This is a genomic window from Bifidobacterium catenulatum DSM 16992 = JCM 1194 = LMG 11043 (genome assembly GCF_001025195.1).
Lineage (GTDB): Bacteria > Actinomycetota > Actinomycetes > Actinomycetales > Bifidobacteriaceae > Bifidobacterium > Bifidobacterium catenulatum.
Genome location: NZ_AP012325.1, coordinates 632,990 through 690,660 on the forward strand (window position 1 = coordinate 632,990; position 57,671 = coordinate 690,660).

At 56.6% G+C, this 57,671-nt stretch carries 50 protein-coding genes, 1 tRNA gene and 1 pseudogene (2 of these 52 running past the window's edge); 31 read left to right on the forward strand and 21 right to left on the reverse strand.

The features are described 5' to 3' along the window. Together BBCT_RS02650 and BBCT_RS02655 are read left to right on the forward strand one after the other, a co-directional pair. Nucleotides 1–220, forward strand: the 3' portion of a protein-coding gene (locus BBCT_RS02650) for a Y-family DNA polymerase (protein ID WP_003836427.1). Its footprint begins 1,445 nt before the window's first position; the window shows 220 of its 1,665 coding nt (coding positions 1,446–1,665); the start codon falls outside the window, past its left edge; its stop codon occupies nt 218–220. Next, nucleotides 217–444 (forward strand): hypothetical protein, encoded by a 228-nt coding sequence (locus BBCT_RS02655; protein WP_003836430.1) that lies wholly within the window; start codon nt 217–219, stop codon nt 442–444. Before BBCT_RS02650 ends, BBCT_RS02655 begins: the two co-directional genes overlap by 4 nt. A 93-nt stretch (nt 445–537) precedes the next feature. On the opposite strand, the gene BBCT_RS02660 is transcribed toward BBCT_RS02655, so the two are convergent. Next, the gene (locus BBCT_RS02660; RefSeq protein WP_231858083.1) at nt 538–1,146 is read right to left on the reverse strand and encodes an XRE family transcriptional regulator; all 609 of its coding nucleotides are present in this window, start codon (nt 1,144–1,146) and stop codon (nt 538–540) included. 374 nt (nt 1,147–1,520) lie between these two features. Between BBCT_RS02660 and BBCT_RS09090 the strand changes: the two genes are divergently transcribed. The 7 genes from BBCT_RS09090 (at nt 1,521) to BBCT_RS02690 (ending at nt 7,071) form a co-directional block, all read left to right on the forward strand. Further along, complete coding sequence (locus BBCT_RS09090) at nt 1,521–1,694, forward strand: hypothetical protein (protein ID WP_155812150.1); 174 nt, start codon at nt 1,521–1,523, stop codon at nt 1,692–1,694. Further along, complete coding sequence (locus tag BBCT_RS02665; protein ID WP_050776549.1) at nt 1,681–3,033, forward strand: DUF6591 domain-containing protein; 1,353 nt, start codon at nt 1,681–1,683, stop codon at nt 3,031–3,033. The genes BBCT_RS09090 and BBCT_RS02665 overlap by 14 nt, the downstream gene beginning before the upstream one ends. Before the next feature lie 122 nt (nt 3,034–3,155). Continuing rightward, nucleotides 3,156–3,614, forward strand: coding sequence for a hypothetical protein (locus BBCT_RS02670; protein ID WP_003836436.1), 459 nt, complete (start codon nt 3,156–3,158; stop codon nt 3,612–3,614). A 2-nt stretch (nt 3,615–3,616) separates the two neighbouring features. Continuing rightward, on the forward strand, nt 3,617–4,228 hold the full coding sequence (locus BBCT_RS02675; protein ID WP_003836437.1) for a hypothetical protein: 612 nt from the start codon (nt 3,617–3,619) through the stop codon (nt 4,226–4,228). A gap of 28 nt (nt 4,229–4,256) precedes the next feature. Next, complete coding sequence (locus BBCT_RS02680) at nt 4,257–5,432, forward strand: SPFH domain-containing protein (protein WP_003836438.1); 1,176 nt, start codon at nt 4,257–4,259, stop codon at nt 5,430–5,432. An 18-nt stretch (nt 5,433–5,450) separates the two neighbouring features. Continuing rightward, nucleotides 5,451–6,245 carry an FxLYD domain-containing protein gene (locus BBCT_RS02685; protein ID WP_003836439.1) on the forward strand — a complete coding sequence of 265 codons (795 nt, stop codon included), beginning with the start codon at nt 5,451–5,453 and terminating at the stop codon, nt 6,243–6,245. 211 nt (nt 6,246–6,456) lie between these two features. Next, nucleotides 6,457–7,071 carry a DUF4230 domain-containing protein gene (locus BBCT_RS02690; RefSeq protein WP_231858084.1) on the forward strand — a complete coding sequence of 205 codons (615 nt, stop codon included), beginning with the start codon at nt 6,457–6,459 and terminating at the stop codon, nt 7,069–7,071. Between the two features lie 281 nt (nt 7,072–7,352). On the opposite strand, the gene BBCT_RS02695 is transcribed toward BBCT_RS02690, so the two are convergent. The 3 genes from BBCT_RS02695 to purT form a co-directional block, all read right to left on the reverse strand. Continuing rightward, the gene (locus BBCT_RS02695; RefSeq protein ID WP_003836446.1) at nt 7,353–11,087 is read right to left on the reverse strand and encodes a phosphoribosylformylglycinamidine synthase; all 3,735 of its coding nucleotides are present in this window, start codon (nt 11,085–11,087) and stop codon (nt 7,353–7,355) included. A 109-nt stretch (nt 11,088–11,196) separates the two neighbouring features. Then, on the reverse strand, nt 11,197–11,949 hold the full coding sequence (gene purC, locus BBCT_RS02700; RefSeq protein ID WP_003836448.1) for a phosphoribosylaminoimidazolesuccinocarboxamide synthase: 753 nt from the start codon (nt 11,947–11,949) through the stop codon (nt 11,197–11,199). A gap of 136 nt (nt 11,950–12,085) precedes the next feature. After that, nucleotides 12,086–13,339 carry a formate-dependent phosphoribosylglycinamide formyltransferase gene (gene purT / locus BBCT_RS02705; RefSeq protein ID WP_003836449.1) on the reverse strand — a complete coding sequence of 418 codons (1,254 nt, stop codon included), beginning with the start codon at nt 13,337–13,339 and terminating at the stop codon, nt 12,086–12,088. 26 nt (nt 13,340–13,365) lie between these two features. Between purT and BBCT_RS02710 the strand changes: the two genes are divergently transcribed. Continuing rightward, nucleotides 13,366–14,544: a glycosyltransferase gene (locus BBCT_RS02710; RefSeq protein ID WP_003836451.1), complete on the forward strand. Its 1,179-nt coding sequence runs from the start codon at nt 13,366–13,368 to the stop codon at nt 14,542–14,544. A gap of 154 nt (nt 14,545–14,698) precedes the next feature. Here the strand turns inward: BBCT_RS02710 and BBCT_RS02715 are convergent, their stop codons facing one another. Continuing rightward, the gene (locus tag BBCT_RS02715) at nt 14,699–15,724 is read right to left on the reverse strand and encodes a threonine aldolase family protein (protein WP_003836453.1); all 1,026 of its coding nucleotides are present in this window, start codon (nt 15,722–15,724) and stop codon (nt 14,699–14,701) included. A 110-nt stretch (nt 15,725–15,834) separates the two neighbouring features. Beyond that, nucleotides 15,835–15,907 (reverse strand) — tRNA-His (locus tag BBCT_RS02720). Nucleotides 15,908–16,184: 277 nt separating this feature from the next. Between BBCT_RS02720 and BBCT_RS02725 the strand changes: the two genes are divergently transcribed. From BBCT_RS02725 to gmk, 11 genes and pseudogenes are all read left to right on the forward strand, one after another. Then, nucleotides 16,185–17,225: a bile acid:sodium symporter family protein gene (locus tag BBCT_RS02725; protein ID WP_033512634.1), complete on the forward strand. Its 1,041-nt coding sequence runs from the start codon at nt 16,185–16,187 to the stop codon at nt 17,223–17,225. 744 nt (nt 17,226–17,969) lie between these two features. Then, on the forward strand, nt 17,970–18,341 hold the full coding sequence (rpsL, locus tag BBCT_RS02730) for a 30S ribosomal protein S12 (protein ID WP_003836459.1): 372 nt from the start codon (nt 17,970–17,972) through the stop codon (nt 18,339–18,341). Nucleotides 18,342–18,346: 5 nt separating this feature from the next. Next, on the forward strand, nt 18,347–18,817 hold the full coding sequence (rpsG, locus tag BBCT_RS02735; protein ID WP_003836460.1) for a 30S ribosomal protein S7: 471 nt from the start codon (nt 18,347–18,349) through the stop codon (nt 18,815–18,817). 30 nt (nt 18,818–18,847) lie between these two features. Further along, on the forward strand, nt 18,848–20,977 hold the full coding sequence (gene fusA / locus BBCT_RS02740) for an elongation factor G (protein ID WP_003836463.1): 2,130 nt from the start codon (nt 18,848–18,850) through the stop codon (nt 20,975–20,977). A gap of 169 nt (nt 20,978–21,146) precedes the next feature. After that, nucleotides 21,147–22,346, forward strand: a complete 1,200-nt coding sequence (tuf, locus tag BBCT_RS02745; RefSeq protein ID WP_003836467.1) for an elongation factor Tu — start codon at nt 21,147–21,149, stop codon at nt 22,344–22,346. Nucleotides 22,347–22,527: 181 nt separating this feature from the next. Further along, entirely contained in the window at nt 22,528–23,091 is a 564-nt protein-coding gene (gene efp, locus BBCT_RS02750; RefSeq protein ID WP_003836469.1) for an elongation factor P, read from the forward strand. A 22-nt stretch (nt 23,092–23,113) separates the two neighbouring features. Then, nucleotides 23,114–23,554, forward strand: a pseudogene (nusB, locus tag BBCT_RS02755) (transcription antitermination factor NusB); the annotation flags it as partial. A gap of 117 nt (nt 23,555–23,671) precedes the next feature. After that, nucleotides 23,672–24,862: a glutamine-hydrolyzing carbamoyl-phosphate synthase small subunit gene (carA, locus tag BBCT_RS02760; RefSeq protein WP_003836472.1), complete on the forward strand. Its 1,191-nt coding sequence runs from the start codon at nt 23,672–23,674 to the stop codon at nt 24,860–24,862. Next, nucleotides 24,855–28,235, forward strand: coding sequence for a carbamoyl-phosphate synthase large subunit (gene carB / locus BBCT_RS02765; RefSeq protein WP_003836473.1), 3,381 nt, complete (start codon nt 24,855–24,857; stop codon nt 28,233–28,235). The genes carA and carB overlap by 8 nt, the downstream gene beginning before the upstream one ends. After that, entirely contained in the window at nt 28,235–29,179 is a 945-nt protein-coding gene (gene pyrF, locus BBCT_RS02770) for an orotidine-5'-phosphate decarboxylase (RefSeq protein WP_003836474.1), read from the forward strand. Before carB ends, pyrF begins: the two co-directional genes overlap by 1 nt. A gap of 74 nt (nt 29,180–29,253) precedes the next feature. Continuing rightward, nucleotides 29,254–29,841 (forward strand): guanylate kinase, encoded by a 588-nt coding sequence (gmk, locus tag BBCT_RS02775; RefSeq protein WP_033501324.1) that lies wholly within the window; start codon nt 29,254–29,256, stop codon nt 29,839–29,841. 128 nt (nt 29,842–29,969) lie between these two features. Here the strand turns inward: gmk and ilvD are convergent, their stop codons facing one another. Then, nucleotides 29,970–31,829, reverse strand: a complete 1,860-nt coding sequence (gene ilvD / locus BBCT_RS02780; RefSeq protein ID WP_003836478.1) for a dihydroxy-acid dehydratase — start codon at nt 31,827–31,829, stop codon at nt 29,970–29,972. A 213-nt stretch (nt 31,830–32,042) separates the two neighbouring features. Between ilvD and rpoZ the strand changes: the two genes are divergently transcribed. The 5 genes from rpoZ to fmt all read left to right on the forward strand — a co-directional run bounded on the left by rpoZ (nt 32,043) and on the right by fmt (nt 37,832). Then, nucleotides 32,043–32,327, forward strand: coding sequence for a DNA-directed RNA polymerase subunit omega (rpoZ, locus tag BBCT_RS02785; RefSeq protein WP_003836480.1), 285 nt, complete (start codon nt 32,043–32,045; stop codon nt 32,325–32,327). A gap of 176 nt (nt 32,328–32,503) precedes the next feature. After that, the gene (gene metK / locus BBCT_RS02790) at nt 32,504–33,718 is read left to right on the forward strand and encodes a methionine adenosyltransferase (protein WP_003836482.1); all 1,215 of its coding nucleotides are present in this window, start codon (nt 32,504–32,506) and stop codon (nt 33,716–33,718) included. Between the two features lie 14 nt (nt 33,719–33,732). Further along, on the forward strand, nt 33,733–35,964 hold the full coding sequence (locus tag BBCT_RS02795) for a primosomal protein N' (RefSeq protein WP_003836483.1): 2,232 nt from the start codon (nt 33,733–33,735) through the stop codon (nt 35,962–35,964). Nucleotides 35,965–36,041: 77 nt separating this feature from the next. Next, nucleotides 36,042–36,752, forward strand: a complete 711-nt coding sequence (locus BBCT_RS02800) for an HAD family hydrolase (protein ID WP_033513159.1) — start codon at nt 36,042–36,044, stop codon at nt 36,750–36,752. Between the two features lie 117 nt (nt 36,753–36,869). Next, nucleotides 36,870–37,832 (forward strand): methionyl-tRNA formyltransferase, encoded by a 963-nt coding sequence (gene fmt, locus BBCT_RS02805; protein ID WP_003836486.1) that lies wholly within the window; start codon nt 36,870–36,872, stop codon nt 37,830–37,832. A 123-nt stretch (nt 37,833–37,955) separates the two neighbouring features. Here fmt and serB read toward each other — a convergent pair whose 3' ends face one another. Next, nucleotides 37,956–38,630 (reverse strand): phosphoserine phosphatase SerB, encoded by a 675-nt coding sequence (serB, locus tag BBCT_RS02810; protein ID WP_003836488.1) that lies wholly within the window; start codon nt 38,628–38,630, stop codon nt 37,956–37,958. Nucleotides 38,631–38,749: 119 nt separating this feature from the next. Here serB and arc point away from each other — a divergent pair, with 119 nt between their 5' ends. The 5 genes from arc to pafA all read left to right on the forward strand — a co-directional run bounded on the left by arc (nt 38,750) and on the right by pafA (nt 44,629). Beyond that, nucleotides 38,750–40,294: a proteasome ATPase gene (gene arc, locus BBCT_RS02815; protein ID WP_047750591.1), complete on the forward strand. Its 1,545-nt coding sequence runs from the start codon at nt 38,750–38,752 to the stop codon at nt 40,292–40,294. Nucleotides 40,295–40,337: 43 nt separating this feature from the next. Further along, a complete protein-coding gene (dop, locus tag BBCT_RS02820; protein WP_172620096.1) occupies nt 40,338–41,921 on the forward strand; it encodes a depupylase/deamidase Dop in 1,584 nt (527 codons plus the stop codon). A gap of 134 nt (nt 41,922–42,055) precedes the next feature. Next, nucleotides 42,056–42,886, forward strand: a complete 831-nt coding sequence (locus tag BBCT_RS02825) for an inositol monophosphatase family protein (protein WP_003836494.1) — start codon at nt 42,056–42,058, stop codon at nt 42,884–42,886. An 85-nt stretch (nt 42,887–42,971) separates the two neighbouring features. Then, nucleotides 42,972–43,163, forward strand: a complete 192-nt coding sequence (locus tag BBCT_RS02830) for a ubiquitin-like protein Pup (protein WP_003836495.1) — start codon at nt 42,972–42,974, stop codon at nt 43,161–43,163. Further along, nucleotides 43,163–44,629, forward strand: coding sequence for a Pup--protein ligase (gene pafA, locus BBCT_RS02835; protein WP_033513169.1), 1,467 nt, complete (start codon nt 43,163–43,165; stop codon nt 44,627–44,629). Before BBCT_RS02830 ends, pafA begins: the two co-directional genes overlap by 1 nt. A 140-nt stretch (nt 44,630–44,769) precedes the next feature. On the opposite strand, the gene BBCT_RS02840 is transcribed toward pafA, so the two are convergent. The 13 genes from BBCT_RS02840 to BBCT_RS02895 form a co-directional block, all read right to left on the reverse strand. Beyond that, nucleotides 44,770–45,570, reverse strand: coding sequence for a dioxygenase (locus BBCT_RS02840; protein WP_003836499.1), 801 nt, complete (start codon nt 45,568–45,570; stop codon nt 44,770–44,772). Next, complete coding sequence (locus BBCT_RS02845) at nt 45,567–45,926, reverse strand: hypothetical protein (protein ID WP_003836500.1); 360 nt, start codon at nt 45,924–45,926, stop codon at nt 45,567–45,569. Before BBCT_RS02845 ends, BBCT_RS02840 begins: the two co-directional genes overlap by 4 nt. 144 nt (nt 45,927–46,070) lie before the next feature. After that, complete coding sequence (locus BBCT_RS02850) at nt 46,071–46,352, reverse strand: HU family DNA-binding protein (protein WP_003808664.1); 282 nt, start codon at nt 46,350–46,352, stop codon at nt 46,071–46,073. A gap of 155 nt (nt 46,353–46,507) precedes the next feature. Beyond that, nucleotides 46,508–49,003, reverse strand: a complete 2,496-nt coding sequence (locus BBCT_RS02855) for a lysylphosphatidylglycerol synthase transmembrane domain-containing protein (RefSeq protein WP_003836505.1) — start codon at nt 49,001–49,003, stop codon at nt 46,508–46,510. 85 nt (nt 49,004–49,088) lie between these two features. Next, a complete protein-coding gene (gene purB / locus BBCT_RS02860) occupies nt 49,089–50,531 on the reverse strand; it encodes an adenylosuccinate lyase (RefSeq protein ID WP_033513163.1) in 1,443 nt (480 codons plus the stop codon). Nucleotides 50,532–50,645: 114 nt separating this feature from the next. Further along, the gene (locus BBCT_RS02865) at nt 50,646–52,127 is read right to left on the reverse strand and encodes an esterase/lipase family protein (RefSeq protein ID WP_033513165.1); all 1,482 of its coding nucleotides are present in this window, start codon (nt 52,125–52,127) and stop codon (nt 50,646–50,648) included. Next, a complete protein-coding gene (locus BBCT_RS08780; protein WP_128805820.1) occupies nt 52,124–52,447 on the reverse strand; it encodes a WXG100 family type VII secretion target in 324 nt (107 codons plus the stop codon). The genes BBCT_RS02865 and BBCT_RS08780 overlap by 4 nt, the downstream gene beginning before the upstream one ends. Nucleotides 52,448–52,603: 156 nt before the next feature. Next, a complete protein-coding gene (locus tag BBCT_RS02870) occupies nt 52,604–53,170 on the reverse strand; it encodes a DUF6466 family protein (RefSeq protein WP_231858085.1) in 567 nt (188 codons plus the stop codon). Further along, a complete protein-coding gene (locus tag BBCT_RS02875) occupies nt 53,167–54,186 on the reverse strand; it encodes a vWA domain-containing protein (RefSeq protein WP_003836516.1) in 1,020 nt (339 codons plus the stop codon). Before BBCT_RS02875 ends, BBCT_RS02870 begins: the two co-directional genes overlap by 4 nt. Continuing rightward, nucleotides 54,183–55,250: a vWA domain-containing protein gene (locus tag BBCT_RS02880; RefSeq protein WP_003836517.1), complete on the reverse strand. Its 1,068-nt coding sequence runs from the start codon at nt 55,248–55,250 to the stop codon at nt 54,183–54,185. The genes BBCT_RS02875 and BBCT_RS02880 overlap by 4 nt, the downstream gene beginning before the upstream one ends. Continuing rightward, nucleotides 55,251–55,775, reverse strand: coding sequence for a hypothetical protein (locus tag BBCT_RS02885; protein WP_003836520.1), 525 nt, complete (start codon nt 55,773–55,775; stop codon nt 55,251–55,253). Continuing rightward, nucleotides 55,772–56,725, reverse strand: a complete 954-nt coding sequence (locus BBCT_RS02890) for a DUF58 domain-containing protein (RefSeq protein WP_003836522.1) — start codon at nt 56,723–56,725, stop codon at nt 55,772–55,774. The genes BBCT_RS02885 and BBCT_RS02890 overlap by 4 nt, the downstream gene beginning before the upstream one ends. After that, nucleotides 56,722–57,671 carry the 3' portion of an AAA family ATPase gene (locus tag BBCT_RS02895; RefSeq protein WP_035136345.1) on the reverse strand. It continues 118 nt past the right edge of the window, so 950 of the gene's 1,068 nt are visible here — the last part of the coding sequence; its start codon lies beyond the right edge, outside the window; it ends in the stop codon at nt 56,722–56,724. Before BBCT_RS02895 ends, BBCT_RS02890 begins: the two co-directional genes overlap by 4 nt.

Here is a 57,671-nt window from a genome sequence, read left to right on the forward strand (position 1 = left end):
GGGGCTTTACGATAACGCTTTCCCAGGCTGTTCGCAAAACAACTCATCCGAAAGGCCGTCCAGCGGTGCGTCGTGCGATGATGCCGAACTGCATATGCAGCAGACGCTTCTGAACATCAAGCGTAAATTCGGCAAGAATTCCGTCATCAAAGCCATGGATATGTTCGATGATGCCACCGGCCGGCAGCGTAACCAGCAGATTGGAGGCCATGCGGCATGAGCCTTACGCAAACCCATCGCTATGACGACATCATCGGTCTGCCGCACCATCAGTCGAGGCTCCACTCACGCATGCCCCGGTCCGGCAGGGCGGCGCAGTTCATGCCCTTCGCCGCGCTGACGGGGTACGAGGCGGTGATCGAGCATGCGGCGCTCGCCAACGAGGAGGCCGTGGCCAGGGCCAATGCCCCGGTCGACGTGGCGGACGGCTATATGCCTGCCTGATCCGTCCGAGTAATGTAGTCGTTGGTCTCTGATGGAGGGGCGGCGCTGCGGGGCGCGCTCGGGCAACGGTGACGGCCCGTGCCGTCGAACGGCTTATTCCGGCATGGGGTATGCGTCGTGCAGCAGGGAAGAGAAGCTTTCGCTCGCCATGCCGTAGAATGCGCCGAGCAGCAGCTGCAAAGCCAGGTCATGTGGCAGATCGTTGTCGTTTGCGAGCGACGCGAGTAATCCCCCGAATTTCTGCGGCGTGCTGCTCCAGATCGATGACATCTCCTGCAGTGTCAGCAGCTTCGCCGCCAGTTCGGGGAATTTCGGCGATGACAGCAGCCGGTCGATGGTGGCGGCGCGGTATTCGGGCATGGGGTCGCCTTCGCGCGGGGTGCCATGCATCATTGCATGATTGGTCTCCCGGGAATCATCCGTTGCCATTGTCTGTGATTCCGCCGTCGTGCCGATCCAAGAGCGAATGGCGGTGATGGAGCTGCTGCTTAGCCCGGTGAATGCGCAGGCGTGGCTCATGACATAGGTTTTCTCATCCGTTTCGCCGGTTAGATAGCCGACATCCACGCCGAAGAAGTCGGCAATAGTCGCCATGGTTTCGTATTTGGGGAACCCGATTTCGCCCGATGAGGTGCGGTTTCCGGTATTCAGCCATCTGCTGACGTCCTTTTGGTGGAATTTTGTGAGGTACTGCCGGTTCAATGCGCGTACGAAATCTAGTTGCGTGAGACCTCGTTCATCCATGCATTGCTTGAGTCGTGTTCTCCAGCAGGCGCTGTTTCGTGTTGATATACCACTCATGGTATAAACCCCCTTCAAAATATGAGTGAATTATAACATGTTACGTCATTGACGCCATAGCAGGGATGAAAGAGGATAGACACCAAAAGGAGAGAACTCATCTGCTGTGGGGTTCAACGTCGCATTTTCGCGTCTTGTGAAAGAAGGGAGAAGCCGCACGCGAAAAAATCACGCCCCCTGATGACGGGTTCCGCAACGAGGCCGATTCGTGGTCTTGGAATGACTGAAGGTCAGTCGTTTCTCATAGGGAACGCCGTCAGAAAGGAAGCAAGGTCATGTTCGCGCAACTGGCAAACACGATTCTGCACGGCGTACGCATATTCGATGAGGCGGCAAAGAACACCATGCCGACCGAGATGAATCGCCCCGATGATTGCAACGAGGAACGGAGCGGACATCATCGCGGTGAGAACTCCCACAAGAAAGGAAACGACAATGACGTTCGATGACGAAAACAAGCCAAAGTCGCAGGATATTCCGAACACTCAGGTGCCGCAGGCATCAGGCGATGAAGTTGAACCGCAGAGTGGTGCAGTTGGGGCGAATGCCGGTGGTTTAGAAGAGATGGATGCCAAAGAAGCAGCGGTGCAGTTGGGGCACAATGCTCGGCAAGCGGATTCCGAAGCGACGCAGATGTTCAATCCGAACGATTATGCGCAGTGGAATTCGTTTCAGGACTCTACGCGGCAGATGCCGAGTGCCGCACAGTTGCAGGAGCATCAGACTGATAGCTCTCAAACCTATATTTCGACGGTTCCCCCTGTGGAGGAAGCCCAGCCGAAGAAGCGTAAAAAACTATCGAAAATCGTAGTGTTCGCTGTTATCGCCGCCACAGTGTTCATGCTGCTTGCGTCGGTGGGAACCGCTTCCGATATCAGCGTGCCGCTCATTGCGTTATTGGCATTCATACCTGCACTGTTGTCCGTTCTGGGGGTGATCTTCACGCGGAAGAACGGCAAGGTCGGAGGCCGTATCGGGGCATATGTCGCCATCGGTGTCACTGTGGCTGCCGTAGTGGTCATGGGCGGCAGAATGATCGATTACACCGTGCATGCGAAGGCCGAGCATAAGGCTGCAATTGAGGCATCATGCCAGTCGATTACTTGGCCGGATGGGGACTTCGCCAAGAAACTGCCGGCGTTAGCTAATCAGAAAGGCGAGGTTTATAACGATTCATCGGACCATGTTTCCATTGAGTTGTGTAATGCGACGCGATCCTCTTTCGATTCCTATGTAAAGGATGCGAAGAAAATGGGGTTCACCGTTGACTATGACAAATCCGCGGATATCTATACTGCGAAAGATGTTGAGGGCAATGAGATTACGGTCTTCTTCATGGAGGATGAGGAGGATGGAAACACCATGGACATCACGTTGGATGCCCCGAAATCCAAAGATAATTCAAAAGCCCAGGATTCGACAGACGGTCAGCAGACTCAGGAATCGCAGAACCAGCAGCAGTCGCAGAATACGCAGCAACAGGAACAGCAGTCGCAGCAGAACCAGCAAAGCCAGCAATCCGACCCATCGCAGGTCAGTGCTGACTTCAAGGCCTCGATGGACAGCTACGAGCAGTTCTTCGACCAGTACGTCGAATTCATGAAGAAGTACAGAGACTCGGGGGACTCCATCAGCATGCTCGCGGACTACACGAAGATGATGCAGCAATACACCGACACCATGAACAAGTTGAATGCGATTGATCAGAATTCGCTGAGCTCTGCCGATGAGGCGTACTACCTCGAGGTAATGGGGCGCATCACGCAGAAGCTGGCATCCGTCGCATAAGGATTCAAGAAGCTCCGGAGTATCCTAGCGGTGCCCCGGAGCTCTCTTGCGTGTGAATAGAGAGGGTATACGGATACATGGTTTTGGCAGTTCAACAAGGCAGCTTCTCATCATCGCCATTGATGGTTTATCAGTCCATTCGTACGATGCTGGCAACGAGTGCGACATTCATGCTTACCGGTGCGAACGATACGACTATGACGGTGCTGTTCAGCGCATACAACGGCGGCACATTTACGGCTGTGGTATCTCCCCGTGAAAATGGGGCTCTCGTCACGGTGAGCAGCGAGAACGATGACGAGACGCAGTACATGCAGCACGTCAAACAATTCTTCCAAGATGTTGACGCACAGCTGAGTATTCGCGCCGTCGCGCAGAAGAGCGAAGCTGCCAAGCTTGAGCAGAACAAGCAGATGCTGCTTATCGGCATCGTCGCCTGCGTGGTGATATTCGTCATCATCGCTATCGCGTACATGATCTGGGGAGAAAGTTTTCTCGGCCTGATTGAGCTCATCATTATCATTGCGGCGATCTGGTTCTTTAAACAGCGCAAAGGAAACAAGGGGGAGAAGAGAGGGTGACGATGAGCGGATACCAGCTTCAATCGGATGAAACGAAGATACTGACCTGCGCGCAGGCCCACCGTTGCGGCGATGATCGCGAACAGGCATGTGTGGAATTGACTCTGACCAACAGGAACCTGATATATGTATGGCAGATCAGAAAGATGTTCGGTAAGGGGACGGAGCATGAGGATGTGTACCCGTTATCCCGGCTTAAGGTGCTGGATGGGGTTGCGCAGGCGAAATACGCGGAAAAAAATGATCTTGCGGTATTGGATTTGTTCTTCGCCACGGATGAGGTGTCATTCGTGTTTGAGACCGGTGACAAGTACTCCAGTCGGAAACTGGTAGCCCAATGGTTGGATGCCATCAGTCAAGTCACCACAGGACTTCCGTCCAGCCAGGCTGCGGAATTGCGCAAGACCATACCCAGTGTGGAGATGCTGGCGGGGGCCATCAAGGGGACCCTTGATGTTTTCGCCAAAACGTTTACCGGAAAGACGATGGATTCGCAGGAAAACACAGAAGAACAGGTCACGGTCAAATGCATCGGATGTAGGGCGCCTATCTCCGGGCGTTCTGGCATGACGATCCAATGCCGCTACTGTGACACCACACAGACGTTGAACTAGTCGCGCTAACAGGCGAAAGGCATATGACATGGGCATTCTGCAGGCAATAGGTGGGGCGGTCGGCGGAGCCTTCGGTGATCAGTGGAAAGACATCATCACCGCGGGACATTTCGATGAGCACACGGCGTTAATTCCCGGCGAACGGCGGAACACCGATAACGGCCGCGGCTCCAACGGGCACGGTTCCGAGGGCGTCATCGCCAACGGGTCGAAGATCTATGTGCCGGAGAATACGGCGGCGTTCATCTTCAGCCAGTCCGGTATTGAGAACATCATCTCCCAGCCGGGCGGCTACGAATACCATGATGGTCAAGACAGCGTCTTCAATGGCGATGGCATCGGTAATTCGATTTTCAAACAAATCGGCGAGCGCATCGGCTACGGCGGTATCACGTCCGATTACAAGCAGATTGCCTTTGTAAATCTGCGTGAGATTCGTGACATCAAGTTTGGCACGCGCGGCCCGCTCATGTATAACGATCTGTTCTATGGGACGGATCTTGAGATTTTCGCGTATGGTTCGTTCACCATCCGAATCGGTGACCCGGTGCGGTTCATCCGTAATTTCGTTCCGGCGAACGTTACCTACTACTCGCTTGATGATCAGCGAGCACGTTCGCAGATTCTGGCTGAGTTTCTGCAGTCGTTCACGGTGGCACTGAATGCGCTGTCAACGCAGTACAGAATCTCGCAGTTGCCAGCGCAGGCGAACGACATTGCGCTCAAGGTCGCGAATGATGGGCAGAACGCGGGGACGTGGCCTGCCCGGTTTGGGTTCAATATCGTCAAGATCGGTATCGAGAACATCGAGTTCTCGCCGGATTCACGCGCCTTGGTGCAGAAGTATTCCGCCAACAAGATGGATCTAAAGGCGTATGAGGATGTGTCGCAGCATGCTTCGAATGTGGCGGCGCAGCAGAAGATTGCGCATGGTGTTGAGGCACATGGGTTCGGTGATGCGGGCGCGATGATGTTCGGCGCGGCCTTCGCGCAGGGCGTGAATCCTGTGACCGGAGCGCAGGCCAATGCTGTAGTTGCGGAGCAGCCAATGGCGTCGCAACAGTCGGCTTCGACCGCTGCGGCGCCGTCCATGTCGGTCGGTGAACAGTTGGATGCGGTCAAGAAGCTCAAAGAACTGCTTGACGCGGGGATCTTGACCCAGGATGAATTCGAATCCAAGAAGAAACAGATTCTCGGTCTATAAATCTATAAGGAGGGCAACATGATGAAGAAGGTCTTTGCTGCGATACTGAGTATCGCATTGATTGCTGGTGTATCCGCATGCGGCGAGAAGAAGGCCGAGGGGCCGGACTATGCCGATGACGAGGCGATGTCCATTATCGCGGAGGGTTTCAGCAATCGTTCCTCTCTTATCGATAAGCTCAAGGGACAGGGCAAGGATACAAGCGAATCAAAGAATCTTCAGCAGATTATTCAGGCTGAGATCGATAATGATAAGCCGTTGAAGGCTCGTCAGTTCAAGGATTCGAAGCTCCAGGAGCAGATCATCGCCTATTTGAATTCGCTGGATGATCAGCTGGCCGTAGTTAAGAAATACTCGAGTACCAGTGCTGAATACACTACTGCGTGGAGCGAAGCATATGACAAGCGGTCCACAATTCTGAAGACATTCGTGGATAAGTATGGGCTTAAGGTCGATTCGAAATACCAAGACACCCTTGACGATCTGGTTCGTAACGGCAATTCCGTTCAGGAGAAGAACGAGACGGATCAGGTGATCAATAATCTGGTTTCATCGGCTCAATTTGACAGAACAGAAGCGGAATATGGCGGTTACTACACGTATTCCGCAGTCATCGAGAACACCAGTAAAATCAACTTCAGCAATGTCTCGCTGCTGTTGGCGCTCTATGATGCTGACGGTGTGAAGGTCGAGGAGACTTTTGCCAACACCAGTTCATGGGCGGCAGGTGAGAAGGTTCGGTTCGAGGCTGGTACTGATGTGAACGCCGCACAGGTCAAGGTATCGGTCAGTAACTACGACGTGGTGAAGTAGGGTACGCTTTTTGTCGTTGTGCCGACTGATATGAAAGTTCAGTTATCGGGGTCGTACCAGCCGGTCATCTGCTAGTATTTTCATGCCAACGTGTAGACACAGTATATGAATGCAATGCGTGCAGTTGTTGTCTCATGGACGGCATAGGGAATATCAAAGGAAAGAGAAGATTATGCCTAGAAATTCCAGAAAGAGTTCTATGAGGAACCCGATGGGAAGCATGAGCATCAAGGCGAAGGTGATTGTGCTCATCGTTACCATTGCGGTGTTTATGGGGATAGGGGCCGTTGGATACCGCAAAATGGAGGGAATCTTCAATCCGAAGAAGGCTGAGCCTGAAATTACCACTACGATTGTCTCCCGTCAGCTGCAGACGATGCAGGATCTGACCACCGCCAAGGAGAACGATTATGGTTTCGAGGAATTCTCCGAGGGGAACATCGCCCATGTGAACAAGAAGAAGTTCACGATGTTCTACAGTTATGAGATTCGTGCAGGCGTCGACTTGGCCAAGGCGGGAATCAAGGTGCATGACGGCACTCGTACGATTTCGATTACCTTGCCCAAGGCCACGTTGCAATCCGTGTCGGTGGATCCCGACTCGTTGCGCTTCTTTGACTCGGAGAGCTCGTTGTTCAATGGCAATGAGGTAACGGACACTGCCGAAGCGTTGAAGCATGCCAAGAAGTCGGCAGCTGATAAGGCTTCCAAGAGCAAGCTTCTGCAGGAAGCCGATAAGCAGGCCAAGCAAATCGTGGAGAAAGCGTATTCACCAATCGCCAAAGCGAACGGCTACAAGGTCCAAGTCCAGCTTGCCGATAAGTAGTGAGCACTGTGCTGTCAAGAAGGAACGTGTCATGGCTAATGCGCTTGTTTGTGGCAGATTTCGGTGGTCTTGATTTGCTTGTTCTCTTGTTTGTGGCATCTTTTCTGAGTTACACCGAGTACGAGAGTTGCAATTCCGTGGCTCATAATCGGTGTAACGCGTTTTGAATGCCATTGTTTAAACTAGCGCATGCAATACAAAGAAGGTGTGTCCAGAGTCCAATGCTCCGGACACACCTTCTTTGTATTGCATGCGGTTCATCATGAATCGCATGCTTTGAATCAGGCGGTGAAGTACTCCACGCCGGCTGTGAACAGCGGCTGATCCTTCTCGCCCGGAACGTTCTTGAACGTGCCGTTGCTGTAGCGTTCCGAATGTCCCATCTTGCCAAACACGCGGCCGTCCGGGCTGGTGATGCCTTCAATGGCCAGCAGCGAACCGTTCGGGTTCACGTCCAGATCCATGCCAGGCACGCCGGCCTCGTCCACATACTGCGTGGCGATCTGGCCGTTGGCCTTGAGCTGTGCAAGCACATCGTCGGAAGCCACGAAACGGCCTTCGCCGTGGGAGATGGCGATGGTGTGCATGTCGCCAACCTCGGTCTTCGCCAGCCACGGGGAGAGGTTCGACGCCACGCGGGTGCGCACCAGACGGCTCTGGTGGCGGCCGATGGTGTTGAACGTCAGCGTCGGGCATTCGGCGGTCATCGGCACGATATCGCCGTACGGCACCAAGCCAAGCTTGATCAGCGCCTGGAAACCATTGCAGATACCGAGCATCAGGCCATCACGGTTATTCAACAGGTCACGCACCGCTTCGGTAACGGCAGGAGCGCGGAAGAACGCGGTGATGAACTTGGCGGAGCCGTCCGGCTCGTCGCCGCCGGAGAAGCCGCCGGGGATCATGATGATCTGGCTCTTCTTGATTTCCTCAACCAAAGCTGCGGTGGACTCAGCCACAGCAGCAGGGGTGAGGTTGTTCACGATGAGCGTGCTCACGTCGGCACCCGCACGCTCGAAAGCGGCTGCGGAATCGTATTCGCAGTTGTTGCCAGGGAACACAGGAATGATCACATGCGGCTTGGCAACACCGGCGCCGGTGTACACGGTCTTCTTCGGAGCTTCGAAGGACACGGTCTCAACGGTCTTGCCCTTTTCGTCGCCCTTGGAACGGTACGGGAACACGGATTCGATGCCGCCCTCCCAAGCGTCCTGCAGTTCGGCCAGATCCAGCGTCTCACCGGCTGCCACGAACTGGTAGGCCTCGGTGGTTTTGCCGACCTCGCTGACCTCGACCAGGTTGGACACAGCCGGAACCTTCGCGTTGTCCGCAAGCTCGATGATGAAGGAGCCGTAGGATGGAACAAACAGGTCATCTACGGTAATGCCGTTGGCCAGCTTCACGCCAATCTGGTTGCCGACCGTCATCTTGAAGATTGCCTCGGCGGTCGCGCCATAGCCCGGCGTGGACACGGCCAAAGCATCGCCGAAATCGGTGAGCTCCTCGACTGCGGAGAACACCTCCAGCAGCGAATCCTTGTCCGGTGTGAGGCCGTCGGCCTGGTAACGCGGCGCGATGCGGATCACACGGTGACCAGCGCCCTTGAACTCTGGGGAAGTGGCACGCTTCATGTTGCCCACCGCCACGGCGAAGGAGATCAGGGTCGGCGGAACGTCCAGCTGTTCGAACGTACCGGACATGGAGTCCTTGCCGCCGATTGCGCCAGCGCCCAGATCCACCTGAGCCATCAGAGCGCCCAGTACGGCGGCCATCGGCTTGCCCCAACGCTCCGGCTCGTTGCGCAGCTTCTCGAAGTATTCCTGGAAGCTCAGATACGCTTTCTCATGTTCGAAACCGGCGGCCACCAGCTTCGAGAGGGATTCGACCACAGACAGATAAGCGCCCGTGAACTGGTTCTGCTCCATGATGTACGGGTTGAAGCCCCAAGCCATCGCGGAGGCGGTGGTGGTCTCGCCGAACACAGGTAGCTTGGCGACCATGGCCATGTTCGGGGTCAGCTGCTTACGCCCGCCGAACGGCATGAGCACGGTGCCTGCGCCGATGGTGGAGTCGAAACGCTCGGAAAGACCCTTGTTGGAAGCCACGTTCAGATCGGTGAGCATGGCATGCATGCGGTCAGACAAGGAACCGGAAGCCCACGGGGTGGCGTAGCCGTGCTGAGCTTCGACGTGCACCACTTGATGCTTCGGAGCACCGTTGGAAGCGAGGAATTCACGAGACAGGTCAACGATCTTGTCGCCGTTCCACACCATGGTCATGCGCGGATCTTCAGTCACGGTTGCGATGACTTCAGCCTCGAGATTCTCTTCCTTGGCGTAGCCGAGAAACTCGTCGACGTCTTCGGCTGCAACGTCCACAGCCATACGCTCCTGGGATTCGGAAATCGCAAGTTCTGTGCCGTCCAAGCCTTCGTACTTCTTCGACACCTTGTTGAGGTCCACGTACAGGCCGTCGGCCAGCTCGCCGACCGCCACGGATACGCCACCTGCGCCGAAATCGTTGCAGCGCTTGATCAGACGGCACGCGTCACCGCGGCGGAACAGACGCTGCAGCTTACGTTCGACGGGAGCATTGCCCTTCTGTACCTCGGCGCCGTCAAGCTCCAGGGATTCGACGTTATGCGCCTTGGACGCGCCGGTGGCGCCGCCGATGCCGTCACGTCCGGTACGCCCGCCGAGCAGGATGACCTTGTCGCCCGGAGCCGGGGTTTCGCGGCGTACATGATCGGCCGGGGTCGCGGCCACAACCGCACCGACCTCCATGCGCTTGGCCACATATCCGGGGTGGTAGATCTCGTCCACCTGACCGGTGGCAAGACCGATCTGGTTGCCATACGAGGAATAACCGGCGGCGGCGGTAGTGACGAGCTTGCGCTGGGGGAGCTTGCCTTCAAGCGTCTCAGACACCGGCACGGTTGGATCGGCGGCACCGGTCACGCGCATGGCCTGATACACGTAGGAACGGCCGGAAAGCGGGTCGCGGATGCAGCCGCCGATGCAGGTTGCCGCACCACCGAACGGTTCGATTTCCGTCGGGTGGTTGTGGGTTTCGTTCTTGAACAGGAACAGCCAATCCTCATCATGGCCATTCACATCAACCTTCACCTTGACAGTGCAGGCGTTGATTTCTTCGGATTCGTCAAGATTCTTCAGAATACCGTTCTTCTTGAGCCACTTTGCGCCGATGGTGCCCATATCCATAAGGCATACGGGCTTTTCGCCGCGGCCAAGCTCGTGACGCATCTCAAGATACTTATCGAACGCGGCCTGCACGGTCGCGTCGTCAATCTGCACATCATCAAGTTGCGTGCCGAACGTGGTGTGACGGCAATGATCGGACCAATACGTGTCGATCACCTTGATTTCCGTGATTGTCGGATCACGATGTTCCTCGGTGAAGTGAGCACGGCAGAACTGCACGTCAGCCAAATCCATGGCCAGGCCACGGTCGGCGATGAACTGCTCAAGATCGGCGTCGCTCATGGTGCGGAAGCCTTCGATGACCTCCACCTTGCCCGGTACCGGCACCTGCGTCTTCAACGTGGTCTTGGTATTCAGCGAAGCTTCGCGAGCCTCGACCGGGTTGATCACATAATGCTTGATGGCGGCGATGTCGTCGTCACTCAGCTCGCCTTCAAGTGCATACACCTTGGCGGAACGAACAGTCGGGCGCTCGCCCTGGGAGATCAGCTGAATGCATTCGCTGGCGGAATCCGCACGCTGGTCGAACTGACCGGGCAGATACTCCACAGCAAACACATTATCAGAACCGAAATCAGGCAAATCGGCGGAAACATTATCGACCTGCGGCTCACTGAACACGGTAGGGGTGGCCTGTGCGAACAGTTCCTCGCTAATGCCTTCCACGTCATAACGATTGACGAGACGCACATTCTTCAGCGATGCGATGCCAAGAATGGTCTTCAGCTCGTTGGCGAGCTGCTTGGCCTCGACATCAAAACCCTGCTTCTTTTCCACGTACACGCGAAAAACCATGGTTGACTCCTTGAAAGAGGGGCTTGGTGAGATTGATAAAAAATAAGATTTTCAAAAACGATGAAGCCCGCATCCGAGTTTGTACTGCAGATGCGGGCTATCGCAAGTATTATTCGGCTACTTCAATGCCTTCGGACTTGGCGAGTTCAGCCAAGCGGCTTTCGACCTCTTCGTAAGCCGGAATGATGTCGCCCAGATCGCGGCGGAACAGATCCTTGTCGAGATGCTCGACCTTGCCGGAGCCGTCACGCTGATCCCACAGACGGCAGGAATCAGGCGTAATCTCATCGGCCAGCAGCAGCGTGCCATCGGAAGTGCGACCCATTTCGATCTTGAAATCAACAAGCTTGATGCCGATTTTGGCGAAGATCTCGATCAGGGCTTCGTTGATGCGGCGTGCGAGAGGTGCGATCTCAGCCAGATCCTCACGGGTGCAGACGCCCAACGCAACCAGATCGTCGTCGTTCACGAACGGATCGTGCAGATCATCGTTCTTCAGGAAGTACTCCAGCACCGGCTCCTTGAGCTCAATGCCCTCTTCCACGCCCAAGCGAGAGCAGAAGTGGCCGGCGGCGGTGTTACGCAGCACGATCTCGAGCGGGAACATGGTGACCTTCTTGACCAGCTGGGAGGTTTCGCCCACGCGGGCCACCAGATGGCTGTTGATACCACGCTTCTTGAGCAGATCGAAGATCAGCGTGGTGATGAGGTTGTTCAGCCTGCCCTTGCCGGCGAAGTCTTCCTTCTTTTCGCCGTCACCTGCGGTAGCGGAGTTCTTGTATTCGACCCAGAGCACCTCCGGATCGTCAGTTGCGTACAGTTGCTTGGCTTTGCCCTCGTAGAGCTTTTCCAACTTCTCCATTACTCGCCTTTCCTGGTGTTTGGGAGGTAGATAGTTTGGTGAACTTGACGGTTAACAAGATACCAACGGGAGGCTACAATCGCATGGTTTTTGGGCGCGTTCCGGCAGTCTTCCGTCAGTATCCGGCAATAGCACGTCAGGCGATGTCGATTTCGAGCGATTCGGACACATTCGCGGCTTTGGCACGCGCGTCGGCCTCATCTGTTCCGATGGCCAGCGCGACCGCCATGCGACGATGGCCGTGCACTTCCGGCTTCGCGAAGATACGCAGGTCGGTGCCCGGCTGAGACAAAGCGTTGGCGACGTTACGGAATTCGGCCTCACCATCGCCCTGAATGACGATCGCATGGCTTGCCGCGACGGCACCGTCCGGGATAGATAAGGCGACATGTTCCTGCGTAATCGGCAAACCGAGAATCGCATGCGCGTGCAACGCGAATTCGCTTAATCGTTGCGACGCCATCGTGACCATGCCAGTGTCATGCGGACGTGGGGAGACTTCATTGAACAGCACGGAACCGTCGGTCAGCACGAACAGCTCCACGCCGAACACGCCCCAACCCTTCTCGCCGGAAGCTTTGGCCTTCGCCACCAGACCTTCCACTGCGGTACGCGCGATGCGTTGCGCCTGCGCAAGCACATCCTGTGTGAAGGAGGCCGGTTGCCAGGATTCGCGATAGTCGCCGCTTTCCTGACGCTGTCCGATCGGAGCGCAGGTCACGATGCCGGCGCTGGAGCTGACGGTCAGTACGGTCAGTTCGTAATCCAATGGAGCCAACGCTTCTACAATCACTCGAGAAACGTCACCCTCGTCGTGCGCGCGACGACCTTCCTGTGCCTCAACCCAAGCTGCGTCAATCGCATCGGCGGAACGAACCACGGACTGGCCATGACCGGAAGAACTCATAATCGGCTTGACCACGCACGGGTAGCCAACCATTTCTGCCCCAGCACGAAGCTCTTCCAGCGAGCCTGCGAAGCGGTACGGGGTGGTCGGCAAACCCAATTCCTCATGCGCGAGCACGCGCAAACGTTCGCGATCCATGCAAATGGATGCGATTTCGGCGCTAGGTACCACTTGGGCGCCACGTTCGGCCGCGGCAGCCAGTTCGCTGGTGGCGATCGCTTCGACTTCCGGCACAATGATGTCCGGCTGAATTTCGTCGAACAATGTTCGCAACTGTTCGGCATTGGCCATGTCGAGCACACGGTATTCGTGCGCCACCTGCTGCGCCGGAGCGCCCTCATAGGAATCGGCCGCACATACCCATGCGCCAAGCCTCATCAATTCAATGGTGACTTCCTTGCCTAGCTCGCCGGAGCCAAGAAATAGAACACGAGTCGGATGCTTACCAAGCGGAGTGCCCAAGGCATGATTCTCTTCAGTCATGTCTTCTATTGTGCCATCGGCGTAGGATGGAGTGCATGTCTGAGACGGAACAGGAAGAAACGCAACGCCCCCTGACCATCGCCATGGTGGTCGACACGTCGGGAAACCGAGGCAATGGCACTTCGAATTCGGCATTGCAATGGGCGGAGGAATTGAAACGGCAAGGCCACACGGTCAGGCTCGTAGGCATTGGTGCGCCTGAATACCCGGCGCGAGTCAACCATGTGCCTCTGGTCAGTTGGGTGGCGAAGCAGCAGCAGATGCAGTTCGCCGAGCCGAGCGACACGCTGTTCAGAACCGCGTTTCAAGGAGTGGACGTGGTGCATATCTACACCCCGTTCCGTTTCGGTCAACATGCTTGCAAAGTCGCCAAACAGATGGGAATCGCGGTTACTGCGGGCTATCATGTGCAGCCGGAGAACATCACGTATTCGGCGGGCCCGCTGAAATATATTCCGGGTATCGACCGTTTTATCTACTGGCTGTTCAATCTGTGGCTGTATCGCAAAATCGACCATGTGCATGTGCCCACCGAACTTGGCGCAAGTCTGCTGCGTTCCCACGGATACAAAGCGAAACTGCACGTGATTTCCAACGGATACGAAGCGCGATTCACTCCGAAAACGCAGCGCGATGCAGGGAAGTCCGCGCCGGTTCCGTTCCATATCGTTGCTTCCGGACGATTGACGAACGAAAAGAATCATGTTGCGTTGATTCAGGCGATCGCGCGTTGCAGGCATGCGCAAGATATTGAATTGACGATTGCCGGCACTGGTCCTCTAAAAAAGAAATTGCAGCGACTTGCGTCACGCTTGCTTTCCAGACCGGCGTCGATTGGATTTCATAAGAACGCAGAAATGCCGGCTTTGCTGCGTTCCAGCAATCTACTGGTGCATCCTTCGATCGCCGATCTTGAGTCGGTGAGCGTAATCGAGGGCATGGCTGCCGGCTTGGTTCCTGTGATCGCCTCATCGCCGTTGAGTGCGGCAGGCCAGTTTGCGTTGCGGGATGAGTCACTGTTCCCCGTTGACGATGTGGAATCGTTGGCGAGACGTATCGATTGGTGGATCGACCACCCCGACGAATTGTCGAAATGGGGCGAAGTCTACGCCGAGCACACCAAGGAATATTATTCAGTGGAGGCGTCCGTGCATAAGTTCATTGCGATGGAACGCGAGGCAATCTCTGACAATATCAGCAAATAAAGTAATGCGTAATATGCGTAATACGCGGCGTAAAGGAAGCCACGTATGCGATTAATGGCTGTTGTGTAAACAAAAGAGGCGTGGGATGCAAGTCCCGCGCCTCTTATTGTTCGTTTTTAATAATTATTCTATGCCTATTCTCATCGATGATGCGCTACAGCAGTGCGATCAGCTGCTCAACCTGCTCGTCGGTGGTGGCCCAGCTGGTGCAGATGCGCATCACCGTGTGCGTGTCGTCGGCCTTTTCCATGAAGCCGAGGCGCACGCTGCGCTGCAAACGTTCGGACGTCTCGTTATCAAGCGTGATGAAGATCTGGTTGGTCGGCGCGTCGAAAGTGAGCGTATAACCGCGTTCCACGAGCACTTCGCGAATGCGGTCGGCCGCATCGTTGGCGCGGCGGGCGATTCTGCAGTACAAGTTGTCGGTGAACAGCGTGTCGAATTGCACGCCCAGCAGCCATCCCTTGGCGAGCAAAGCTCCATGCTGCTTGACGAGCGTCACGAAGTTCTTCGGCATGTTGCCGTGCGTGAACACCACCGCTTCGCCGAACATGGCACCCACCTTGGTACCGCCGATGTAGAACACGTCCGCGATGCGCGCGATGTCTTCAAGCGTCACGTCGTTGCCGGTTGCGGTCAGCGCGTAGCCGAGTCGTGCGCCGTCAATGAACAATGGCATGTCGTACTTCGTGCAGATCTTGCGGATCGCCTCGAGTTCGTCGAGCGTGTAGAGCGTGCCATATTCGGTGGCCTGTGAAATGTACACGCATCCGGGGAACACCATATGCGTGTAGTTGCCGTCCGCATAGAACGTGGCGCAATATTCATCGAGCTCGTCCGCATCGATCTTGCCGTCATGGTGGGGGAGCGTCAGCACCTTGTGGCCGGTGAATTCGATGGCGCCCGCCTCATGCACGTTCACATGGCCGGTGTTTGCCGCGACCACGCCGGCATACTGCGGTGTGATGGAGTCGATGATGGTCTGATTGGTCTGCGTGCCACCTACCAGGAAGAAGATCTGGGCGTCGGGGCAGGAGCATACCTCGCGAATCTTGGTTTTCGCGCTTTCGCAGATGCTGTCATTGCCGTAACCCGGATATTGGTTCTGCGCGATCTGTTCGATGCGTTCAATGATTTCCGGCGTTGCCGTACAGGAATAGTCGTTTTCAAAAGACAGCATGATGCGCTCCTTGTGTCTGACTTATGCTGATGACTTGATCGGCTGTTTGCTGTATTTCAAGCCGTCCAGATAGCAAAAAACCTCGGAATTTCTTCCGAGGTCTCTACCGGGGTGGCTAACGCGGCTCGAACGCGCGACCTTCTGAACCACAATCAGATGCTCTACCAACTGAGCTATAGCCACCATGTTCTCGCTTCATGCAGAAGCGCAACAGATGAAAACTATACACGATTTTCCAGCTATGTCTACATCGGCGTGTTGCGTGTGCCTGTCGTCGGCTTGCGCTGTGGACTGTTCATTATGTGAACGGCATATTACGCAAAGCCGAAACTCATGCGTACTTTGTAGTCGCTGCATGCGTAAGGGTGTGCTGTAATGGCGGTGCGGGCCGTCTCGGAGTGTTTTCGGCGTATGCGGATCATCAGCCGAAAAGCTGTGAAGTGTGAAGGAAGAGAGATTCATGCAGAAGGTCAAAGCGTTTGGTGATTGGCTCACCAAGTGGTTCACCGCGATTGTGATTGTGTGGGCTGTGTTCAACTATTTCGTGCCGCAGGCAAGCTTGTGGGGCAAATCCTATACCGGTTATTTCCTAGGTATCGTGCTGTTCGGCATGGGTCTTACCTTGACCCTTGACGATTTCAAGCGCATTCTCACCCAGCCTCTGATGGTCATCGTCGGTACAGTGGCCCACTTCGTCATCATGCCGTTGGTGGCTGTGCTGTTGTGCTGGATTTTCCGTCTTGATGGTGCGCTCGCCGTCGGTGTGATTCTGGTCGGCTGCTGCCCGTCCGGAACCTCGTCCAACGTGATGAGCTATCTGAGTCGTGGCGATGTGGCGCTGGACGTGTCCATCGGCATTTTGTCCACGCTGTGCGCGCCGTTCATGATTCCGCTGTTGATGCAGTGGCTGGCCTCCCAGTATGTGTCGGTTCCGGTGGAATCCCTGTTCCTCAATGCGGTCAAGGTGGTGCTGTTCCCGATCGCTCTTGGCGTGATCTGCCATGCTATTTTCGGCGAGAAGATCGAGAAGATTACGGTCGCTCTGCCGATCGTGTCCCAAGTCGCCATCCTGCTTATCATCGGCGTGGTCGTCGCAGCTAACGGTCCGAAGCTGTTCGTGGCTTCCTCGCTGCTTGCCATCCCGGTGGTCATTTTGCACAACCTGTGTGGATACGCGCTGGGCTTCGGATTCTCCAAACTTATGTACAAGGTGTATCCGAAGGGCTTCCGTTATGCGCAGCAGAAAGCCATCACCTTCGAGGTCGGCATGCAGGATTCCGCGTTGGGGGCGACTTTGGCGCTGACGTCGTTCGCTTCCAATCCGTTGGCCGCGGTGCCGTCCACGTTCTTCAGCGTCTGGCACAACATTTCCGGCTCCGTGCTGTCCAGCTGGTGGCGTGAGCATGATGACAGGCATCAGATCCATCCTGATTCCGACAATGGAGAGAAGGGCTCGGCTGCGAAGGCCCGCGAAGACGCCGTCGAAACAGCTAACAGCTGACATTCGTCAGTAGAGTTCGTCGTCATATTGCGCATTCCCTGAATCTTTCAAAACGATTCAGGGAATGTTTTGTTTTGAGTGGTGCAAACGTGTCATTGTGATGTTTTGTTGCTTTGTGCTGATGTAGGCAAAATGATTGAAATTATTGGGATTTAAGGGTGTTTTCACCCGTGTTTTTTGTTCGTTTTGGGGTATACTGTAATTGAAGGCCGGAGTTGTGGATCAGTCGAGAATTCGTCAGGTCGCAACGAAGCGTCTATGGCCGCAAGGTTCATGCGCAACGCCTTTAAGATATAACTGAACAATAGCGATTCGAGACGGCGGCGATGGGGTAGTACGGCGCAGGCGCCGGGCCGCAAATGCAAAACAGACAACGAGACTGAAAAGTGCGCGTAAGGTAGCGCGTAGCAAAGAAGTGGGAATCTCCTTCCCGAGTGGGTGGCCCCGGATTCAAAAGGATTCGGGGCCACTCCTTTTGCGATTTGCGACACGGCATGTTGGAATGTCTTGGGAATCCGTATACTAGTAATTCGTGTGTGCCAACGGCATGCCTTATGTGACAGGCGTGCGGGTTGGGATATCCCGGAACTCGATTGCATCACGCGCAGCAATGCGGCGGTGAGAGAGGGATGGGCCATCGGGCCGGTGGACTGTGGCTATCTTCATGATTCAGATGCGTGGAGTGTGGGTGCAGTGCGGCGGTCACACAAAAGCAAGAGAAACCACTGAATCGGAGAATTCAAGTTGCCTACTATTGAACAGCTCGTCCGTAAGGGACGTCAGGCAAAGCCGAAGAAGTCCAAGACTTTGGCACTGAAGGGAAGCCCGCTGCGCCGCGGCGTGTGCACCCGTGTTTACACCACCACCCCGAGGAAGCCGAACTCGGCACTGCGTAAGGTCGCTCGTGTGCGTCTGAGCTCCGGTGTGGAAGTCACCGCTTATATCCCGGGCGAGGGCCACAACCTGCAGGAGCACTCCATTGTGCTCGTGCGCGGCGGCCGTGTCAAGGATCTGCCGGGTGTTCGTTACCACATCGTTCGTGGCGCCCTCGATACCCAGGGTGTGAAGGATCGCAAGCAGGGTCGTTCCCTGTACGGAGCAAAGAAGGCGAAGTAAGAGATATGTCACGTAAAGGACCTTCCAAGAAGCATCAGCTGCTGCCGGATCCGATTTACGGTTCCACTGTTGTGGCACAGCTCATCAACAAGATTCTGCTCGACGGCAAGAAGTCGATCGCCGAAGACATCGTCTACTCCGCTCTCGATATGGTCAAGGAAAAGACCGATCAGGAGCCGGTGGCAGTGCTTAAGCGCGCTCTCGACAACATCCGTCCGTCCCTCGAGGTTCGCTCCCGCCGCGTCGGTGGCGCTACCTACCAGGTTCCGGTCGAAGTGAAGCCGGCTCGTGCGAACACCCTGTCCCTGCGCTGGCTGACCGACTTCTCCCGCGCCCGTCGTGAGAAGACCATGGCTGAGCGTCTGGCCAACGAAATCCTCGATGCCTCCAATGGCCTTGGTGCTTCTGTCAAGCGTCGCGAGGATACTCATAAGATGGCAGAGGCCAACAAGGCCTTCGCTCATTACCGCTGGTAATTAGTCGAGAACGAGAGTTAAGGAACACTCATGGCACTAGACGTGCTCAATGATCTCAACCAGATCCGTAACATCGGCATCATGGCTCACATCGATGCCGGTAAGACCACTACCACCGAACGTATCCTGTACTACACCGGCAAGAACTACAAGATCGGCGAGACCCATGACGGTGCCTCGACGATGGACTTCATGGCTCAGGAGCAGGAACGCGGCATCACCATCCAGTCCGCTGCAACCACTTGCTTCTGGAACCGTCAGACCCATGACGAGAAGCAGAAGTTCCAGATCAACATCATCGATACCCCGGGCCACGTGGACTTCACGGCCGAGGTGGAGCGCTCCCTGCGCGTGCTCGATGGTGCCGTTGCCGTGTTCGACGGCAAGGAAGGTGTGGAGCCGCAGTCCGAGACCGTTTGGCGTCAGGCTGACAAGTACGGCGTTCCGCGTATCTGCTTCATCAACAAGATGGATAAGCTCGGCGCTGACTTCTACTACTCCGTCGACACCATCAAAACCAAGCTTGGCGCGACCCCGCTTGTCGTGCAGCTGCCGATCGGCGCTGAGAACGACTTCGCCGGCGTTGTCGATCTGATTCGTATGAAGGCTTACGTCTGGAACGACGTTTCCGGCGACATGGGCGCTCACTACGACACCACCGACATCCCGGCCGACTTGCAGGACAAGGCTGAGCAGTATCGTGCAGAGCTGATCGACCAGGTCGCAGAGTCCGACGAAGAGCTGCTTGAGAAGTATCTCGAATCCGGTGAACTGACTGAGGACGAGATTCGTAGCGGCATCCGTAAGCTCACCATCAACCGTGAAGCCTACCCGGTGCTCTGCGGCTCCGCCTTCAAGGACAAGGGTGTTCAGCCGATGCTGGACGCCGTTGTCGACTACCTGCCAAGCCCGGAGGACGTTCCGTCCATCGTCGGTTTCGATCCGAAGGACGAATCCATCGAGATCGATCGTAAGCCGACCACCGATGATCCGTTCTCTGCCCTGGTCTTCAAGATCTCTACCCACCCGTTCTACGGCAAGCTCGTGTTCGTGCGCGTCTACTCCGGCGCCGTCACCCCGGGCGACACCGTGCTTGACTCCACCAAGGGCAAGAAGGAACGCGTCGGTAAGATCTTCCAGATGCACGCTGACAAGGAAAACCCGGTCGATGCTGCCGAAGCCGGCAACATCTACACCTTCGTGGGCCTGAAGAACATCACCACCGGTGACACCCTGTGCGACGAAAAGGCTCCGATCTCCCTCGAATCCATGACCTTCCCGGATCCGGTGATCGAGGTGGCCGTGGAGCCGAAGACCAAGGCCGATCAGGAGAAGATGAGCATCGCTTTGGCGAAGCTGTCCGACGAAGATCCGACCTTCCAGGTGAAGACCGACGAAGAGTCCGGCCAGACCCTGATCTCCGGCATGGGCGAGCTGCAGCTCGACATCATCGTCGACCGTATGCGTCGTGAATTCAAGGTGGAGTGCAACGTGGGTAACCCGCAGGTTGCATACCGCGAGACGATCCGCAAGGCCGTCATGAACCAGGAATACACGCACAAGAAGCAGACCGGTGGTTCCGGCCAGTTCGCAAAGGTCTTGATGAACTTCGAGCCGCTCAACACCGAAGAAGGCGAGACCTACGAGTTCGTCAACGAGGTCACCGGCGGCCACATCACCAAGGAATTCATTCCTTCCATCGATGCTGGTGTGCAGGAAGCCATGGAATCCGGCGTGCTCGCCGGCTTCCCGGTGGTTGGCGTCAAGGCTACCGTCACCGACGGCCAGGTCCACGACGTCGATTCCTCCGAAATGGCCTTCAAGATCGCAGGTTCCATGTGCTTCAAGGAAGCTGCTCCGAAGGCCAAGCCGGTCATCCTCGAGCCGATCATGGCCGTGGAAGTGCGTACTCCGGAAGAGTACATGGGCGACGTGATGGGCGATATCAACGCCCGTCGTGGTTCCATCCAGTCCATGACCGACTCCACCGGTGTCAAGGTCATCGACGCCAAGGTTCCGCTGTCCGAGATGTTCGGCTACATCGGCGACCTTCGCTCTAAGACCCAGGGCCGCGCAATGTTCACCATGCAGATGGACTCCTACGCTGAGGTTCCGAAGAACGTCTCCGAGGAGATCATCAAGGCCCAGCGCGGCGAGTGACACGCGCTGCCGCTTAAGTGGAAACTGTCTCCAGTCAGCGCTAGTATTTTGTAGCGCTGACTGGGTTCGGGCTCCAAAGTGGCACAAACCCGTCAAACCCAGTAAAATGTAGCGAGTGCCTTGAAGTGAGTTCAAGGCTTACTACGAGACGTCCAGGAGGACAAAACACATGGCAAAGGAAAAGTACGAGCGTACTAAGCCGCACGTTAACATTGGTACCATCGGCCACGTCGATCACGGTAAGACTACCCTGACCGCAGCCATCTCCAAGGTCCTGCACGAAGAGTACCCGGACATCAACCCGGCTTACGACTTCAACCAGATCGACGCCGCTCCGGAAGAGCAGCAGCGTGGTATCACCATCAACATTGCCCACATCGAGTACCAGACCGCTGAGCGTCACTACGCTCACGTCGACTGCCCGGGCCACGCCGACTTCGTGAAGAACATGATCACCGGCGCTGCCCAGATGGATGGCGCTATCCTCGTTGTGGCCGCCACCGACGGCCCGATGGCTCAGACCCGCGAGCACGTGCTGCTCGCTCGTCAGGTGGGCGTGCCGCGTATCCTCGTCGCTCTGAACAAGTGCGATATGGTCGACGACGAAGAGCTCATCGAGCTCGTTGAGGAAGAGGTCCGTGACCTCCTCGACGAGAACGGCTTCGATCGCGATTGCCCGGTCATCCACACCTCCGCTTACGGCGCGCTGCACGACGACGCTCCGGACCACGAGAAGTGGGTTGAGTCCGTCAAGGAACTCATGAAGGCTGTCGACGAGTACATCCCGACCCCGACTCACGATCTGGACAAGCCGTTCCTGATGCCGATCGAAGATGTGTTCACCATCTCCGGCCGTGGCACCGTGGTTACCGGCCGTGTCGAGCGTGGTAAGCTCCCGGTCAACTCCAACGTCGAGATCGTTGGTATCCGTCCGACCCAGACCACCACCGTCACCTCCATCGAGACCTTCCACAAGCAGATGGACGAGTGCGAGGCTGGCGACAACACCGGTCTGCTGCTCCGCGGCATCAACCGTGACCAGGTCGAGCGTGGCCAGGTTCTGGCTGCTCCGGGCTCCGTGACCCCGCACACCAAGTTCGAGGGCGAAGTCTACGTGCTGACCAAGGACGAAGGCGGCCGTCACTCGCCGTTCTTCTCCAACTACCGTCCGCAGTTCTACTTCCGTACCACCGACGTCACCGGCGTTATCACCCTGCCGGAAGGCGTTGAGATGGTGCAGCCGGGCGATCACGCTACCTTCGGCGTTGAGCTGATCCAGCCGATCGCTATGGAAGAGGGCCTGACCTTCGCAGTGCGCGAAGGCGGCCACACCGTCGGCTCGGGCCGTGTCACCAAGATCATCGAGTAGTTTCTGCTTGATGTCAAGGCACGCTTGAACTAGCGTTTTAGGAAAACCTCCCGAGGCATGTTCGCCAAGGGAGGTTTTCCTATATATGGAAGGCTTACCGACAAAGTATGCACACCGTGGCATAATGAGCAAGGCTCTTTTTAAGCTTTCCCTGTTAGACGAAGAAAATAGGTGAGTTAATTTGGCACAGACTACCAATGACATCAAGAACGGTTCCGTCCTGAACCTCGATGGCCAGCTGTGGGCCGTCATCAAGTTCCAGCACGTCAAGCCGGGCAAGGGCCCTGCTTTCGTGCGCACCACCATCAAGAACGTCCTCTCGGGCAAGATTGTCGACAAGACTTTCAATGCCGGCATGAAGATGGAATTCGAAACCGTCGACAACCGCAACCTCCAGTACTCCTACGAGGACGGCGACAACTTCGTGTTCATGGATATGACCACCTACGATCAGATCTACATTCCGAAGACTCTCGTCGGTGACCAGGCCAAGTTCCTGCTGGAAGGAACTGACTGCGTCGTGTCCTTCCACGACGGCACCCCGTTGTCCGTCGAACTGCCGGCTTCCGTGATCCTGACCGTCACCCATACCGAACCGGGTCTGCAGGGTAACCGTTCCAACGCCGGTACCAAGCCGGCCACCGTTGAGACTGGTGCCGAGATTCAGGTTCCGCTGTTCATCGGCGAAGGCGAGAAGGTCAAGGTGAACACCACCGACGGCTCCTACCTCGGCCGCGAGAACTGAGAGTAAGGACGAAAGAAGTTTCATGGCACGTTCCACCGCTCGTAAGAGGGCTCTGAATACGTTGTATGAAGCGGATGAGAAGGGACAGGACATCCTGTCCCTTCTTGCTGAGCGCATTGAGCAGCCCGGCGCCCAGACTCCGCTGCCTGAATACGCCATCGAAATCGTTCGTGGCGTTGCGGAACATATCGCAGCCATCGATTCTACGCTTGACGAGCATTCCACCGGTTGGAAGGTCAAGCGTATGGGCGTTGTCGATCGCAATATTCTGCGTATCGCGGCGTGGGAGATCATGTTCAATGATGATGTTCCGAATATGGTGGCCATCGACGAGGCGCTTGGCCTTGCCAAGACGTTGTGTGATGACGAATCACCGGCATTCATCCACGGTCTGCTCAGCGCCGTCAGCGCTGATGCGGATGCCGCTCAAGTGGATGAGCAACCGACCGAACCTTCAGCTGAATAAAGCTGAAAGTTAAGCGATTCGGCCGGGTCGCGAGTCCTAACCGGCCGCTATCCTTGGTACGAATACCTTGACTATAAGGGGGTTTTGGTGAACCAGTATGATTCCGAAGCCGTGATGTTTGACCCTCAAGATGCCGTTCTCGTTCTCGAAGACGGACAGGTGTATGTGGGTGAACCTTACGGCGCGATCGGCACGACCAGCGGGGAGATCGTTTTCGCGACCGGCATGACCGGTTATCAGGAGACGCTTACGGACCCCAGCTACGATCGTCAGATCGTGGTACAGACGTTCCCTCATATTGGGGACACGGGAATCAATGGGGAGGATCCGGAATCCACGCGAATCTGGGTTGCCGGCTACGTCGTGCGCGATCCCAGCCCGAACGTGAGTAATTGGCGCGCCACCGGCAGCCTTGATGACGATCTGGAAGCCAACAAGATTGTTGGCATCAGCCGTATCGACACCCGCAAGCTGGTGCGTCACCTGCGTTCCGCCGGTGTGATGCGTGCTGCGATTTTCTCCGGTGACGCCTTGCTTGACGACAATGGCAAGCTGCGCACCATCGAATCCATGCTCGACGAGGTTAAATCCACTCCACAGATGAAGGGGATGAGCCTCTACGACGAGGTCAGCACCAAGGAAGCCTACACCATCGAACCGTGTGGTGAATTCGCAGGCAAGGAGCCGCTGTTCACCATCGCCGCGGTCGATCTTGGCATCAAGGCCATGACTCCGCATCGTATGGCTGAACGCGGTTGCCGTGTGCATGTGGTGCCTTCCAGCATCACGTTCAACGAGCTTGAAGCTCTCCATCCTGATGGTGTTTTCTTCTCCAATGGCCCGGGAGATCCGGAACAGGCCGCCCCTGAGGTGAACTTGCTTCGTCAGGTGCTTGATGCAGGTTATCCGTTCTTCGGCATCTGCTTCGGCAACCAGCTGCTCGGACGTGCGCTTGGCTTCGGTACGTACAAGCTGAAGTTCGGCCACCGTGGCATCAACCAGCCGGTCAAAGACATGACTACCGGCAAAATCGAAATCACCGCGCACAACCACGGTTTCGCCGTCGACGCGCCGATCGGCGAAACCGTTGACGCGCCGTTCGAAAACGGCAAGTACGGCAAGGTGTTCGTCAGTCACATCGATCTGAACGACAACGTGGTTGAAGGCCTGCAGTGCGTCGATATTCCGGCATTCTCCGTGCAGTACCATCCGGAGGCCGCAGCCGGCCCGCACGATGCCGCATACCTGTTCGATCGTTTCGTGGATCTCATGCGTTCCGCCAAGGAGGGAACCCGCAATGCCTAAGCGCACAGACATCAAGTCCGTGATGGTCATCGGCTCCGGTCCGATTGTGATCGGCCAGGCCGCAGAATTCGATTACTCGGGCACTCAGGCCTGCCGCGTGCTTCGTGAGGAAGGCATCCGAGTCATTCTCGTCAACTCCAACCCGGCCACCATCATGACCGATCCGGAAATGGCGGATGCCACCTATATCGAGCCGATCTCCACGCCGATCCTCGAGCAGATCATCGCCAAGGAACGTCCTGACGCCCTGCTGCCGACCCTAGGCGGTCAGACCGCACTGAACGCAGCCATGGCACTGGGCGAGGCCGGTGTGCTCAAGAAGTACAATGTCGAGCTGATTGGCGCTTCCCTTGAAGCCATCGACCGTGGTGAGGATCGTGAGCTCTTCAAGAAGGTCGTTGAGGAGGCTGGTGCCGAATCCGCACGTTCCGATATCGCCCATTCCCTCGAAGAGGTCGATAAGATCGCTGAGAAGTTCGGCTATCCGCTGGTTGTGCGACCGAGCTTCACCATGGGTGGTCTTGGTTCCGGCATCGCGCACGATGAAGAGGAACTGCACCGCATCGCAGGCGCGGGCATCCATTATTCCCCGACCGACGAGGTGCTGATCGAAGAAGGCATCGAAGGCTGGAAGGAATACGAACTCGAGCTGATGCGCGACAAGAAAGACAATGTCGTGGTCGTCTGCCCGATTGAGAACGTGGATCCTGTTGGTGTGCACACCGGCGATTCCATTACCGTGGCGCCTGTGTTCACCCTGACCGATCGCGAATATCAGAAGCTTCGTGATATCGGCATCGCCATTATTCGTGGCGTGGGCGTCGATACTGGCGGCTGCAACATCCAGTTCGCTATCAATCCGAACACCGGACGTATCATCGTCATCGAAATGAACCCGCGTGTGTCCCGTTCCTCCGCTCTGGCATCCAAGGCAACCGGCTTCCCGATCGCGAAGATCGCCACCAAGCTGGCTCTTGGCTACACGCTCGACGAAATCCAGAACGATATCACGCAGTCCACTCCGGCCAGCTTCGAGCCGACCATCGACTACGTGGTCACCAAAGTCCCGCGTTTCGCTTTCGAAAAGTTCCCGGGTGCCGATCCGACGCTGACCACCTCCATGAAGTCCGTGGGCGAGGCCATGGCGCTGGCAGGCAACTTCCAGGAATCCCTCGGCAAGGCCATGCGCTCCATCGACAAGCGTCACATGAGCTTCAGCTGGGATGGCGACAAGCCTTCCGCACAGGAAGTCGATGAGCTGCTGGACGCCATCAAGGTGCCGACCGAGCATCGTTATCTTCAGATTCAGCGTGCCCTGTGGGGAGGCGCCACCGAACAGCAGATCTTCGACGCCACCAAGATCGACCCATGGTTCATTCGCCAGTTCGAACTCATCAATGAGACAGCTCTTGAAATCAAGGGAGCGGAGAAACTTAGCCGCAAGCTGCTGAAGAAGGCGAAGCTGGCTGGTCTTTCCGATCTGCAGATCGCCCACCTGCGTCGCTTGGGAGATGAAGGCGAAAACACGATCCGTGAGCTTCGTTGGTCGTATGATCTTCGCCCGGTCTTCAAGACGGTCGATACTTGCGCTGCCGAGTTCGACGCGGTGACTCCGTACTACTACTCCTGCTATGCGGATGAAAGCGAACTGCGCCCGCGTGAGCGCGAAGCCGTGATCATTCTCGGCTCCGGCCCGAACCGTATCGGTCAGGGTATCGAGTTCGACTACACCTGCGTGCATGCCGTGCAGGAACTGGGCAAGGACTATGACACCATCATGGTCAACTGCAACCCGGAAACCGTGTCGACCGATTACGACATGTCCGATCGCCTGTACTTTGAACCGCTCACCTTCGAAGACGTGCTCGAAATCTACGAGGCCGAAAAGAAGATGGGCCCAGTCAAGGGTGTTATCGTTCAGCTTGGTGGACAGACCCCGTTGTCTTTGGCAGCTCGTCTGAAGGCTGCTGGCGTGCCGATTCTCGGCACCACGCCTGAATCCATCGATCTGGCTGAAAACCGTGAGCTCTTCGGCGAAGTGCTGAAGAAGGCCGAGATGAACGCGCCTCGCTACGGCACCGCCCTGAGTCTTGACGAAGCCCGTGAAGCGGCACACAACATCGGTTACCCGGTGCTGGTACGTCCGAGCTACGTGCTTGGTGGTCGTGGCATGGAAATCGTGTATGACGATGCCCAGTTGCGCAAGTACGTGGACCGCGCATTGAAGGAAGCCCAGGCCGATACCGTGGTTTCTGGCCGTCTGCCTTCTCCGCTGCTGATCGACAAGTTCCTGCAGGACGCCGTGGAAATCGACGTTGATGCCCTGTTCGACGGTGAAGAGTTGTATATCGGCGGCATTATGGAGCATGTCGAGGAAGCCGGTGTGCACTCCGGCGATGCCGCATGCACCTTGCCTCCGAGCACCCTTTCCGATGATCAGATCCGTCGCCTGCGCGAAGGCACCTATGCCATCGCCAAGGGCTGTGGCGTGCAAGGCCTGATCAACGTGCAGTACGCCTTCATGGCCAACACCCTGTACGTCATCGAGGCAAATCCACGTGCTTCCCGTACCGTACCGTTCGCTTCCAAGGCGACCGGCGTGGCACTGGCCAAGGCGGCGGCTCGCATCATGGCCGGCGAAACCATTCAGCAGCAGCGCGACAACGACTTGTTGTTGCCTCACGGCGATGGTGGAGATATTCGCCGCGGTCAGCAGGTTGCCGTCAAGGAATCCGTGCTTCCGTTCAAGCGTTTCCGCACGCCGCTCGGCAAGACCGTCGACGTGCTGCTCGGACCGGAGATGCGTTCCACCGGCGAGGTCATGGGCTTTGACCGTGACTTCCCGCATGCGTTCGCTAAGAGCCAGCTGGCCGCCTATGACGGTGGCTTGCCGACAAGCGGCAACGTGTTCATCTCTGTGAACGACACCGACAAGCGTCAACTGCCGTTGTTTGCCGCACGCTTGGTGGAGCTTGGCTTCAACATTTGGGCCACCGAGGGTACCGCATCCGTGTTGCGTCGCTATGGCATCGACTCCAAGATCGTCGATAAGATCAGCGTGCGTATGGATTCCGATCCGGATGATCCGATTACCACCTACCATGCGGAAGGCAGTGTCGGCAAGAATGTCGTACAGCTGATCGAAGAAGGTGCCATCGATCTGATCCTCAACACGCCGAACTCCCGTGGATCCCGTTCCGACGGCTATGCCATCCGTTCGGCGGCCATTGCCGCGGATCTGCCTCAGTTCACCACCATGACGGAATTCTCCGCTGTATTGATGGCCATCGAGGCTGTGCGTAATAATGATTATCAGATCATGAGCATTCAGGATCATTCCCAGCAGCTGTTCGAGTTGGAAAGCCGTGAGTAATGGTAAGTAGCCTCAGTAGTGAAGAGATGAATGCCCAGCGTTCGGATTTCGGTCTGCGTCTGAGCAATTCCATGGCCAAGTATGGTCCGCTGTGTGTGGGCATCGACCCGCATCGGCAACTCCTTGCTGACTGGGGCTACAATGTGGACGCCTTAGGTGCGGAACTGTACTCCATGCGTATGTTGCAGGCAGCCAATGGGAGAGCGGCAGCCGTCAAATTCCAGTTCTCCATGTTCGAGCGCTACGGTTCGAAAGGTATCGCGGCGCTCGAACGGGTACTGTATGCGGCCCGTCAGATGGGAATCATCACCATTGTCGACTGCCTGCACGGCGGTTTGCCGACTACGGTGTCCGCATTCGCCGACGCCTATTTCAAGCCGGGATCTCCTCTGCTGGCCGACGCCATCACCTTGCTGCCGTACTACGGTGCACGTTCTTTGGGCGGTGTGATCAACGACGCGCTCAATAACGGTCGAGGCGTGTTCATCGCATCGTTGACCTCGAATCAAGAAGGTGCCAGCCTGCAGACAGCCATTCGTCAGGCGGGCGAATACAAGGGTAGAACCGTGGCCTACGGCATCGCCAGCACCGCGCAGAAATTCAACAAGGGCAATGACGGTATGGGTTCCGTTGGCTTGATCATCGGTGCCACCATTGGTCAGTGGATCAATGATTCCGGTGTCGACCCGGCTAAGTTCACTGGTCCTATTCTGTCTCCGGGCTACGGATGGCAAGGTGCTGAAACCCGCGACCTCAAGACGGTATTCAAAGGCACTAAAGGCAATGTGCTTGTCACCGTATCTCGTTTTATCGCCGCACACGGCCCGGATATTGCCGCTCTGAGCGCGGCCACGGAATCCGTGGCGCTCGATATTCGTCAGGCGCTTATCGAAGCGCAGAACGAAATCGATGATGAGGTTTTGGACGACGACGAAGAAGAGTGATCGCGCGTTCTCAAATCCGATGCTGAGATTCCATATTCCATGTTCTGTTGATTGTTATGAAAAATGAGGATGTAATGACTGATTCTCGTCATGGACGTTTGATTGTGCTTTGTGGTCCCGCCGGTGTTGGCAAGGGCACCGTTTTGGGACGCGTACGTGAGCAGCATCCGCAGATTTGGCTGTCGGTATCCGCAACGACCCGTAAACCACGTCCAGGCGAAGTGGATGGCGTCAATTACTTCTTCATGACCGAACAGGAGTTTCTCGCCAAAGAAGATGCCGGTGAGTTTTTGGAAACCGCTGACGTCTTCGGTCTTGCCCACTACGGCACGCCCGTGAAACCAGTCGTGGAACATCTTGAACAGAATATTCCAGTCATTCTAGAAATCGACATCCAAGGTGCCCGTAGCGTCAAACAGCGTGCGGGTGAGTTGGGCCTTGATGTGATGACCGTGTTCATTGCACCGCCGTCATTCGAGGAATTGGAGCGTCGTCTTGTCGGGCGTGGTACCGAAACCCCGGAACAGCAGGCGAAACGTTTGGAAACCGCGAAAATCGAGCTTGCTGCTGAACCTGAATTCGACAAAGTCATCGTCAATAATGTTGTCGATGATGCTGCAAACGAACTATGGAATCTTATTGCAACGGAATTCAATCTGTAATCATAATAATTAAAGACTGCAACATGCGTTCGAATATATCGGGCGCATGTTTTTTAAAAAAAAATAAGGATTGCGCAGTAAGTAAACTACGCAATCCTCATTATGTATTATTTGAGATTCACTGAAACTCAGGCGAGACCGGAAAGCTTGTTGATCAACTCCGGATCGCGCGTGGCACCCTTATCTGCGGAACGGGCGAAGGCCGCGTAGGCCTTCAGCGCCTGGGAGACCTTGCGGTCGCGGTGTGCCACATAGCCGTCACCGGCTTCGAGTTCGGCGCGGCGTTGGGTCAGTTCTTCGTCGGAAAGCTCGACGTTCACCGTACGGTTCGGGATATCGATGTTAATGATGTCGCCGTTCTTGATAAGGGCGATCGGGCCCTTGTTCGCTGCCTCGGGAGCGATATGGCCGATGGCCAGACCGGAGGAGCCGCCGGAGTAGCGGCCGTCGGTCAGCATGGCGACCTGCTTGCCGATACCCTTGCCCTTGACGAACGACGTCGGGTACAGCATCTCCTGCATGCCCGGACCGCCCTTTGGGCCCTCGTAGCGGATGACCAGTGCCATACCGGGCTTCAGGGTGTCGTTGAGGATAACCTCGATGGCCTGTTCCTGGGATTCGACGACCAGTGCCGGTCCACGGAAGGTCCAAATCTCCTTCGGCACACCGGCGGTCTTCACCACACAGCCGTCAGGGGCGAGGTTGCCGCGCAGCACGGCCAGACCGCCTTCGGTGACGGCCGGATGGTCGATGTCGTGGATCGCACCGTTCATACGGTCGCGGTCGAGGGAATCGAACAGGGTGGTGTGCGTCCACGGATCCGGGGACACGATGTGACCCGGGGCCGCCAGATACATCTGCTTGGCCTGCTCGGTGCAGGTATCACGCATGATGTCCCAGTCGTTGAGCTTGTCCTCAAGCGTCTTGTAATCGATGGAATGCACGTCGCGGTGCAGCTTGCCGGCACGGTCGAGCTCGCCGAGAATGCCGGTGATGCCACCGGCACGATGCACGTCGGAGATCTCCCATTCGCCGGACGGTGAAGCCTTGCAGATGCAGGGCACGGTGTGGGAAATGCGCTCGATATCGTCAAGCGTGAAGTCCACGTCGGCGGACTGCGCCATGGCGAGGATGTGCAGCACGGTGTTGGTGGAGCCGCCCATGGCCACATCCATGGTCATGGCGTTCTCGAACGCTTCCTTGGTGGCGATGGAACGCGGGAGCACAGTCTCGTCATCATCGTCGTAATACTGCTTGGCGATCTTGACGATCTGTTCGGCGGCGCGCTTGAACAAATCCTTACGGTAGGAGTGCGAAGCCAGAATGGTGCCATTGCCCGGCAGGGCCAGGCCGATGGCCTCGGTAAGGCAGTTCATCGAGTTTGCGGTGAACATGCCGGCGCAGGAACCACAGGTCGGGCAGACGGTCTTCTCATAGGCGAGCAGATCCTCTTCGTTCAGATTGTCGTCGGCGGAGGCGTACATCACGTCGATCAGATCGGTGTTCTTCTTCACTGTGCCGTCAGGAAGCACCGTGGTACCGGCCTCCATTGGGCCGCCGGAAACGAAGACGGTCGGGATGTTCAGACGCAGAGCGGCCATCAGCATGCCCGGCACGACCTTGTCGCAGTTCGGGATGCAGATCAGAGCGTCGGCGCAGTGCGCGTTCACCTGATATTCCACAGTATCGGCGATGATGTCACGGCTCGGCAGGGAGTACAGCATGCCGGTGTGGCCCATGGCGATGCCGTCGTCAACGGCCATCGTGTTGAACTCACGCGGGATGCCGCCGGCTTCCTTGATGGCCTCGGAGATCAGTCGACCAACCTTGTTCAGGTGCACGTGGCCGGGCAGGAACTCATCGAAGGAATTGGCAATGGCGATAATCGGTTTGCCGAAATCCTTACCGTCCACGCCAGCGGCACGGTAGAGGGCGCGCGCGCCCGCGAATACTCGTCCATTCATCAGTTTTGCAGATCGCATTTCCATGTTCTCTATTGTGGTAGTTAAGCGGGACACGAGTTTTGTCAAGAGTCACTATGTGGAATTCCCAGAAGCGTTACATTCGTGAGCATTGTCGACGATGCTTGCGCTTGCCAAAAACATAAGAGAAAGGGTTTGAATCAGGTCCAGTGGCGGCCCTATACTTAAGACTTTGGAAAAGAAGCTTTTGGCTTATCTGATGATTGGGAGATAATCAATATGGCATTCGGCACTCAGCCAACCCCGACCGGTCTTGCGGAACCGCCGATCGATGATTTGATGGAGCATGCTGACTCCAAGTACGCACTGGCTATTTTCGCAGCCAAGCGTGCCCGTCAGATCAATTCCTATTTCACCCAGCTTAACGAGGGCCTGCTGCAGAACGTCGGTCCGCTGGTGGAGTATCAGAATCAGGAGAAGCCGCTGTCCATCGCCTTCCGTGAAATCAACGACGGTCTGCTTGAGGAGACCCTCGGCGAAGACGATCTGACCGAAGGTAACTGACGCGACGGCTCTTGAAGCAAGAGCCGAATCTTGAATTTTCATTCGCCCCGATACCTGAGCGGTGCGCTTTGAATAGTCCACAATGAAACTATTGATTGCGTATGCGAAGGACGGGGCGTTTTTCATAGCAACCAGAAGGGACGAACGTGTGGGGCGTTCGTGAAAGGAGCGGCCAGATGGCTGAATTGAAATTGATTTCCGCTGAGTCGGTAACGGAGGGGCATCCAGACAAGGTCTGCGATCAAATTTCCGACGCGATTCTGGATGATATGCTTGCCCAGGATCCGCAGTCTCATGTGGCTGTGGAGACGTGCGCCACCGTCGGCCAGTTCTTCGTTTTCGGAGAGGTGACGAGCGAAGGGTATTCCGACATTCAGAACATCGTGCGTTCCGTGGTGCGTAATATCGGCTATACCAGTTCCTGTGTCGGCCTTGATGCCGATTCCTGCGGCGTGACCGTGTCATTGACCGAGCAGAGCTCCGAAATCAATCAGGGTGTGGCTCGTTTGAGCGGCGAGGCGGAATCGCAGGCATCTCGCGAGCAGCGCTATGAAGCGCAAGGTGCCGGCGATCAGGGCGTAATGTTCGGCTATGCATGCGATGAGACCGATGCGCTGATGCCATTGCCGATTTACTTGGCGCATCGTTTGGCATATCGTCTTACGCAAGTGCGCAAGAATGGCGAAGTACCTCATCTGCGTCCGGATGGCAAGACTCAGGTGACCATCGAATACGATGAGAACGATACTCCCGTTCGTCTCGACACGGTGCTGGTTTCCACTCAGCATGATCCGCAAGTCGATCAGGCGTGGCTTAAGGAGCAGCTGACGGAACATGTGATTCGTCCGGTGCTCGACGATGTGCTTGCCGATCGTGTGGCGCATGATGAATATCGCGTGCTCGTTAATCCGACCGGTTCATTCGTGCTTGGCGGCCCTGCCGCGGATGCCGGTCTGACCGGTCGCAAGATCATCGTCGACACGTATGGTGGTGCGGCGCATCATGGCGGCGGCGCGTTCTCCGGCAAGGATCCGAGCAAGGTGGATCGTTCCGCGGCCTATGCGGCACGTTGGGTGGCCAAGAACATTGTGGCCGCTGGCCTCGCGCATAAGGTTGAAGTGCAGGTGGCGTATGCCATTGGCGTGGCCGACCCGGTGTCCATCAATGTGGAAACGTATGGCACTGAAAATGGCGTGACCCGTGAGCGGATTCAGCAGGCTGTGCGTAAGGTGTTTGACCTTCGACCGGCCGCCATTATCGACGAGCTCGACCTGAAGCGTCCGATCTATTCCAAGACCGCTGCTTACGGTCATTTCGGACGCGACGATGCTGATTTCACCTGGGAGGCCACCAATAAGGTCGACGAGCTGAAAGCCGCCATCGAGGGCTGAGTTACCCTTGAATCATGAGTACTGAGGATGCCGAGCAGCTGGCGCTTGACGGGCTTGCCCCGCGCAAACGGCGCAAACGTGTGTCTACGCCCAAAACGCCGGCTGCCGAGCATCCCATCGCCCAAGTGGTGCTGGACATTCAAGCCACCCATTTGGGGCAAACCTTCGACTATTACGTCGAGGAGAAATATTCCGAAGATGCACAACCCGGCGTAATGGTGCGCGTGCGCTTCGGAGGGCAACGGGTCAACGGCATCGTATGGAACAGAACCGACACCAGCGAAACCCCGGAATCGTCGCTGAGATTCATCGAACGAGTGGTCTCGGATCGTGTGCTGGTACCCGCGTCCATGCGGAATGACGTTACGCTTATCGCGGATGCGTTCGGTGGAACACGAGCCAACATCCTACGTTTGGCGGTGCCTGCGCGAGTGGCGCGAGTGGAACAGGAGCAGCGCCTCGGCAATCGAACGAATATCGAAAAAAACAGACGCAGGGAATCGCTTGCCGAGGTCGAACGGGAATCATACGAACAACTGCAACGGCAATACGGCAATATCAATCTGCTTCACGAAGCGTTGGAATCGCAACGTTTCCAATCGTTCGTGTTCGATCCGCTTCCGGGGGCCGATCATTGGCGGCAGTGCGCGGCATGGATGGTGGTTTTGGCGCTGCTGCAGGGCAAACCGGCGGTGCTGGTGCTGCCGACCATGCGTGAGATCGAGGATATGGCCGAGACCCTGCAGGCTATTGGCTTGCGCCCTTTCGCACCGACGCAATCCTCCGATGGAGCGTATGACGGCGATTTCGCCATTCTGAACGCGCAGATGGCGCCGGTGGAACGGTATCGTGCCTATCTGGCCACCAGCGAAGGGCAGGTTCGGTGCGTGATCGGCACGCGTGCGGCGATGTATGCTCCGGTGGACGGCAATGCGTTGTTCTTCATACTCGACGACGTGTGCTATCAGGATGCCGATGGCATGATGCCATACGCCAACGCTCGTGGAGTGTTGCGGTTACGTGCGAAATCGCATAACGGCGTGTTCGTTGCGATGGCCAATGCGCGCAGCGTGCAAAGCCAGTGGGAGACCGATGCAGCGCACGTCAGAACCACTCAAGTCAGCGGTTTCAGCACTCCTATTCATGCGTTTCCTGCGGTGACCAAGGAGGCAAGTCCTTGGATTCGTTGGCTCAACCGCGATGAATTGGCGAGACTTGCGGATGCAACCATTGGAGCGCGCGTGCCGCACACCGCGGTGCGAGTGTTGTCGAAAGCGTTGGGAAGCGGCCCGGTGTTGTTGAGCATTCCGCAAGATGGCATCAGCGAGGCATTGAGCTGTGCGAAATGCCACCGCCAGGCGAGATGTTCGTATTGTACCGGGCCTTTGGAACGATTGTTGGACGGATCCGTGCGATGCCGCTGGTGTGGCTCCGCCACAGTGCAATGGGCGTGCCCTGCATGCCGGGGCGAGCGTATGCGAGTGGTTCGTGTCGGGGCCGCGGGAACCGCACAGGAACTGAGCCGGCTGTTTCGGGGCGTTCCCATTGTGCTTTCAACGCCAAGCCAGCCGCGTGGCATTGTTTCCGATATTGGATTTACGCCACAGCTGGTCATCGCCACTCCCGGTGCCGAACCCCGTGTGCGTGGGCGGAATCCTTCGGAGTGTGAATACCGTGCCGTGGCCATTCTTGACGCATGGACCAGCCTGTACGCGTTCGGTATCGACGCGGGCATAGACACGTTAACATCGTGGATGCGTGCGGTTTCGCTATGCGCGCCGCGAATTAGGGGAGGCCAGGCGCTGCTGATCGGAGAAACCGATCCTACGCTTGCCCAATCGTTGATGCTTTGGAATTCAACGCTGTTGGCGCAAACCGAGCTACAGGAACGTGAGCAGACGGCATTGCCCCCAGTGTTCGCCGCCGCCTGCGTGTGGGGTCGCCGTGACGCGGTGAAAGCCATGTTGGAACGGATTGGTGCATTGGGAGGGGGAGATATGTCTACCATCGAAACCGCCGAAGGCGTGCTGCCGTCCGTACTGGGGCCGGTGCCCATTCCACAGCCGCGAACCATTGATTCGCGTGAGTTGGAAGGCACCGCGGATCGTGTCAAGGCCGTGGTGCGTGTGCCGCAAAGCCGACGTGGCGAATTGGCGTTGCGTTTGCGTTCCGCCAGCGCCCTCCATGTGGCCGCTCGTGAGCCCGGTGAGCTGCGTTTCCAGCTTGATCCGAAGGAGCGGATCTGACGCACGTCCCCTCGCCGTGAAAAACTAGATAGGTTGAGGTTCGGCATAAGGCCGTATGACAGTGAATGGAGGATCATATGAAGGGCTGGCCAGGAGAGCCTGACATGGAGTACGATGTGCTCATGGCAGACGGCGAAGCCGCGGCGAATGCGGGCAAACCGATTACCGATGTGATTTTCGATTTCGGCAATGTGCTCATCTACTGGGATCCGGTTGCCGTGATGACGCCACGGTATAGCGACGAGCTTGTTGAGCAGTTCCTTGACAACGATATTTCCGGCTTTTATGACGTCAATGACGAGTTGGACTATGGCATGTCGAACGATGATGGTGTCGCCTTGATGCGTGAACGGTACGGAGACAAGTGGGCCGACATGCTGCAGTATTATCTCGACAATTTCGTTGACTCGCTGACCGGCGTGGTGCCGGGCGCCCGCGTGCTCATCAACGATTTGAAAGCTGCCGGCGTGCGCGTATGGGGATTGAGCAACTGGCAGAAGGACCTGTTCCCGATCGCGCTTGATAATTTCGATATTCTGCGCAGTCTCAACGATCGTGTGGTTTCGGGGTACGTTTCCCTGCGCAAGCCCAACAAGGATATTTACGAGTTCGCGTTGCAGCAGTTTGGCATTGACGCTTCCGGTGCGGTATTCGTGGATGATAAGGCCATGAATATCGTAGGCGCGAACAATGCTGGCATTCGCGGCGTTCGATTCAAGGATTCGCGTGCGTTGCGTGCGTTGCTCATCGATGCAGGTGTGAAGATTCCTGCAGTGCGCCAGGCATAGTGTTGATGCGTTGCATTCCTCCTGTTGCACACGCTGCTGATATGCGTGCTGTTGATATGACGGAATGATTCCACGATGATAACGATGTGAATGAGGATTTGATAAGGAGGATTTTCCATGCTGAAAGTGCTGTTTGCCGGTACTCCGGATGTTGCTGTGCCGTCGTTGGAGCTGCTGGCTGAAGACACCGAGCATTTTGAAGTGGTCGCAGTACTCACTCGACCGGATGCGCCTACCGGTCGTGGACGCAAGTTGGTGCCGAATCCCGTGAAACAGGCCGCTCTTGAGCTTGGCCTGCCAGTGATCGAATCCGATCCGAGCGAGGAAACCTTCATTTCCGAACTGGCAGCCACCGGAGCTCAGGCTGCCGCAGTGGTGGCGTACGGCAAAATCCTGAAGCAAGATGTGCTCGACGCGTTGCCGATGGGCTGGTATAACCTGCATTTCTCGCTGCTGCCGCAGTGGCGCGGTGCGGCTCCTGTGCAGCGCTCCATTTGGGCCGGCGAAAAAGTGACTGGTGCCACGGTGTTCCGCATTGTGCGCGCCATGGATGCCGGTCCGATTCTGGCGCAATCCACCGTGGAAATCGGCGTGCACGAAACCGCCGGCGAGCTTCTGAACCGTCTTGCCGAAGATGGATCACGCCTGCTTGCTGCATCGTTGCAGGCCATGGCCGATGATCAGATCATTCCGGTTGAGCAGCCTGCCGGCGCATATGAGATAGCTCAGAAGATCACCGTTGAAGACGCACATATTCGTTTCGACATTCCCGTGTTCGCGGTGGACCGTCAGATTCGTGCCTGCACACCCAATCCGGGCGCATGGTGCGAACTGCATGCCAACGCTGAAGCCAAACCGACCACACTGCACGTGCTTCGAGCACAGAGCGCCGATATAAGCAATCCCAACACGCCTGCGTCGCTTGAGCCGGGGCAGATCGTAGCTGGAAAGAAGAACGTATGGGTGGGCACTTCTTCAGATCCACTGGAATTGCTTGAAGTCAAAGCCCAAGGCAAAAAGGCCATGCGTGCCGCCGACTGGGCGAGAGGGGCTCATCTCGACGGTGCCTACTGCAAATAGAATCGAAAACAGGTGGACCATATAAAGTTGCCGTGTGAACATCATGATTTCACACGGCAACTTTTGCTATATCAAGCTTGCGATACTGCGATTCAAATCATCAGAAGAGCCGAATATCGCAAATCAACGAAGAAAATCAAGGATCCGCGTCAAATCGCGTTCGTTCACACGATGTGGAGCATCCGCCTGAACCGCAGGCTTGGCGCAGAACGCCACACCGAGCCCGGCGGCATGAATCATCGGCAGATCATTGGCCCCATCACCAACCGCAACGGTCTGATCCATACTTATGCCCATATGTGAAGCCCAATCATGCAGCGACTGCAACTTCACATCTTTCGTAACAATATCGCCAAGCACACGGCCGGTCAGACGGCCATCCGCGGCTTCCAAACGGTTCGCAATCCAAAAATCAAGATGCGCGTCGGCGGCAAGGCAATCCACGACTTCATGAAAGCCTCCGGAAACCACGCCGACTTTCCAATCATGCGCATGCAAGGCATCAATCAAATCAAGCGCACCGTGTGTAAAATGCACGCGACGATATACATCATCGAATACCGAAGTCGGCAAATCCTTCAGCAATGCGACGCGAGCCTGCAATGCTTCGCGAAAATCAAGTTCGCCATTCATCGCACGTGCGGTAATCGACGCAATCTGTTCGCCAATTCCAGCAGCGGCGCCCAACTCATCGATGACTTCCTCGTCAATCAGTGTGGAATCCACATCCATAACCAGCAGACCCGGCTGAGAAAGGGTGGGCGTAGGTGCGATGTTCGGCGATTCTTGTTCAAGCATGGTTTTGATTGTCGGAAATCATGCGGACAATGAGTATTCTTAATGGGTGAATGTATGGGGCGGTTGCATTCCGACTTGGGTTTGTCGGAGTGTTCCCGCGCGTCGGAAGTGGGGTTTGCATGGATCAGCGTGACGATACGTTGGCATCATTGGGTGAGGTCAATGATCAGTTGATGGCCAAGAACCATGCGTTGGCCAAGGCGTTGAACCGTGCCACTCAGGAGCTCGCCAAAGCCAAGGCTCAACTGAACCAGTTGGCCGGGCCTCCCATGACTTTTGCCACCATGGTGCGCGTGTATTCCGCTCGAACGGACGAACAGGGTGTGCAGCATGCCAGCGCCGAAGTGATTTCCGGTACGCGACGCATGATCGTGCCGGTTGCGGCGAATGTGCAAGCGTCCAGACTCGAGGCGGGGCGCACTGTGCTGCTCAACGAAAACATGGTGGTGGTTTCGCAGGCTGACACCGACACGTTGGGTTCAGTGCGTACGGTGAAGCAGGTTATTGATGATGGACGATTGCTGGTAGCCGACAATGGAGGCAATGCTACATTGGTCCGTCGTTCGGGCACGTTGTCGAAGGCTGTGATCAATGTGGCCGATCGTGTTACGGTCGATTCGTCCATGCGATTCGCGCTTGCGCTGGTTCCCCCACAGAATGACGCTGATTTGGTGCTTGAGGAAGTGCCGAATGTCACGTTTGCCGACATTGGCGGTTTGGACGAGCAGATCGAACGTATTCGCGATGCCGTGCAAATGCCGTTCCTGCATCGTGAACTGTTCGAACGGTATGATTTGAAGCCACCGAAAGGTGTGCTGCTGTATGGGCCGCCGGGCAATGGCAAAACCCTGATCGCCAAAGCTGTAGCCAATGCGCTTGCCGAAGGCGCGGCCGGCGGCAGGGGTGTGTTCCTGTCGGTGAAGGGGCCGGAACTGCTCAATAAGTTCGTGGGTGAGTCGGAACGGTTGATCCGCATGATTTTCAAGCGCGCGCGTGAACGTGCCGCGGAAGGCAAGCCGGTGATTGTGTTCATCGATGAGATGGATTCGTTGCTGCGCACTCGTGGATCCGGAGTGTCGTCGGATGTGGAAACCACCATTGTTCCGCAATTTTTGGCAGAACTTGACGGCGTGGAAACGCTTGACAATGTTATGGTGATCGGTGCATCGAACCGTATCGACATGATTGATCCAGCAGTGCTTCGTCCTGGACGATTGGACGTGAAGATTCGCGTGGAACGTCCGAAGACGGCACAGGCGGCGCAGATCATCCGCCATTATCTGACCGATGATCTGCCGCTGGTGCCGGAATTGGATGCGAAGGCCCTAATTGGCGTGCTGGTCAACGACATTTATGCAAACGACGAGCATCGGCATCTATGTGATGTGCGTGATGAGCATGGCCAATGGCATCCGGTATATCTGGCAGATGTGGTGTCTGGAGCGGTGTTGAAGAACATTGTGGATCGTGCCAAAACCCACGCCGTGAAGATTTCCATCGAGGATGGTCGGCCTGCGGCGATCGGTGTCGACTTGCTGGCCAAAGCAGTCGACGAGGAATTCATGGAAACCCAAGATGCGGTGCTGGACGCCGATCCGGAGCAGTGGAGCCGCATCAACGGTTTGGATGCCGGGCATGTGACCAGCATCCGCCCAGTGGCGTAATGCTGTTGGATAATATGAAAACAGACGAAAGGAAGTCATATCGATGAGCGTTCGTCGAATCATGGGCACGGAAACCGAATATGCGGTTTCGGCACCGAAACTTGGGCATTACAATCCTGTGCAATTGTCGTTCGACGTGGTTGGTGCCGCGGCAAACGAACGAACCAAGCATATCCGCTGGGATTATCGGCAGGAAGACCCCGTCAACGACGCGCGAGGTACCAGACTGGAACGCGCCGCGGCACATCCCGACCTACTTACCGACGCGCCGCAGCTCAACATCACCAACGTGATCGCAGCTAATGGCGGACGTGTGTATGTGGATCATGCGCATCCGGAGTACTCGTCTCCCGAAACCGATGATCCTTTTGATGCCGTGCTCTATGATCATGCCGGAGACCGCATCATGCGCGCCTGTGCACGCAAAGCCAGCGAACAAGCCGGCACCGCAATCGTACTGCATCGCAATAACGTCGACGGTAAAGGCGCAAGCTGGGGCACGCACGAAAACTACATGATGTTGCGTTCGGTACCATTCGACCAGGTTGCGAAACTCATGACGGCCCATTTTGTGGCAAGGCAGATTTTCACGGGATCAGGTCGCGTCGGCATCGGCGAGCGGAGCGAAACCACAGGTTATCAGCTCAGCCAACGTGCCGACTACTTCCATATGAAAGTCGGTTTGCAGACCACGTTCGACAGGCCGATCATCAACACGCGGGACGAATCGCATAGCACCGACGAATATCGCAGACTACATGTGATTGTCGGCGACGCAAACCGTATGGATGTGCCGCAAGCACTGAAGCTCGGCACCACCAGCATGCTGCTTTGGCTGCTTGAACATGCCGAGGAGGCGGGATTGAACATGGATGAGGCCTTGAGGCCGACCACTCTTGCCGATCCGGTGCGCGCCATGCATGAGGTGTCGCACGATCTTACATTGGGTGCCGCGTTGCCGCTGGAATACGGCGGTGAAACCACGGCATGGCAGATCGAAATCACATTGCGTTCTCTGGTATATGCCGCCGCAGCCGTGGTGTATGGGACCGATACGTCTGGCGAACCGGCGTGGCCGGACCGTTCCACCCGCAACATCATGGCGATGTGGGGACAGGCGCTCGCCGATGTGGCGGCCATTCGCCATGCCGACGATGATACGCGACTTGCGATGCATGGGGAAGCTTCCCGCGTCGAATGGTTGTTGAAATGGCAGTTGTTGGAGAAGCTGCGGCGCAAAATCGGCTCTGGCTGGGGTGATGCGCGCATCGCGGCCGTTGACTTGAAATGGGCTGCGATAGATCCCGCCGATTCAATTTTCGATCGGTTGCGTGCCCAAACGGAACGTCTGGTCACGGACGAGCAGTTGGAACAGGCTTCGGTTGAAGCGCCATCGACTACTCGTGCGTGGTTGCGTGCTGAGATTATTCGTCGTTTCCCTGAGCAGGTCGTGGCCGCATCGTGGTCTCATCTTACCGTGCGTCATCGAACGATTAGTGATAATACCGTGGAGAATCCGATGGTCTCATTGGATATGTCGGACCCTCTGAAATACGGCAAATCTCAATGTTCTGGCTATTGTGAACGTCTCCAAGATGCGGCGTCGATTTTGGAAATGTTACGGTGAAATGCAATCTGTGCGGGTAACATTACCATCAATTGGTCGCGAAGAACGACCATTGACAACAGGTAACATCATCCCGGTATTTTTAGGAGAGAGGACGTGCCGGGACTGTACAGAGGAAACGAAAAGGCATATCTATGGAACTGAGGCAAATCGCCCTCGAAGTCGCCCGCATCCTGCAGGACGCAGGCAAGCATGCGTTGAACGACCAGACGAATCCGCACGACATGAGAAGGCTGGAAGTGTCCGAAGACTGCTTCCACTTCACTTCAAACACCGACGAGCGCCTACAGCAGTTCATCAGCAACCGTCTGACCTATGTCGACGTGTTCGATGGCTTCTGGCAGCTGAGACCGGAGCAGTGCTATCCCGGCCAACGATACTGGTGCGTGGGCGGCATCGACGGCGTGATCAATTTCGCACGCAACATGCCGGAATGGACCATCACCGTGACATTATTCGAATTCAACGAACAGTGCTCCGCACAGCCGATCCTTTCGATCGTGCACGCTCCGGCGCTGGGATTGACGTATCTTGCGGTGCGTGGATCCGGTGCGATCCGTATTCGTAAGACCCCATTGGGAGACAAACGCGAGAAAATCATTCCTTCCACCACGTCGTCCCTCGATGGTTCGGTGGTGAGTTTCGGCATGTCTCCGGTGTCGTCCGAATCACAGCGCGCGCTCGATGTGGTGGCGAAGATCGCCGGGCGTCCTGCCGATATTAAACGTGTCGGCCCGGCGTCCCTTGATTTGTGCAAGGTGGCCGATGGCACGTACGACGCGTATTTCGAACCGCACTTGCATGAGTGGGACGTGCCTGCCGTGTCTGCCGGTGCCGTGGTGATTTGGGAGGCGCAAGGCCATCTGACTCAGTGGAACGGCGAAGGCGTTCACTGGCGTCAGGAGAACGATGTGGTGGCCACCAACGGCCTAATCACCAACGATTTGAGCCAGTATTTGGCATAGTGTTGCATGCTGCGCCACACCTGATATAAGGTGTGGCGCAGCATTTTTTGTAGGTTTGCAACCGGAAGTTACAGGGAGGAATGCCATGCCTCAGGAATTTGACCAGGCTCAATCCGCATCCGCAGGCCAAGAGGTGGGCGACATTGTCGAATCCGCCGGCGTGCAAGTCGACGGAACCACTGATGCGTTGGATGCCGTGCTTGACGACATCCAATCGGTGCTTGAGTCCAATGCCGAGGAATATGTCGGTAGTTTCGTGCAAAAAGGCGGCGAATGATGCCACAGCTGCGAGACAGCGGCAATCATTCCTCGTCTCCGCTTGATGCGGGAACATTGCGTGAGGTTCATTCTTTCGCCCGTATTTTCGGCATTGAAACCGAATACGGCGTCAGTGTTACCGGTGCGGATGCGCCATGCGACGCCAGCCAGACGGCAATGATGATGTTCCAACCGATCATTGCCTCCGCGCGATCGACCAATACGTATATTGAAAACGGTTCGCGACTGTATCTTGATGTCGGATCGCATCCTGAATACGCCACGTCCGAGGCCTGCGATCCCATGGATGCTCTGGCCGTGGATGCTGCTGGCGAACTGGTGATGCGCGACCTTGCGTTGGACGCCCAGCAGAGGCTCCGTTCCACTCATGGGGCGCATGCCACAGTGCATGTGTTCAAAAACAACGTGGATTCCGCGGGGCATTCGTTCGGTTGCCATGAAAACTATCTGGTACGTCGATTTGTGCCGTTGGAAGTCATTGAACATGAATTGCTGCCGTTCCTGATTACCAGGCAGCTGTTCACTGGTGCCGGGCGCGTAACGAAATCGGGTTTCCAGATCACGCAGCGCGCCGATTTTCTGGATGAGGCCGTTTCATCGGCGACCACAAGATCGCGTCCAATGGTCAACACCAGGGACGAGCCGCACGCCGATCCTGACGCTTTCCGCAGACTGCACGTGATCATAGGGGATTCGAATCGTTCCCAATGGGCCACGATGATGAAGCTTGCCACCACGCATCTGGTGTTGTGCGTCATCGAACAGGCGGGACGTGAAGGGCGTGAGTCGGGATTCTCACGTTTCGCGTTCGCGGATGCCAGCGCCGCCAATCGTGCGGTCAGCCGCGATATGAGCGGCGTGACTGCTTCGTTCGACATGGCCGACGGATCGACGTTGCAGGGTGGTGCCGTAGCCATGCAGGAACGTTATCTGCAGGCTGTGGAACAGTTCGTGGATGAGCATCCGGAAGTGGCTTCGTCGTTGCCGCGCACCGATGTGCACGATGTGATTCGTCAGTGGCGCAATGCGTTGGAAATATTCCGTTCCGGCAATGTGGATGCCTTGAGCGACAAGGTGGACTGGGTATGCAAGCATCGCCTGTTCGAAGCGCTGCGTACCCGTTCCGGTGGGAATATTACACAGCGCAAATTGGAGCAACTGGATTTGGATTATCATGACGTGGCCAATGGTGCGTTGTATGACTCGTTGCTTCGTCGTGGGACTTTGCACTCATTGATTGGCGATTGGCAGGCTCAGGAGGCCCGCACCACGCCTCCGGCAGACACGCGTGCCGCATTGCGTGGTAGGTTTGTCGGCGCGGCCAAGGCATATGGCGCGCAGTATTCCTGTGATTGGACCAGATTGTCGTTGCAGTCGCCGCAGAAGATGGACATGGTCTTGCTTGATCCATTTCAATGTGAAGGGAACGAGGATTTCCAAGCCATGCTTGATGCTTTGGCATAAAGGTGAAGGCAGATGGTCTGCATGCATCTACGAGAGTGGGGCGCGGTCGAGGTTTATGGACCGTGCCCCACTCTCGTATTTGTGTTCCGCTATTTCGTTACGTGATTCTAAAGCGGTTAGTGTCGCTAGGCCGATCTAAGTCAGGCTTCACCGCGGTATTTCGCCATCATCTGCGATTGCAGCTGCTGCGCGCTTGGTGGCGTCCATGTAATGGCGTCCGCACCTGCTTCGATAGTGGCGAGAATGCGTTCTTCGGAACCGCCTCCTGATGCGAGAATCGGGATTTCCGGATGGTGCATGCGGATGCTTGCCACAACCTGAGCGGTGCGTGCGCCTGCCGCCACATTGATGATGGCCGCGCCAGCAAGGATCTTACATTCGGTGGTCTCATCGTCTTCCGTGACTGTGGCGATGACTGGAATATCAACCATCAGCATGGTGGTTTCGATGGTTTCCGCAGGAGCGGGCGCATTGATGACAACGCCTGCCGCGCCTTGCATTTCGGCCACCATGGCCAATTCGGCCACACGTGGACCTGTGGTGGTGCCACCGCCCACTCCTACGAACAACGGCATCTGGGCTACGGTGAGCAGCGCTTGCGTGATGACCGGCTCGCCGGTGAACGGGTAGACGGCGAGAATGGCGTTGGCATTAGTGTTGCGAATGATCACGGCGTCGGTGGTATAGGCGAACGATTTGAGCGTATGGCCTTTGACTGTGATGCCGCCGCAATGTTGCGATATGACTGCGGGCACTCGCGCATTGGGGGAGGAGAGGCGACCTTCGATGCGTGCGGTTCCATAACGGGTGCGTGACACGTGAGGTGTCACGGAATGCTGTTCCACAGCCACGGCCTCACTTGGAGTGAACAGGGATCGTTTGCCGATACGAATTGGTTTGGGGCCGTTTGCCTCGGGAGCGTTCTCCTGCTCGTCGCTCATTCCTGTACCTCCGTGTCTGTGTGATTCAGCATAAGGAATTCATGGATGGCTTTGCGTCGTTCTGCGTACTCTTCGCCGAGGAGTCTGGTGTCGGTGTTGTCGATGATACGTTGCAGAAGTTCGCTGAGAGTGGAAAGTTCCTCTTCGTTCAGGCATTCAAGCATATGCGTTGCCATGTCTGATGATTTTGGAAGCTGCTGTAGTGGTGCCACGCCACGACGGGCCGCTTCGACATTGCGTACCCGTGTTGCGGCGCGAAGCGCGGTCTGTGCGCGCGTCGCCTTGAGTTTGGTGTGCAGTATCAGGATGTTGAGTTCGTGAAGTTGGTTGATGACTTCTTTACGTTGATCGGTCATGGATTCCCCATCTATATGGACACGATGTCTAATATAGATAGTCTAGCGCAGGATCAACCTGAGAAACGGTTGCATGCGGGAATCAGAAAAACAGATGCCCCGACCATCGTGGTCGGGGCATCTGATCGTCCATCATCACAATAATTACTTGGTGACAGCCTTCTTCAGCAGGGAGCCGGCGGAAATACGAACGCCGTAGGTTGCCGGGATCTCGATGGTCTCGCCGGTGCGCGGGTTGCGTCCGGTGCGTGCGGCGCGCTTGACGCGCTCAGCGGAGAACAGGCCGGTCAGCTTCAGGCCTTCGCCGGACTGCATTGCCTCGACGAACACGTCCTGGAAAGCGTTCACAGCTGCCTCAGCCTGTGCCTTGGTCAGGTTGGACTTCTGAGCGATCTTCGAGACGAGATCAGACTTGTTGTATGCCATAAAGCATCCTTCTTGGATCAGGGGACATTCTGATTACGAACATCCACGTTCTCTATGATATTAGCGCACTGTTATGAGGAAAACGGCATTTTATAAGGGCTTTAGGCGCTTTTTTTGAAAATCGGGGGGGAAATCAAAGCGTACGGGGGCGTTTGTCAGATTAAATTGTGCTTGTCGAGCCATTTCATAGCCAGTGCGCCGACCGGAATTCGCAGCCAGTAGAAGGCGATTCGGTAGACGAGAGTAGCGGAAACGGCAATGGTGGAGGGGATACCCACGGCGGTAAACGCCACCGACAGCGCGGCTTCCACGGCACCTAGGCCACCAGGTGTGGGAACCGCGGAACCCAAGGTGTTGGCAAGTAGGAAGATGAACGTGGTTTCTATGGGATTCGCGTGGCACCCAAACGCCATCAACGCGGCCCAGAAGCCCAGTCCGGTCGCAAGGTTGAGCACCAATGCGCCCGCTATGCCGAAAGCCAGTTCTTTCGGGCGTGCGAGAACGTCGACTAGATTGCGTGCATAAGCCTTTGCCATCGGAAGATATTTCTCGGTCACCAAATGACGTACCGGAGGAATCGCCATGGCCGCCGACACAACCAGTGCGACGAGGGCAATCACCATGATCAGCGTATTCGTCGGAATCATGCCGGACAAGGTGTTGCGCCCCGTGAACAGGCCGATTGTCAGCAGCAGCACGATGGTGGTGCCTCCCTGCACGGCCCAGACCGCGCTCATAACCGCCGTCGCGGCGGTACTGCGATAACCGCTTTTACGCAGGAACTGAAGGTTGACGAACGCGGGGCCAACACCGGCCGGCATGGAAACGGCGGTGAAGCCGGATGCCATCTGAGAGCAATACAAGCCGATCGTATTGCGTTTGTCGGAATCCATGAACACGCCTAAGGTAATGGCGGAACCAAGCCATGCAATAAAACCGAGAGCAACGCAAACCAGGGCCATAGCGAGATTCGCGTCTCTGACCGCTTTGATCATCTCGGCCGGCTGGATCTGTGTGAACACCACATATACGGCAACCACCAGCAAGGCGATGGCGAAGAAGGAGCGGAAGCTGAATCGCGATAGCGTGACTTTTTCCATCGAATCCGCAACATTCTGCGGGGCAAGCGCGGAAATTCGTGTGCGCAGATCGGCAAGCATCTTCTTATCCCAACCTGGTAGTGCGCGCGTTGCGGCTGGAACGGCGGCTTTTTGCACAAAAGGCGCCAGATTAATCAGCTGCTCATCGCCCCAGGTTCTGCGAGCGCAGGCGACCGCACGGTCGACGCCGTTCAACGTCGCAAGCAATACAAGAAGTTGTACCTTGTCGAGGGCGAAGTTTGGCGATGCGCTGCCATAATCGCCATTCTGCCATCCGGCAATCACCGGTTGATTGTTCTCCATACGAGACAAGGTGTCGGGTGTGATGCGCCGATGTGTGAAACCATGGCGATGCGCTGCTGTGAGATATTCCATGAATGCTTCTATATCATGGTCGGACATGGTGTTTTGGTTGCATTCCAGCGGCATGTGGTTGCGGTGGAACACCAGAATGGAGGATTCTCCATAATCAGCCACACCGTACACGTTCGGAGTTTCTAAGCCGGCATTGGATAGGCCAAGAATCATGGCGTAATGATGGTGCATGGCGTCAACGGAGGAACGATCGCGGCGCATGGAAACACCGGTCAGGCGAAGCCACTGCCACACCTGATTGAGGTAACCGGCCGCATGTACCTGATTGTCGAGCACGGAAACGGTGTATTGCGTGCCTTCATAATCGACGACATCGTAAATACGGGAGTTTTCGATCAGATCATCATCCAACGTGGCCTTCAATACGCCTGAATCGACGTATGGGGCGACTCTGCGTGTAAGCAGTGACACGTCAATGCCGATGGAACGCAACGATTGCTCGATTTGAGTGCCCCAAGCGCCATTGTTCTGCGTGCCGATGGCGAAGCGAATCAGCATGCCTATAACACGGCCTATGGCATAGGATGCAATGGCACCGGCCAGCGAATTCCATGAAAGCACAACCATTAGCATTGCTACGGCGTACAGTACATTCCATCCCCATTTGGTGCATGAGCGGATACGACGCGGGCCTGAAACGGTGAGGAACGACGCCATGGCGGCGTAAAAATCGGGAAGCAGTCCGGTGCCTACGGATGTGCTGTTGGATTGCAGCGGAATGATTAGCATGGCATTGCCGGAATTGCTGATCAGCGCGGATACGCCCCATACCGTGAAGAATCCGAAGATGAGGGACACTACGGAAACCACGCTTTGCAGCCACTCTTTGGATGCGAGCAGCTGAATGAGCACACTGACTGTGATGCATACGATGGCAAGTTGCTGCAGCAGGGAGGATGGCACATCCATCAGCCAGCTGACCACACGTCTTGCGGAGCGAACGTCGGATTCCACGCCGGATGCGGTGCCGTGCAGATACACGGAGAACAGGATTACGCCTATGCCGAGCACCAGCGCGAAGAACGCATGCGTCAAATCGGCGAAATCGCGGCTGCGCTTTGGTGGCACATCGTCGATATGCGGCTTGGGCTTATTAGCTTCGGGGGAGTGAGACACTGTTGACTTGCTCCATACGTATGAGATTGGCTTTAGGTGGGTCACATTGCCCCACTGCATTCGATAATACGCCTTGAGGGTGGCTACGAAATACGTGGCCACCCTCAAAATGCATGGTTTTTAGCGCTTATTCGACAGTTGCGGTTCAGCGGTCGAAATCTACCAGCTTGCCGGCAACACCGGTATATGTTGCCGGAGTTAGCGCCTTCAAGCGGGCCGCTGTGTCATCGTCGAATGCCTGCTGGTCGATGAACTGTTCGACGGCCTCCTTGGAGATTTCATGGCCGCGCATGAGCTCCTTGACTTTCTCATACGGCTTGTCCATGCCTGGCAGGCCAGCCAGTTCGCAGGCTCGCATGGCGGTCTGAATCGGCTCACCAAGCACCTCCCAGTTGGAGTCCAGCTCGGCTTCGATGGCGATGTCGTTCGGATGGATGGAATTCAGGCCGCCCATCAGATTATTGAGTGCCAGCACGGAATAGCCCAGTGCGGAACCAATATTGCGCTGCGTGGTGGAATCGGTTAGATCGCGCTGCCAACGGGACTCTACGAGCGTTGCGGACAAGGTGTCAAGCAGTGAGCAGGAGATCTCCAGATTCGCCTCAGCGTTTTCGAAACGGATTGGATTGACCTTGTGCGGCATGGTGGAGGATCCGGTGGCGCCCTTGACGGGAACCTGGGCGAACACGCCACGGGAGATGTACATCCATACATCCACGCACAGGTTGTGCAGAATACGGTTCGTGTGGCTGATGGTACCGTACAGCTCGGCCTGCCAGTCATGCGATTCGATCTGCGTGGTCAACGGATTCCAAGTCAGACCCATGCGGTTGGTGACAAACTCACGGGAGACGGCAACCCAATCCACATCCGGGCATGCGGCCAGATGTGCGCCAAACGTGCCGGTAGCGCCATTGATCTTGCCGAGATATTCCTGAGACTTGACCTTGTTCAGCTGGCGGTTCAGGCGGTACACGTACACCGCAAGCTCCTTGCCCAGCGTGGTTGGGGTAGCCGGTTGGCCATGGGTCAGCGACAGCATGGCCTTGTCGCGGTATTCCTCGGCCTTCTGAGCCAGATGGTCGAGGATGGCCTGCGCGCCCGGCAGCCACACGTTCTCGATGCCGTTCTTCACACAGCGGGCAATGGACAGGTTGTTGATGTCTTCGGACGTGCAGGCGAAATGCACCAGGGTCTTGAGCCCGGTCAGCTGGGTTTCATGGCCGAGCACATCGGCGGCCTTGTCAAGCTGATCGTCGATGTAATATTCCACGGCCTTCACATCATGATGGGTTTTGGCCTCATGGGCGGCATGCTGAGCGATGCCTTCGGCGCCGAAATCCTCAGGGATGGAGCGCAGGAACGCCTGCTCCTCATCGGTAAGCGGCTTGACGCCCGGAACGATGGTTTGATTGCCGTTGCCTTCAAAACCGTTGGCAAGCAGAATCATCCATTCGACTTCCACGCGCATGCGCTCGCGGTTCAATGCCGGTTCGCTCAAATATTCGACAAGCGGAGCGGTCTGCCCATGGTAGCGGCCGTCAAGAGGAGTTAATGCGATTGCAGGGGAGATATCAGTAAGCTTCATAGGTAACAGCATACGTTCAGCCGTAAACGAGATCCGGGTATCTGTCCGCTCGGTGGATGTCGCCTATCGTGCGTTATCAGTTCTGCTCGGCTGCGGCATGGCCGCTGCGTGCTTTCATTTGCTCATACGACCTTCGAAATACATGACCTCCTGCAGGTCGCCGTCGAGAATCTCATCGAAATGTTGTTCGTGGGTTTTCATGGCGGACGATCCCATATCGGTTGCGTTCTGATATGCGGCTTGATGATATTTCAGCCAATGCGTGATCTCCTTGTTGTCGGGAGCGTCTATGACGGGAGTTCCCGCGAACGTTGATTTCGGATTGTTGTCGGACTTGCTTGCGGTGCCGCGTACGGTCAGCCAATGTTCGGAATTGGGATTGGGCGCGCCGTCGAGGGCTGCCACAAGCTCGTCGTCCATCTCCACGCTGGTCACCCACGTTTTGTCTGGAATCGGATGGTTGGCTACGGGCGATCCGGCGGTGACCACATGTTTGACGTCATAATCGTCCTTCAGATCCGATGCGATGGTGGCGGCGACGATGCCGCCCTGCGAATGCCCGATCAGAGCGACCGGCTCATCGGAGTTGATGCCGGCCTGCTTCATGGCTTCCTGCACCATGCGTGCGCTGTCCGCCTCCATACGCTGCTTGCTATCGGAGCTCATAAGCTCAACGTTCTGCGGCCATCCGAACGGGGAATCCCGCTTGCCGTCGGTGCCGGGAATGGTGACGAGCCATGAGTTGGTGCCATCGGTTCTACGGTATTTGGAGATGGCGATGGTACCGTACTCAAGCCCGCTGTTGAGATCGGCTTTGCCGAGACGTTCCTCGCCGAGACGTCGAAGATCTTCCATCGCTTCGCCCACGCTATGCGATTCTCGAACCACTTCGGTTTTCGGCCGGACTCGGGTGACGGTGAGGTTGTTGCCCTGAATCAGATTGTAGCCATGCGAGGATGTTTTGGAAATGTTGCCGGCCGCATGGTTGACTTCGTCGGCATGCAACAGGCCTGCGACTTTGCCGTATCCACTGAGCGCGGCGCCGGCCGCGCCCATAATGCCTTCCTGCGCCCAATCCAACGAATCCAACAGGTAGATGGGGTTGGATTTACCTTCATTGATGGAACCCATCACATATCCCAAGGCAGACATGGCCATGCCAGCAAGTATCGACTCCTTCGGGAATGATGTGATCGTCAATTGCAGAAGTTCGTTCAAAGCCCTTCTACCGGCGTCATCGACTTGGGAATACAGAGATTGCGCACGAATGATCAAGGCCGATAATTCAGACAATCGTGCCGCCATAGCTCCCAGTGCGCTCGCGTGGCTGTCGCAACGTTCGATGAGTTGATCGTACGGCAATTCGATATGGTCTGCGGCATTGCAGTAGGAATTTGATCCGGACAGCAGGGCGGCGGCCGATGACGCATAGGGATAAGTGGAAAGCTGAAAGCTCAACGCCCGAAACGAGTCATGGGTGCGGTTCAATTCGTCGGCCGCATGGCTGAGCGCTTTCGCAGCATGCAGATATGCTTCGGTTTCCTCTGTGGAATATTTGCATCCGCCGCTGACTCTGGCGGTCACTTGCCAGCTCATGCCGCACCTACCGACCATAGGATGCGTGAGGTGTCGTTGAGCGCGTCTCGCAACGCCAAGGATTGCTTGCGTAACTCATCGAGCCGCGCGCGATATAATTCGGCGGCGGTTCCCGTCCAATCGGGTAGCGAACAGGATGCGAGCGCGGCGTCAAGATCATCGAGGCGTCGCGATGCGGAAGTGAGTCTGGCGTTGATCAGCGCTTGGGTGACGCGTATGCCGGTACGACAATGGCAGGGCATGCCCGGCATTGAAGCCAAGGTGTTGATGGGGTTGTACCCCAGTGAGGGAACAAACGGGTATGTGATTGAAGTGTTCATAGCTGTATTGGAACACATCGGGCGGCTGCCGTGGCGTGGAGAACGAGACCTGTGGTCGGAGGATGGTCGAAAAACAAGTTGCCGGCGTGTCGTCGTTGGAAAATCAACGAAAGCACGCCGGCATGCCTGTGGATAACTTGCTTGAAGCAAGTCCCCTTACCAAGGTTTTGCAGGTGAGGACGTTCCGTCGGAATCCTGTTTGGCGGCAGAACCGGAATCGTTGGAATCGGATTGGGTGGATTGCGCGTTCTGCGCCAGAAGCTCCTCGACTTTCTGACGCTGCTCGTCGGTCAATGTGCTTCCGTTGCCTTGATTGCCGTCGGTGATGGACTGCTCACCTTCGATGGCAGTGCCGGTATCGGATTTTCCTGAATCCTGCATTGACTGGATCTTCTTGCGTATGGATTCGGTCAGTCTTGCCGAGACGGCGGCGTTATGTTCGATGGATGAACGCACGTTTGGCAACAACAACGCGCCTGCCGCTCCGGCTTCACGGAATTGGGCGTCGGTCTGCTGCTGTTGGGTCTGTAATTTGTCGAAATCGGCGTCCTGCTGTTGGCTGGCTTTGATATTCGCGTTCAAGCTGTTCGTGGCTTGATTGTAGTTGCTTACGGAAGCGAGATTCACTATGGCAAGCGCGCCCACGGCGATTGAAATGGCCGCGATGACGGCGATGATGATACGAACAGGCAAGGATGCGCGTGCTTTGACGGTCGTGCTCACAGCAGCCTCCTGGATTGCGTGATCCATGCTCCGGCTTCGAAAGCCAGCAGCAGCGCCACGGCAATGGCGAACGGCCAGACCACGGCGACGGTTCTCGTGCGTTGTTTGGTGGTGTGCGTGACACGCCATTGGCCGGATGCTTCTTTGGAGGCTCCGCTGCTCATGGTTGTTGTCGCGTTGAGTTGGATGGCGGTTCCGCTGAGTTCGTCGGCGATGGTGTTCATATCGTCGGCGTTCATGCGTGATACGCCAGGTTCGCCGGTTTCCGGATCGGTGACCCACTGTCCGTCGCCTTCGTTCACACTATCGCCGGTCATGGGGATGTTACCCCCTTGTTCGCTGCCGACGGCAATGGTGAACGCGTCGGAAAGGTAGCGGCGTAGTGATGAGAACGTACGACGTGTTTTCGAAGATGTCTGTTCGCCGTCCGAAATCAGGTACAGCACAATCGCATCATCCGGGTGCTGCTCATGAATCGACTTGCATGTCAACAGCAACTGGTCAATCGGCACATCCAAAGTCGAACCGGCCGAAACGGAAGTCGATTCCGGTGCGAGCGTGTCCGCCCAATTGTCGATCGCTTTCGAATCGGGTGTCAATGGAACATCCAATGTTCCCGAAGCTCCGAATCGCAATGCCGCGAAACTGGAATTTGGGTACATGGCGGTGATGTCTTTCACGGCCTGCTTGGAAACATCCAAACGGCTGAGTTGCTCGTCGGAACCGTATTGCGCGTCCTTGACCGCCATGGAACCGGTCACGTCGACCGCCACCACCACATCGGTGGTGTTGATCGCGCGGCTATTCGTGGATGAGACGATGCTTGGGGTCAATGCCATAACGGCCACGAGCATGCAGGTAAGGGAACGTCTTACGCAAGCCCAGACGGTTTCGTCGCTTTGCCCTCGTCTGCGGATATGCAGCACGATCTGTGCGACTGCGCAAGCCAGCATGGCCACGGCGACCGCCAAGCCGACAGGCCAACCCAAAGCTGGGGAGAGCGTCAGATGATTCATCGCTTCAACCTCCAAGCCAATATCAGCCAGAACACCATTACCACAGCCAGCGCCAATGTCCACCATCCAGGCGCGTCCGACATGGCGGCCTTGCTGCTTGACGCGCTTTCTTGGCTGCGACGTGATTCGATTTGTTTGACCAGTTCGGAAACGGAAGCGCCGTTCGATTGCGTGAGAAACACGCCGTCATGTGATTCGATTTCGGATTTGAACTGACTGGTGGCCTGCTCCGATTCGCTTTGCTGTGGTCCGGAAAAAAGCCCGTCGACCGTGATTTCCGCCTGTTTGGTCAGGTCGAGTGCTTCCTGAAGCGTGTATGTCGGATCTCCTGAAACGACATTATCGGTGGCGAGCACAATGGAAGCGGCACGTTGACGGGACGAGTTGTCCGCATTGGCGCTGCCGTAGGCGAAACCGGGCAGCATGGCCGCACAGCTCACTACGCCGTCGCCGATTAGGGAAGTGGCGTCCTTGCGATTCTGAGTGCCTTCCAACCAGTCGGAGATCGCCTGATAGTCGCTGTCTTTCATCTTGTCGATATCATCTTGCGATTCAACACCCTTCAGTATCGTACTGGCCTTGTCGAGCTGCTCGGATACCAGCTCATAATCGTCGGTCAACGGAAACACGGTACGTGACGTGGAATTGAAAATATTCAATCCGATGCGTTCGCCCTTGAAACTATCAACCAATCTGCGGTAGGTGTCGATCACTTCTCGGTCGTAAGGCAACGTCGATCCAGACACGTCCAAGCACAGCACGATATCGCGGCTGCTTGCGCGTTCCTCTCCTTCATCAACGGTGCTGGGGCGTGCCATCAACGCTATCGTCAATACCAACGCGGCCACCAGCAGGACAGCGGCCATACGTGACAGCGTGCGCCACTGCCGGAACAGCTTCGACGCGGTTTCGGTGCTGAGATCGTCATCTAAGCTGAACGTTCGTGCGGATCCGGTATCGACATGCTTGCGTTTCGCGTCGACCAGCACCATGACGGCGATGACGGCCAATGCCGCAATCAGACCTGCGAAACCGGCCCACGGCCAGTGCCATGACAATTCCATTCATCGCCACCTTTCCACAAGATTGGCAACCCACTCTCCGGCTTGTTCGACGGTGGCCTCCCTGGCAGTGTGATTGCGTTCGGCATCAGCGAATTCCGGCGGATACAACGCTTCGATGGTCTGTCTGAGCAAGGTGAGACCATGCTGATTGCCTATCGTGCGTGGAGTCGCTTCAATATCGGTGAGCGTTTGGCTGCGCACATCGCTGCCGGTGGCTGCGGATGCAAAATCCCTTGCGATGGCCGCAAGCAGAGCGAACGCGTTCTCCCTCGTAAGATCGCCTTTGGCGTGACGGGCAACCACATCATCGATGCGTTCGTGCCATACCGACGTGCCCGTGGCCGCATCATGACGTCCGTGATTGACTGTCTTCGTGGGCCTACGGTTCGGACGTGACAGCCACACCACGAGAATGACGAGTGCCACGGCGATGGCGATGCACATTGCGATGACGATGCCCAGACCCGTTTCGATATGAATCGGATCCATCGTGTCGAAACCGTTGTCGGACAAGGTGATGATCATGCCTTGCCTCCCAGAGTGAGCGCGGACGGGGCTTTCAGCTGATTGCGCGTGGAGCGGGCCAGGGAAACGGATACCATCCGAACGAATTCGCGGAACATGCGTTCGCTTGAATCGGCGCGGATTACGGTGGAACCGCAACGATTCAACTCATGCCGGACGGATGCGGACAGATATTCGCGGTGCGTGCGAACCTCCTGTGCTGTTTTGCCAGTGCGTAGGAATGCGGGGACGCGACGATCGTTGCTCGCGTTGAACACCGTGCGCGCTTGTGCGTCGTCGAATGGATTGATGGTGGCCACGTCGATAAGCACCATCGGGTGGGTTCTCGCGATCCTGCGAATGGATTCCATATGACGTTCCTCAAGTGCGTGCTCGTCAGTGGCGAGTATGACCAGCGCATCCCTATCGCGAATGCGGTGGGCATACTTCAGCAAGGCGTCGATATTGCGGGGCTTGCTCCAATCACGTTGCAATGCATTGTCCAACGTCTGCTCGAATTGCGCGAGTCCGCCATTAAAAGGCACGCGAGTGATCGAACCTGCGTCGCCGAACACGATGGACACTTCGTCTCCTCGGCGCAGGCTGAGCGAGGCGAACATGCACAAGGCGTTGGCTGCGACTTGGTGCGCCTGCTCACCGGAAACGCAGGTGCCGGTCATCTCCTGTCCGACATCGAGCAAAAGCCAGGCTCGCGAGGTGGATGGGCGTTCCCGCTGCACCACCATTGGACGGCCAACACGGGCACTGGTCTTCCAATCAATCCGTTTCGCTTCGTCTTCGGGTTCGTAGACGCGGATGTCCATGACATCGTCGGCGCCGAAACGTTTGTCCGACGCATGCGCTCCCTCAAGAATGCCAAGCGCTTTACGGACGGTCGGCAGACTCAACGTGGTTCCGAGAGCCTCGATCTTGCTGCGGATCGGATCTTCGGAACGAATTGCGTCGATCATGGAACGGGAACCGCCTGAACGATGGAGTCCACCACCTGGTCGCTGGTGATGCCGTCGGCAAGAGCTTCAAACGTTAGCAGAATGCGATGGCGCAGCACCTCATGGGCGAAGGTTTTGACATCTTCCGGAACCACATAGTCGCGTCCCTGCATTAGCGCGTTGGCCTGTCCGATACGGATCAGCGCGATGGATGCGCGCGGCGAAGCTCCGAGACGCACCAGCGTGGACAGTCCCTGTACCGGCTTGGTGCCTGCCCCTCGTGATGTGGCCGCGATATCGACCGCATATTTCATGATCGCGTCGGAAACATGCACGCGGCGGGCGACAGAGCGCAGGAATTCGACATCGCTGATGGATACGACATCTCCGGTGAGTACTCGTGAATCGAAGGTGTCGGAACCGCGACGGGTAAGCATGGAGAGCATGCGTTGCTCTTCCTGAGCGGTCGGATAGGTCATGACCGCCTTCATCATGAAACGGTCCATCTGCGCTTCAGGAAGGTTGAACGTGCCTTCCTCCTCGATGGGGTTCTGCGTGGCGATGACCATGAAAGGCTTCGGCAACGCAATGCGCTGGCCCCCGATGGTGGTGGCTCCTTCGGCCATGGCTTCAAGCATGGCCGACTGTGTTTTCGCGTTCGAACGGTTGATTTCGTCGAGCAGCACGAAATTGGCGTGGATGGGTCCGATCTGCGTGGAGAACTTCTGTGTGGCGAAATCGAAGACTTGGGTGCCCACCAGATCTGACGGCATCAGGTCTGGGGTGCACTGCACCCTTTTGAACGATCCGGACACAGAGGTAGCCAGCGTTTGCGCTGCCGTGGTCTTGGCCAGGCCAGGCACGGATTCGATGAGAATATGGCCGCCTGCCACCAGTGTGGTGATCAGCGATTCACGAAGATTGTCCTGCCCTACCAAGGTCTGTGCGAAGCGTGCGCGGAGTCGTG

What these genes read in the sequence shown, in the direction of transcription:
- BBCT_RS02655 (WP_003836430.1), top strand. Translation starts at nt 217, where the DNA reads ATGAGCCTTACGCAAACCCATCGCTATGACGACATCATCGGTCTGCCG.
- BBCT_RS09090 (WP_155812150.1), top strand. Translation starts at nt 1,521, where the DNA reads ATGTTCGCGCAACTGGCAAACACGATTCTGCACGGCGTACGCATATTC.
- BBCT_RS02665 (WP_050776549.1), top strand. Translation starts at nt 1,681, where the DNA reads ATGACGTTCGATGACGAAAACAAGCCAAAGTCGCAGGATATTCCGAAC.
- BBCT_RS02670 (WP_003836436.1), top strand. Translation starts at nt 3,156, where the DNA reads ATGGTTTATCAGTCCATTCGTACGATGCTGGCAACGAGTGCGACATTC.
- BBCT_RS02675 (WP_003836437.1), top strand. Translation starts at nt 3,617, where the DNA reads ATGAGCGGATACCAGCTTCAATCGGATGAAACGAAGATACTGACCTGC.
- BBCT_RS02680 (WP_003836438.1), top strand. Translation starts at nt 4,257, where the DNA reads ATGGGCATTCTGCAGGCAATAGGTGGGGCGGTCGGCGGAGCCTTCGGT.
- BBCT_RS02685 (WP_003836439.1), top strand. Translation starts at nt 5,451, where the DNA reads ATGATGAAGAAGGTCTTTGCTGCGATACTGAGTATCGCATTGATTGCT.
- BBCT_RS02690 (WP_231858084.1), top strand. Translation starts at nt 6,457, where the DNA reads ATGGGAAGCATGAGCATCAAGGCGAAGGTGATTGTGCTCATCGTTACC.
- BBCT_RS02695 (WP_003836446.1), bottom strand. Translation starts at nt 11,087, where the DNA reads ATGGTTTTTCGCGTGTACGTGGAAAAGAAGCAGGGTTTTGATGTCGAG.
- purC (WP_003836448.1), bottom strand. Translation starts at nt 11,949, where the DNA reads ATGGAGAAGTTGGAAAAGCTCTACGAGGGCAAAGCCAAGCAACTGTAC.
- purT (WP_003836449.1), bottom strand. Translation starts at nt 13,339, where the DNA reads ATGACTGAAGAGAATCATGCCTTGGGCACTCCGCTTGGTAAGCATCCG.
- BBCT_RS02710 (WP_003836451.1), top strand. Translation starts at nt 13,366, where the DNA reads ATGGAGTGCATGTCTGAGACGGAACAGGAAGAAACGCAACGCCCCCTG.
- BBCT_RS02715 (WP_003836453.1), bottom strand. Translation starts at nt 15,724, where the DNA reads ATGCTGTCTTTTGAAAACGACTATTCCTGTACGGCAACGCCGGAAATC.
- BBCT_RS02725 (WP_033512634.1), top strand. Translation starts at nt 16,185, where the DNA reads ATGCAGAAGGTCAAAGCGTTTGGTGATTGGCTCACCAAGTGGTTCACC.
- rpsG (WP_003836460.1), top strand. Translation starts at nt 18,347, where the DNA reads ATGTCACGTAAAGGACCTTCCAAGAAGCATCAGCTGCTGCCGGATCCG.
- fusA (WP_003836463.1), top strand. Translation starts at nt 18,848, where the DNA reads ATGGCACTAGACGTGCTCAATGATCTCAACCAGATCCGTAACATCGGC.
- tuf (WP_003836467.1), top strand. Translation starts at nt 21,147, where the DNA reads ATGGCAAAGGAAAAGTACGAGCGTACTAAGCCGCACGTTAACATTGGT.
- carA (WP_003836472.1), top strand. Translation starts at nt 23,672, where the DNA reads ATGTTTGACCCTCAAGATGCCGTTCTCGTTCTCGAAGACGGACAGGTG.
- carB (WP_003836473.1), top strand. Translation starts at nt 24,855, where the DNA reads ATGCCTAAGCGCACAGACATCAAGTCCGTGATGGTCATCGGCTCCGGT.
- pyrF (WP_003836474.1), top strand. Translation starts at nt 28,235, where the DNA reads ATGGTAAGTAGCCTCAGTAGTGAAGAGATGAATGCCCAGCGTTCGGAT.
- gmk (WP_033501324.1), top strand. Translation starts at nt 29,254, where the DNA reads ATGACTGATTCTCGTCATGGACGTTTGATTGTGCTTTGTGGTCCCGCC.
- ilvD (WP_003836478.1), bottom strand. Translation starts at nt 31,829, where the DNA reads ATGGAAATGCGATCTGCAAAACTGATGAATGGACGAGTATTCGCGGGC.
- rpoZ (WP_003836480.1), top strand. Translation starts at nt 32,043, where the DNA reads ATGGCATTCGGCACTCAGCCAACCCCGACCGGTCTTGCGGAACCGCCG.
- metK (WP_003836482.1), top strand. Translation starts at nt 32,504, where the DNA reads ATGGCTGAATTGAAATTGATTTCCGCTGAGTCGGTAACGGAGGGGCAT.
- BBCT_RS02795 (WP_003836483.1), top strand. Translation starts at nt 33,733, where the DNA reads ATGAGTACTGAGGATGCCGAGCAGCTGGCGCTTGACGGGCTTGCCCCG.
- BBCT_RS02800 (WP_033513159.1), top strand. Translation starts at nt 36,042, where the DNA reads ATGAAGGGCTGGCCAGGAGAGCCTGACATGGAGTACGATGTGCTCATG.
- fmt (WP_003836486.1), top strand. Translation starts at nt 36,870, where the DNA reads ATGCTGAAAGTGCTGTTTGCCGGTACTCCGGATGTTGCTGTGCCGTCG.
- serB (WP_003836488.1), bottom strand. Translation starts at nt 38,630, where the DNA reads ATGCTTGAACAAGAATCGCCGAACATCGCACCTACGCCCACCCTTTCT.
- arc (WP_047750591.1), top strand. Translation starts at nt 38,750, where the DNA reads ATGGATCAGCGTGACGATACGTTGGCATCATTGGGTGAGGTCAATGAT.
- dop (WP_172620096.1), top strand. Translation starts at nt 40,338, where the DNA reads ATGAGCGTTCGTCGAATCATGGGCACGGAAACCGAATATGCGGTTTCG.
- BBCT_RS02825 (WP_003836494.1), top strand. Translation starts at nt 42,056, where the DNA reads ATGGAACTGAGGCAAATCGCCCTCGAAGTCGCCCGCATCCTGCAGGAC.
- BBCT_RS02830 (WP_003836495.1), top strand. Translation starts at nt 42,972, where the DNA reads ATGCCTCAGGAATTTGACCAGGCTCAATCCGCATCCGCAGGCCAAGAG.
- pafA (WP_033513169.1), top strand. Translation starts at nt 43,163, where the DNA reads ATGCCACAGCTGCGAGACAGCGGCAATCATTCCTCGTCTCCGCTTGAT.
- BBCT_RS02840 (WP_003836499.1), bottom strand. Translation starts at nt 45,570, where the DNA reads ATGAGCGACGAGCAGGAGAACGCTCCCGAGGCAAACGGCCCCAAACCA.
- BBCT_RS02845 (WP_003836500.1), bottom strand. Translation starts at nt 45,926, where the DNA reads ATGACCGATCAACGTAAAGAAGTCATCAACCAACTTCACGAACTCAAC.
- BBCT_RS02850 (WP_003808664.1), bottom strand. Translation starts at nt 46,352, where the DNA reads ATGGCATACAACAAGTCTGATCTCGTCTCGAAGATCGCTCAGAAGTCC.
- BBCT_RS02855 (WP_003836505.1), bottom strand. Translation starts at nt 49,003, where the DNA reads ATGCAGTGGGGCAATGTGACCCACCTAAAGCCAATCTCATACGTATGG.
- purB (WP_033513163.1), bottom strand. Translation starts at nt 50,531, where the DNA reads ATGAAGCTTACTGATATCTCCCCTGCAATCGCATTAACTCCTCTTGAC.
- BBCT_RS02865 (WP_033513165.1), bottom strand. Translation starts at nt 52,127, where the DNA reads ATGAGCTGGCAAGTGACCGCCAGAGTCAGCGGCGGATGCAAATATTCC.
- BBCT_RS08780 (WP_128805820.1), bottom strand. Translation starts at nt 52,447, where the DNA reads ATGAACACTTCAATCACATACCCGTTTGTTCCCTCACTGGGGTACAAC.
- BBCT_RS02875 (WP_003836516.1), bottom strand. Translation starts at nt 54,186, where the DNA reads ATGAATCATCTGACGCTCTCCCCAGCTTTGGGTTGGCCTGTCGGCTTG.
- BBCT_RS02880 (WP_003836517.1), bottom strand. Translation starts at nt 55,250, where the DNA reads ATGGAATTGTCATGGCACTGGCCGTGGGCCGGTTTCGCAGGTCTGATT.
- BBCT_RS02885 (WP_003836520.1), bottom strand. Translation starts at nt 55,775, where the DNA reads ATGATCATCACCTTGTCCGACAACGGTTTCGACACGATGGATCCGATT.
- BBCT_RS02890 (WP_003836522.1), bottom strand. Translation starts at nt 56,725, where the DNA reads ATGATCGACGCAATTCGTTCCGAAGATCCGATCCGCAGCAAGATCGAG.